Origin of the sequence: Microbispora sp. NPDC049125 (genome assembly GCF_040802045.1) — a bacterium.
Taxonomy (GTDB): domain Bacteria; phylum Actinomycetota; class Actinomycetes; order Streptosporangiales; family Streptosporangiaceae; genus Microbispora.
Map to the genome: position 1 here is coordinate 1 of NZ_JBEZDW010000014.1, position 54,586 is coordinate 54,586.

At 69.7% G+C, this 54,586-nt stretch carries 55 protein-coding genes, 2 tRNA genes and 1 pseudogene (1 of these 58 cut by a window edge); 34 read left to right on the forward strand and 24 right to left on the reverse strand.

The features are described 5' to 3' along the window. Positions 1-306 precede the first annotated feature (306 nt). Positions 307-408: a putative leader peptide gene (locus AB0B72_RS17750; RefSeq protein WP_367739874.1), complete on the reverse strand. Its 102-nt coding sequence runs from the start codon at positions 406-408 to the stop codon at positions 307-309. A gap of 109 nt (positions 409-517) precedes the next feature. Between AB0B72_RS17750 and AB0B72_RS17755 the strand changes: the two genes are divergently transcribed. From AB0B72_RS17755 to nuoH, 4 genes are all read left to right on the forward strand, one after another. Continuing rightward, entirely contained in the window at positions 518-889 is a 372-nt protein-coding gene (locus tag AB0B72_RS17755) for an NADH-quinone oxidoreductase subunit A (protein ID WP_367739875.1), read from the forward strand. A 94-nt stretch (positions 890-983) separates the two neighbouring features. Then, positions 984-1,439: an NADH-quinone oxidoreductase subunit B gene (locus AB0B72_RS17760; protein WP_367740038.1), complete on the forward strand. Its 456-nt coding sequence runs from the start codon at positions 984-986 to the stop codon at positions 1,437-1,439. Further along, positions 1,436-2,056, forward strand: coding sequence for an NADH-quinone oxidoreductase subunit C (locus AB0B72_RS17765; protein WP_367739876.1), 621 nt, complete (start codon positions 1,436-1,438; stop codon positions 2,054-2,056). The genes AB0B72_RS17760 and AB0B72_RS17765 overlap by 4 nt, the downstream gene beginning before the upstream one ends. Continuing rightward, positions 2,049-3,002: an NADH-quinone oxidoreductase subunit NuoH gene (nuoH, locus tag AB0B72_RS17770; RefSeq protein ID WP_367739877.1), complete on the forward strand. Its 954-nt coding sequence runs from the start codon at positions 2,049-2,051 to the stop codon at positions 3,000-3,002. The genes AB0B72_RS17765 and nuoH overlap by 8 nt, the downstream gene beginning before the upstream one ends. 31 nt (positions 3,003-3,033) lie before the next feature. Here nuoH and AB0B72_RS17775 read toward each other — a convergent pair whose 3' ends face one another. The 3 genes from AB0B72_RS17775 to AB0B72_RS17785 form a co-directional block, all read right to left on the reverse strand. After that, positions 3,034-3,657, reverse strand: a complete 624-nt coding sequence (locus tag AB0B72_RS17775; protein ID WP_367739878.1) for a hypothetical protein — start codon at positions 3,655-3,657, stop codon at positions 3,034-3,036. A 21-nt stretch (positions 3,658-3,678) separates the two neighbouring features. Next, the gene (locus tag AB0B72_RS17780; RefSeq protein ID WP_367739879.1) at positions 3,679-3,903 is read right to left on the reverse strand and encodes a hypothetical protein; all 225 of its coding nucleotides are present in this window, start codon (positions 3,901-3,903) and stop codon (positions 3,679-3,681) included. A gap of 131 nt (positions 3,904-4,034) precedes the next feature. Then, complete coding sequence (locus AB0B72_RS17785; protein ID WP_367739880.1) at positions 4,035-4,697, reverse strand: helix-hairpin-helix domain-containing protein; 663 nt, start codon at positions 4,695-4,697, stop codon at positions 4,035-4,037. A 287-nt stretch (positions 4,698-4,984) separates the two neighbouring features. Between AB0B72_RS17785 and AB0B72_RS17790 the strand changes: the two genes are divergently transcribed. The 8 genes and pseudogenes from AB0B72_RS17790 (at position 4,985) to AB0B72_RS17825 (ending at position 13,496) form a co-directional block, all read left to right on the forward strand. Beyond that, positions 4,985-5,839: an NADH-quinone oxidoreductase subunit I gene (locus AB0B72_RS17790; protein WP_367739881.1), complete on the forward strand. Its 855-nt coding sequence runs from the start codon at positions 4,985-4,987 to the stop codon at positions 5,837-5,839. After that, positions 5,836-6,375: an NADH-quinone oxidoreductase subunit J gene (locus AB0B72_RS17795; protein WP_367739882.1), complete on the forward strand. Its 540-nt coding sequence runs from the start codon at positions 5,836-5,838 to the stop codon at positions 6,373-6,375. The genes AB0B72_RS17790 and AB0B72_RS17795 overlap by 4 nt, the downstream gene beginning before the upstream one ends. Before the next feature lie 31 nt (positions 6,376-6,406). After that, a pseudogene (nuoK, locus tag AB0B72_RS17800) lies at positions 6,407-6,691 on the forward strand (NADH-quinone oxidoreductase subunit NuoK); the annotation flags it as partial. Between the two features lie 110 nt (positions 6,692-6,801). Beyond that, positions 6,802-8,715, forward strand: a complete 1,914-nt coding sequence (locus AB0B72_RS17805; protein WP_367739883.1) for an NADH-quinone oxidoreductase subunit L — start codon at positions 6,802-6,804, stop codon at positions 8,713-8,715. 70 nt (positions 8,716-8,785) lie between these two features. Continuing rightward, the gene (locus AB0B72_RS17810; protein ID WP_367739884.1) at positions 8,786-10,498 is read left to right on the forward strand and encodes a NuoM family protein; all 1,713 of its coding nucleotides are present in this window, start codon (positions 8,786-8,788) and stop codon (positions 10,496-10,498) included. After that, positions 10,495-12,042 (forward strand): NADH-quinone oxidoreductase subunit N, encoded by a 1,548-nt coding sequence (locus AB0B72_RS17815; protein ID WP_367739885.1) that lies wholly within the window; start codon positions 10,495-10,497, stop codon positions 12,040-12,042. The genes AB0B72_RS17810 and AB0B72_RS17815 overlap by 4 nt, the downstream gene beginning before the upstream one ends. Positions 12,043-12,123: 81 nt before the next feature. Further along, on the forward strand, positions 12,124-12,972 hold the full coding sequence (gene htpX / locus AB0B72_RS17820; protein WP_367739886.1) for a zinc metalloprotease HtpX: 849 nt from the start codon (positions 12,124-12,126) through the stop codon (positions 12,970-12,972). 56 nt (positions 12,973-13,028) lie between these two features. Continuing rightward, the gene (locus AB0B72_RS17825; RefSeq protein ID WP_367739887.1) at positions 13,029-13,496 is read left to right on the forward strand and encodes a hypothetical protein; all 468 of its coding nucleotides are present in this window, start codon (positions 13,029-13,031) and stop codon (positions 13,494-13,496) included. Positions 13,497-13,515: 19 nt separating this feature from the next. Here the strand turns inward: AB0B72_RS17825 and AB0B72_RS17830 are convergent, their stop codons facing one another. The 9 genes from AB0B72_RS17830 to AB0B72_RS17870 form a co-directional block, all read right to left on the reverse strand. Continuing rightward, on the reverse strand, positions 13,516-14,091 hold the full coding sequence (locus tag AB0B72_RS17830; protein WP_367739888.1) for a pyridoxamine 5'-phosphate oxidase family protein: 576 nt from the start codon (positions 14,089-14,091) through the stop codon (positions 13,516-13,518). 168 nt (positions 14,092-14,259) lie between these two features. Continuing rightward, complete coding sequence (locus tag AB0B72_RS17835; protein WP_367739889.1) at positions 14,260-15,000, reverse strand: amino acid ABC transporter ATP-binding protein; 741 nt, start codon at positions 14,998-15,000, stop codon at positions 14,260-14,262. Then, a complete protein-coding gene (locus AB0B72_RS17840; protein ID WP_367739890.1) occupies positions 14,997-15,821 on the reverse strand; it encodes an amino acid ABC transporter permease in 825 nt (274 codons plus the stop codon). Before AB0B72_RS17840 ends, AB0B72_RS17835 begins: the two co-directional genes overlap by 4 nt. A 5-nt stretch (positions 15,822-15,826) precedes the next feature. Continuing rightward, entirely contained in the window at positions 15,827-16,657 is an 831-nt protein-coding gene (locus AB0B72_RS17845) for a transporter substrate-binding domain-containing protein (RefSeq protein ID WP_367739891.1), read from the reverse strand. 182 nt (positions 16,658-16,839) lie between these two features. Then, positions 16,840-17,391: a MarR family winged helix-turn-helix transcriptional regulator gene (locus AB0B72_RS17850; RefSeq protein ID WP_367739892.1), complete on the reverse strand. Its 552-nt coding sequence runs from the start codon at positions 17,389-17,391 to the stop codon at positions 16,840-16,842. A gap of 117 nt (positions 17,392-17,508) precedes the next feature. Continuing rightward, complete coding sequence (locus AB0B72_RS17855) at positions 17,509-18,396, reverse strand: YceI family protein (protein ID WP_367739893.1); 888 nt, start codon at positions 18,394-18,396, stop codon at positions 17,509-17,511. A 13-nt stretch (positions 18,397-18,409) separates the two neighbouring features. Next, a complete protein-coding gene (locus tag AB0B72_RS17860; RefSeq protein ID WP_367739894.1) occupies positions 18,410-20,866 on the reverse strand; it encodes an MFS transporter in 2,457 nt (818 codons plus the stop codon). 571 nt (positions 20,867-21,437) lie between these two features. Continuing rightward, the gene (locus AB0B72_RS17865) at positions 21,438-21,929 is read right to left on the reverse strand and encodes a YajQ family cyclic di-GMP-binding protein (RefSeq protein WP_367739895.1); all 492 of its coding nucleotides are present in this window, start codon (positions 21,927-21,929) and stop codon (positions 21,438-21,440) included. A gap of 53 nt (positions 21,930-21,982) precedes the next feature. Next, positions 21,983-22,495 carry a GNAT family N-acetyltransferase gene (locus AB0B72_RS17870; RefSeq protein ID WP_367739896.1) on the reverse strand — a complete coding sequence of 171 codons (513 nt, stop codon included), beginning with the start codon at positions 22,493-22,495 and terminating at the stop codon, positions 21,983-21,985. 132 nt (positions 22,496-22,627) lie between these two features. Here AB0B72_RS17870 and AB0B72_RS17875 point away from each other — a divergent pair. Beyond that, positions 22,628-22,709 (forward strand) — tRNA-Tyr (locus AB0B72_RS17875). Between the two features lie 192 nt (positions 22,710-22,901). Here the strand turns inward: AB0B72_RS17875 and AB0B72_RS17880 are convergent. Further along, on the reverse strand, positions 22,902-23,510 hold the full coding sequence (locus tag AB0B72_RS17880) for a hypothetical protein (RefSeq protein ID WP_367739897.1): 609 nt from the start codon (positions 23,508-23,510) through the stop codon (positions 22,902-22,904). A 288-nt stretch (positions 23,511-23,798) separates the two neighbouring features. Here AB0B72_RS17880 and AB0B72_RS17885 point away from each other — a divergent pair, with 288 nt between their 5' ends. The 6 genes from AB0B72_RS17885 (at position 23,799) to AB0B72_RS17910 (ending at position 27,225) form a co-directional block, all read left to right on the forward strand. After that, on the forward strand, positions 23,799-24,368 hold the full coding sequence (locus tag AB0B72_RS17885; protein ID WP_367739898.1) for a hypothetical protein: 570 nt from the start codon (positions 23,799-23,801) through the stop codon (positions 24,366-24,368). Beyond that, on the forward strand, positions 24,257-24,481 hold the full coding sequence (locus AB0B72_RS17890; RefSeq protein ID WP_367740040.1) for a tyrosine-type recombinase/integrase: 225 nt from the start codon (positions 24,257-24,259) through the stop codon (positions 24,479-24,481). The genes AB0B72_RS17885 and AB0B72_RS17890 overlap by 112 nt, the downstream gene beginning before the upstream one ends. Positions 24,482-24,532: 51 nt before the next feature. Continuing rightward, a tRNA-OTHER gene (locus tag AB0B72_RS17895) sits at positions 24,533-24,620 on the forward strand. Between the two features lie 922 nt (positions 24,621-25,542). Beyond that, complete coding sequence (locus AB0B72_RS17900) at positions 25,543-26,295, forward strand: SDR family NAD(P)-dependent oxidoreductase (protein WP_367739899.1); 753 nt, start codon at positions 25,543-25,545, stop codon at positions 26,293-26,295. Positions 26,296-26,399: 104 nt separating this feature from the next. Further along, entirely contained in the window at positions 26,400-26,747 is a 348-nt protein-coding gene (locus AB0B72_RS17905) for an ArsR/SmtB family transcription factor (RefSeq protein WP_367739900.1), read from the forward strand. Further along, positions 26,740-27,225 carry an SRPBCC family protein gene (locus tag AB0B72_RS17910; protein ID WP_367739901.1) on the forward strand — a complete coding sequence of 162 codons (486 nt, stop codon included), beginning with the start codon at positions 26,740-26,742 and terminating at the stop codon, positions 27,223-27,225. The genes AB0B72_RS17905 and AB0B72_RS17910 overlap by 8 nt, the downstream gene beginning before the upstream one ends. A 128-nt stretch (positions 27,226-27,353) precedes the next feature. Here AB0B72_RS17910 and AB0B72_RS17915 read toward each other — a convergent pair whose 3' ends face one another. Further along, positions 27,354-27,809, reverse strand: coding sequence for an ArsI/CadI family heavy metal resistance metalloenzyme (locus AB0B72_RS17915; protein ID WP_367739902.1), 456 nt, complete (start codon positions 27,807-27,809; stop codon positions 27,354-27,356). A gap of 126 nt (positions 27,810-27,935) precedes the next feature. On the opposite strand from AB0B72_RS17915, the gene AB0B72_RS17920 reads away from it, so the two are divergent. The 6 genes from AB0B72_RS17920 to AB0B72_RS17945 all read left to right on the forward strand — a co-directional run bounded on the left by AB0B72_RS17920 (position 27,936) and on the right by AB0B72_RS17945 (position 31,700). Further along, the gene (locus AB0B72_RS17920) at positions 27,936-28,325 is read left to right on the forward strand and encodes an ArsR/SmtB family transcription factor (protein WP_367739903.1); all 390 of its coding nucleotides are present in this window, start codon (positions 27,936-27,938) and stop codon (positions 28,323-28,325) included. After that, positions 28,322-29,065, forward strand: a complete 744-nt coding sequence (locus AB0B72_RS17925) for an aquaporin (protein WP_367739904.1) — start codon at positions 28,322-28,324, stop codon at positions 29,063-29,065. The genes AB0B72_RS17920 and AB0B72_RS17925 overlap by 4 nt, the downstream gene beginning before the upstream one ends. A 31-nt stretch (positions 29,066-29,096) precedes the next feature. Then, complete coding sequence (locus tag AB0B72_RS17930; protein ID WP_367739905.1) at positions 29,097-29,495, forward strand: arsenate reductase ArsC; 399 nt, start codon at positions 29,097-29,099, stop codon at positions 29,493-29,495. An 89-nt stretch (positions 29,496-29,584) separates the two neighbouring features. Next, positions 29,585-29,923 (forward strand): ArsR/SmtB family transcription factor, encoded by a 339-nt coding sequence (locus tag AB0B72_RS17935; protein ID WP_367739906.1) that lies wholly within the window; start codon positions 29,585-29,587, stop codon positions 29,921-29,923. An 11-nt stretch (positions 29,924-29,934) separates the two neighbouring features. Next, positions 29,935-30,720, forward strand: a complete 786-nt coding sequence (arsM, locus tag AB0B72_RS17940; RefSeq protein ID WP_367739907.1) for an arsenite methyltransferase — start codon at positions 29,935-29,937, stop codon at positions 30,718-30,720. Between the two features lie 371 nt (positions 30,721-31,091). Next, the gene (locus AB0B72_RS17945) at positions 31,092-31,700 is read left to right on the forward strand and encodes a hypothetical protein (RefSeq protein ID WP_367739908.1); all 609 of its coding nucleotides are present in this window, start codon (positions 31,092-31,094) and stop codon (positions 31,698-31,700) included. A 41-nt stretch (positions 31,701-31,741) separates the two neighbouring features. On the opposite strand, the gene AB0B72_RS17950 is transcribed toward AB0B72_RS17945, so the two are convergent. After that, a complete protein-coding gene (locus AB0B72_RS17950; RefSeq protein WP_367739909.1) occupies positions 31,742-32,188 on the reverse strand; it encodes a hypothetical protein in 447 nt (148 codons plus the stop codon). Between the two features lie 206 nt (positions 32,189-32,394). Between AB0B72_RS17950 and AB0B72_RS17955 the strand changes: the two genes are divergently transcribed. Then, entirely contained in the window at positions 32,395-32,880 is a 486-nt protein-coding gene (locus AB0B72_RS17955; RefSeq protein WP_367739910.1) for an RDD family protein, read from the forward strand. A gap of 259 nt (positions 32,881-33,139) precedes the next feature. Here the strand turns inward: AB0B72_RS17955 and AB0B72_RS17960 are convergent, their stop codons facing one another. Genes AB0B72_RS17960 through AB0B72_RS17970 form a run of 3 tightly spaced genes read right to left on the reverse strand, consistent with a single transcriptional unit; the run spans position 33,140 to position 36,377 of the window. After that, complete coding sequence (locus tag AB0B72_RS17960; RefSeq protein WP_367739911.1) at positions 33,140-33,916, reverse strand: ABC transporter permease subunit; 777 nt, start codon at positions 33,914-33,916, stop codon at positions 33,140-33,142. Continuing rightward, positions 33,913-35,445 (reverse strand): ABC transporter permease subunit, encoded by a 1,533-nt coding sequence (locus AB0B72_RS17965; RefSeq protein WP_367739912.1) that lies wholly within the window; start codon positions 35,443-35,445, stop codon positions 33,913-33,915. The genes AB0B72_RS17960 and AB0B72_RS17965 overlap by 4 nt, the downstream gene beginning before the upstream one ends. Further along, the gene (locus AB0B72_RS17970; RefSeq protein ID WP_367739913.1) at positions 35,442-36,377 is read right to left on the reverse strand and encodes an ATP-binding cassette domain-containing protein; all 936 of its coding nucleotides are present in this window, start codon (positions 36,375-36,377) and stop codon (positions 35,442-35,444) included. The genes AB0B72_RS17965 and AB0B72_RS17970 overlap by 4 nt, the downstream gene beginning before the upstream one ends. Positions 36,378-36,558: 181 nt before the next feature. On the opposite strand from AB0B72_RS17970, the gene AB0B72_RS17975 reads away from it, so the two are divergent. Next, positions 36,559-37,221, forward strand: coding sequence for a response regulator transcription factor (locus AB0B72_RS17975; protein WP_367739914.1), 663 nt, complete (start codon positions 36,559-36,561; stop codon positions 37,219-37,221). Continuing rightward, the gene (locus tag AB0B72_RS17980; RefSeq protein ID WP_367739915.1) at positions 37,218-38,339 is read left to right on the forward strand and encodes a sensor histidine kinase; all 1,122 of its coding nucleotides are present in this window, start codon (positions 37,218-37,220) and stop codon (positions 38,337-38,339) included. Before AB0B72_RS17975 ends, AB0B72_RS17980 begins: the two co-directional genes overlap by 4 nt. 11 nt (positions 38,340-38,350) lie before the next feature. Here the strand turns inward: AB0B72_RS17980 and AB0B72_RS17985 are convergent, their stop codons facing one another. The 4 genes from AB0B72_RS17985 to AB0B72_RS18000 form a co-directional block, all read right to left on the reverse strand. Beyond that, a complete protein-coding gene (locus AB0B72_RS17985) occupies positions 38,351-38,698 on the reverse strand; it encodes a DoxX family protein (RefSeq protein WP_367739916.1) in 348 nt (115 codons plus the stop codon). Positions 38,699-38,878: 180 nt separating this feature from the next. Beyond that, entirely contained in the window at positions 38,879-41,191 is a 2,313-nt protein-coding gene (locus tag AB0B72_RS17990; protein WP_367739917.1) for a hypothetical protein, read from the reverse strand. Further along, entirely contained in the window at positions 41,188-42,195 is a 1,008-nt protein-coding gene (locus tag AB0B72_RS17995) for a hypothetical protein (protein ID WP_367739918.1), read from the reverse strand. The genes AB0B72_RS17990 and AB0B72_RS17995 overlap by 4 nt, the downstream gene beginning before the upstream one ends. Before the next feature lie 9 nt (positions 42,196-42,204). Beyond that, the gene (locus AB0B72_RS18000; protein WP_367739919.1) at positions 42,205-43,620 is read right to left on the reverse strand and encodes a hypothetical protein; all 1,416 of its coding nucleotides are present in this window, start codon (positions 43,618-43,620) and stop codon (positions 42,205-42,207) included. Positions 43,621-43,857: 237 nt separating this feature from the next. On the opposite strand from AB0B72_RS18000, the gene AB0B72_RS18005 reads away from it, so the two are divergent. Both AB0B72_RS18005 and AB0B72_RS18010 read left to right on the forward strand, forming a co-directional pair. After that, the gene (locus tag AB0B72_RS18005; protein WP_367739920.1) at positions 43,858-45,249 is read left to right on the forward strand and encodes a DUF4407 domain-containing protein; all 1,392 of its coding nucleotides are present in this window, start codon (positions 43,858-43,860) and stop codon (positions 45,247-45,249) included. 93 nt (positions 45,250-45,342) lie between these two features. Then, the gene (locus tag AB0B72_RS18010; RefSeq protein ID WP_367739921.1) at positions 45,343-46,914 is read left to right on the forward strand and encodes a protein kinase; all 1,572 of its coding nucleotides are present in this window, start codon (positions 45,343-45,345) and stop codon (positions 46,912-46,914) included. Between the two features lie 117 nt (positions 46,915-47,031). Here the strand turns inward: AB0B72_RS18010 and AB0B72_RS18015 are convergent, their stop codons facing one another. Next, positions 47,032-50,031: an AAA family ATPase gene (locus AB0B72_RS18015; protein ID WP_367739922.1), complete on the reverse strand. Its 3,000-nt coding sequence runs from the start codon at positions 50,029-50,031 to the stop codon at positions 47,032-47,034. Positions 50,032-50,996: 965 nt separating this feature from the next. On the opposite strand from AB0B72_RS18015, the gene AB0B72_RS18020 reads away from it, so the two are divergent. From AB0B72_RS18020 to AB0B72_RS18035, 4 genes are all read left to right on the forward strand, one after another. Next, positions 50,997-52,022, forward strand: a complete 1,026-nt coding sequence (locus AB0B72_RS18020; RefSeq protein WP_367739923.1) for a sensor histidine kinase — start codon at positions 50,997-50,999, stop codon at positions 52,020-52,022. Further along, on the forward strand, positions 52,019-53,398 hold the full coding sequence (locus AB0B72_RS18025) for a sensor histidine kinase (RefSeq protein WP_367739924.1): 1,380 nt from the start codon (positions 52,019-52,021) through the stop codon (positions 53,396-53,398). Before AB0B72_RS18020 ends, AB0B72_RS18025 begins: the two co-directional genes overlap by 4 nt. 458 nt (positions 53,399-53,856) lie before the next feature. Next, positions 53,857-54,084: a hypothetical protein gene (locus AB0B72_RS18030; RefSeq protein ID WP_367739925.1), complete on the forward strand. Its 228-nt coding sequence runs from the start codon at positions 53,857-53,859 to the stop codon at positions 54,082-54,084. A 160-nt stretch (positions 54,085-54,244) separates the two neighbouring features. Continuing rightward, positions 54,245-54,586, forward strand: partial view of a class I SAM-dependent methyltransferase gene (locus AB0B72_RS18035; RefSeq protein WP_367739926.1) — the 5' portion only. It continues 342 nt past the right edge of the window; only the first 342 of its 684 coding nucleotides appear in the window; it begins with the start codon at positions 54,245-54,247; its stop codon lies beyond the right edge, outside the window.

Genomic DNA, 54,586 nt, shown 5'->3' on the forward strand with positions numbered 1-54,586 from the left:
TGCCGAACTGGGCCGTCTCCGCCGTGAACCGGTCTCCCGTGAGCTGCATCCCGTCGCCGGAGTCACCCGCGAACCGGATGATCACGCGGTCGAGCTGCTGAACCTGCTTGGTCACAGCCCCTCAGTCCTCCTCGACGCACTCGGGCCAGTCAGCTCGAGGCACCTTGTCATGTCCATGCTAAATCCATCGGGTCACGCTTCGTGTTTGCGCCGTGCGCACTTCGCGCCCGCTCCTGGGGCTCGCCGTGGGTGGCGAGGGGGAGCGCGCCTGACGCGGGCCGGTCACCCGGTCGGTGACGTCGCCGGTCAGGGTCGTGATCGGGGTGGTGAACCGTCCGGGCGACACAGGCCCCCCGCGAGCCGGCACAGGTCCACGTGCAAGCGGGCGAAGAGCAGGTTTCGGGTCACGATCCTCAACTATATGCGGGGGATCGCGATGTGGCCTTCCCCTACTCAACCCTTGAGATGGCGGGTCGCCGTTAGGCTGGGTACGCAGGCCGAAGTGCTGGGAGGCGACATGCACGGATATTTCGGCTCGTATGCCGTGGTCGCGGTGCTTCTCCTCATCGGCGTGGCGATCTTCACGGGTGGGCTTTTCGCCAGCCGGATGCTCCGGCCGGACCGCCCGACGCCGGAAAAGCTCACCACGTACGAGTGCGGGGTCGACCCCGTGGGCGAGGGCTGGGCCCAGTCGCAGATCCGCTACTACGTCTTCACATACCTCTACGTCGTGTTCGCCGTCGACGCCGTCTTCCTGTTCCCGTGGGCGACGATCTTCTCCGCCCCCGGGTACGGCATGACCACGCTGGTGGAGATGTTCGTCTTCCTGGCCTTCATCGCCCTCGGCATCGTGTACGCGTGGCGCAAGCGGGTGCTGGCCTGGACATGACCGGGGGCCCGCCGAGGAGGACAATGGCCTCATGGCGGTGAGCGATCTCCCGATGCCCTCGGTTGGGCCGGCGTCCCGGCTGGCGCCCAAGCCGATGAAATTCGTGCTGAACTGGGGCCGCCGCTACTCGTTGTGGGTGTTCAACTTCGGGCTCGCCTGCTGCGCGATCGAGTTCATCGCCACCTCGATGAGCAGGCACGACTTCATCCGGTTCGGGGTGATCCCGTTCGCGAACGGCCCCCGGCAGGCCGACCTGATGATCGTGTCCGGCACGGTGACGGACAAGATGGCCCCGGCGGTCAAGCGGCTCTACGAGCAGATGCCGGATCCGAAGTACGTGATCTCCTTCGGCGCCTGCTCCAACTCGGGCGGACCGTACTGGGACTCGTACTGCGTGACGAAGGGCGTCGACCAGATCATCCCGGTCGACGTGTACGTCCCCGGATGTCCGCCCCGCCCCGAGGCGCTGCTCCACGGGATCATGAAGCTGCAGGAACGCATCGCGGGTGAGACGCTGAGCGACCGCTACCTTCCGGGCGCGGGCTCATGAGCGCCGCCGCCGTCCGGGAGAGGTACGGCTCCCGGATGTCCGACTCCTTCGGGCAGCCCGTGGTGGACGTCGAGCCGGGCGACTGGGTCGGCCTGCTCGCCTTCGCGCGCTCCGAGGGCTTCGAGTTCTTCGACTGGCTGACCGGCGTCGACGAGCCGCCGGAAGCGTTCGGCGTCGTGGCCCACCTCTTCGACCCGGTCGCCATGGCGCACCTGCTTGTCCGCACCCGCGTGCCGCGCGCCGATCCCCGGCTGCCGACCGCGACCGGCGTCTACCGGGGCGCCGACTGGCACGAGCGGGAGACGTACGAGATGTTCGGCGTGGTCTTCGAGGGCCACCCGGACCTGCGTCCCCTGCTGCTGCCGGACGGGTTCGAGGGGCATCCGCTGCGCAAGGACTTCGTGCTGGCCGCGCGGGTCGCCAAGGCGTGGCCGGGGGCCAAGGAGCCGGGGGAGTCGGACCACGGCTCGCCGAGCCGCCGCCGGATGCTGCCCCCCGGCGTGCCGGCCGACTGGGCGGTACGGGAGCCGGACTCTCGGGAGGCAGGTCGTCAGGAGGCGGGTCCCCGGGAGGGGGGCTCTCAAGAGGGGGGCTCTCGGGAGGCGCGCGATGGCTGAGGTGCTCGACGTGGGGGTCCGGCTGGTCACCGTCGTGGCGGCCTTCCTGGTCCTGCCGTTGATCGTCGGGCAGATGGAACACAAGGCCATGGCGCACATGCAGTCGCGCCTCGGGCCGATGTACGCGGGCGGCTTCCACGGATGGGCGCAGCTCATCGCCGACGGCGTCAAGTTCGTCCAGAAGGAGGACGTGATCCCGGCCGCCGCCGACCGCCGGGTCTTCGCGATCGCGCCCGCGGTGGCTCTCGTGCCGTACCTCATCGTGATGGTCGTCATCCCCGTCGGCCCCGGGCTGGTGGGAGTGGACCTCGACGCGGGCCTGTTCTTCGTGCTCGCGGTGATGGGGATCGGCGTGCTCGGCTCGATCATGGCGGGATGGGCGTCGGCGAACAAGTACAGCGTGCTGGGCGGCATCCGGTCGGCGGCCCAGCTCATGTCGTACGAGCTGCCACTGGTGCTGGCGGCCTCCAGCGTCGCGATGGCCGCCGGGACGCTGTCGCTGGAGGGCATCGCGGAGCAGTGGCGGTGGTGGTGGCTGCCGTGGCAGGCCGTCGGCGCCGTGGTGTTCTTCGTCTCCGGGCTGGCCGAGCTCCGCAGGCCCCCGTTCGACATGCCGATCGCCGAATCAGAGATCATCATGGGCCCGATGACCGAGTACACCGGAATCAGGTTCGCCCTGTTCATGCTCGCCGAGTACGTCGGGATCGTGGTGCTGTCCGCGCTGACGACCGTCCTGTTTCTCGGCGGCTGGCAGGGACCCCTGCTGCCCGGACCGGTGTGGACGCTCATCAAGGTCTTCGCGCTGGCGTTCGTGGTGATCTGGGTCAGGGTCAGCTATCCGCGGCTGCGTGAGGACCAGCTCCAGAAACTCGCCTGGGTCGGCCTCGTCCCCCTCGCCCTGCTCCAGCTGGCCCTCACCGGAGTCGTCAAGGTCCTCATAGCCTGAAGCCGCTTCGTCCGCCGGCCTCTGACTGCCGCTATGCAGGACATCTCCACGCTGAGCCGGCGGCTTGAGCATCGCTCGTCCACTCAACGAGCGTCCTGCCGTCGTACATGGTCTGTTCGTGGGTGCTGTACCAATCGTTGAAGTCGGTGTTCGGTACGACCTTTCCACTTTTGAACCAGGTGGCGTTGTCAAGGTCCGCAGAGCCGATGGCGCCTTTCTGAACAAGGCATTCGACGGCTCGGTGTACGGCTTCAACACGCGACTGTGAGGGGCTGGGTGAAGGAACAGGCGGTTCGGCGTCGCAGGAAGCCAGCGCAGCAATCACCATCAGGCCGGCCGTTACAGAAATCACGGATGGGTGAACACGCTTCATTGCGGCGCCTGCATCTGTATCGCCTGTTCCGCCTCCTGTACCCACTGCACGAGGGCCGTTCTCGTGGAGCGTGCGGGCAAGGCCGGCGGCCGTCGCGGCGGCGGACTCCCAGAAGGCCGACAGGTACTGGGGGCCGTTCAGGTGGGAGCGCAGGCGTTCGGCGACGGCCTGGATCTTCTGCTGAATCACCGGGCTGTGCCGGGCCAGGAGGTCGTGCAAGCGCTGGAGCCGTCTGGCCAGCTCCTTGAGGTTGGCCGGATCGACTCCGACGAACTCCCCCACGAGGTGTCCCCTTCGGTCCGGCTACGAGGCGAGCTTCCGGCGCTCCGCCTCCTCCACACGGGCGATCAGATGGGGCTGTTCCTCGAGGACGGCATTGAGCGGCGCTGACAGCTGAGCCTTTCGAGCGTTCCAATCGGCGGCCCACGTGTCGGCCGGCTGCCCCTGCCAGGTGTGGTCGCCGAACATCTGCGGGACCGAACCGAGCGCGTCGAGGATCTTCCGTACGGCTACGGCGGCGGCTTCCATGTCCGCCCTGCACTCGGCGCTGTCGGATGACCCCACTGGCCCCCCAGACGGTAAGGCTGTCCGTAAGCCTAGGGAAGCAGCGGAGCATCGACCAGGGATACCGCTCGTCGACAATGCGGATTACCTGATGCCTACGGCAGGTAAACGGTGTATTCCGCCAGCTCGGAGGTGAGATGCGGTGGCAGGGACGCCGCCGCCGACACGTCTTCTGCGGACACGAAACAGCCCACCGTCTCGCGTGCCCGCAGAATCTGACCGACCAGTTGCGGCGTCATCCCGGGCAGGCCGGCGACGACGTGAGGTGGGGCGTGGTTGAGATCGACGAGTCCGCCGTCGTCGTACTGCCGGGGCAGGTCGGGGCGGCCCACGCGCAACTCACGGGCGAGTGAGGGGTCACTTTGGGCCAGCTCACGTGCCTGGTCCCGCAGGGTCCGCCGCTGCCGGGCGAGCGCCAGTGCGCGCTCGTTTGGCGTGGACGGGTCCGGTCTCGGTGCGAACACCTGCTCCCTGATCACCAGCGACTGGATGGTCCCGCCGATCCAGGCGCCCAGCATTCCGACGGCGATGAGCGCCGACTGCCCTTCCGGGATCTTCTCGGGCTCGTACGCGTTCACGATGGAGATCCAGGCGACGACGCACGCGGCGTACAGGACCGCTGACGCGGCCAGCCACGCGCTGCGCCTGCGGACGGCCGCGAACGCGATGGTGAACGGCGTGGCGAATCCGCAGGTGAACAAGGGGGCGAGCGCCCAGAAGAAGCTGAGCGGCCCGGCTTTCCTCGGTGGTGGGTACATGGTGTAAGGGTTGGGCGGCGGCCAGTTCTGCCCCTGCGGTCCGGGACCGTACGGTGGCGGTCCCCCGTAGCCGTTCATGGATTAGACAATACGTTTATTTCCGGGCTGACGCCCTTTCTTTGCCTCCCGCTTGTGGACAACATGGGGAAAGGGTGCCTGCCGGTGTGGATAACTTCCGGGGGGCGGGCCGCACGTTCTCCTCAGGGCGATAGTGCGCCATGATGTTGCATGTGGCGCGCATACCAGGAGAAGGGCTTGCCAAGGGGCTGGCCGTTACCCTCCGGCACATGCTGCGCAAGTCAGACACGCAGCAGTACCCGGAGGTCAAACCGGAGCTTCCTCCTCGCAGCCGGGGAGTCATCGCCCTGGTCGAGGAGAACTGCACCGTCTGCATGCTCTGCGCCCGGGAGTGCCCCGACTGGTGCATCTACATCGACTCCCACAAGGAGACGCTCCCCGCGCCCGAAGGCGGCCGTCCACGGGCGCGCAACGTGCTCGACAGATTCGCCATCGACTTCTCGCTGTGCATGTACTGCGGCATCTGCATCGAGGTCTGCCCGTTCGACGCGCTGTTCTGGTCCCCGGAGTTCGAGTACTCCGAGTACGACATCCGTGACCTCATCCACGAGAAGGACCAGCTTGGCGAGTGGGCGGCGACCGTCCCTCCGCCGCCGCCCCACGAAAGCGGGGCGGAGCCGCCGAAGGAGATCGCGGCCGCGTCCAGGCCCGCCCGCCCGGTCCGTACGGCACCGCGCGCCGAGCCCGCCCCGCCTCCAATCGCCCCGCCTCCGGCCGGCAGTGCGCCGACCGGACCAGACACTCCTGACACGACGGCCGCGGCAGGTTCCGAGAGCTCGGCAGCCGTCCCAGGTTCCGGCGGCTCCTCGCCGGCCCCCCGTTCCGAAGTCACGCCACCCCCGGGCGCACCGGCTCCGGCCGTCCCCACGCCTGAAGCCGCCGGGGACGCCGCGGATTCCGCCGGCAGGGTGGCCAGGCCGGCCCGCCGCGAGCCGCCGAGGCCGATGAGGGACGTCCGCTCCATCCGGCCGCCGGGATCGCTGCCCAAGAAGCCCGAGAAGCCCGAGAACCCCCAGAACCCCGAGAACCCCGAGAAGAAGGACGGGCCAGAGGAGGACGCGTGACATCCCAGGCGCCGGGCCTCTGGCCGCCTTCCGGGCCGGAGGTCGTCTTCCTGCTCCTCGGCGTCGTCGCGCTCATCTCGGCCCTGCTGGTCGTCACGACGCGGCAGCTCGTTCACGCCGCGCTGTGGCTGGTCCTGTGCTTCGGCGCGCTGGCGGGAAGCTATCTCGTGCTGACCGCCGAGTTCGTGGCGTGGGTGCAGGTGCTGATCTACGTCGGCGCGATCGTGGTGTTGCTGCTGTTCGGCATCATGCTCACCCGGGCTCCCATCGGCAGGTCGGCCGACCTCGACTCCGGCAACCGCTGGGCCGCCGCGGCCGTCGCCGTCGCCACCGCCGCCGTGCTCGTGACCGTGGTGACCACCGGATTCCGTACGGCCTACGCCCCTCTCGACCCCGGCCAGGGGGCCGCGAAGCCGCTGGGGTCGAGCATCTTCCGCACGTGGGTGCTGCCGTTCGAGGCGCTGTCCGTGCTGCTCCTCGCGGCCCTGATCGGCGCCATCGTGCTCTCCCGCACCGACATCAAGGGGCGGCGATGAACGCGGCCCGCGCGCTGGGGCGGTGACGCGGATGCACGTGGTCTATCCAGTCGTGGTGTCCGCCCTGTTGTTCTCGATCGGCGTGTACGGCCTGCTGGCCCGGCGCAACGCCATCCTCGTCCTGATGTCGGTCGAGCTCATGCTCAACGCGGTCAACCTCAATCTGGTGGCCTTCGACGTATGGCTGCGCGACCGGCTGCACGGCGGCCAGGTCCTCACGTTGTTCGTGATCGTCATCGCCGCCGCCGAAGTGGGGCTCGGGCTCGCCATCGTGCTGGCGGTGTTCCGCACGCGGCAGACGATCGACGTCGACCGTCTCCGTGCTCTCGCGGAGCGGGATCCGGCGACCGGTGTGGCGGAGCGGGATCCGGCGACCGGTGTGGCGGAGCGGGTGCCGTCCGGGGACGACGACGGGGAGGGGCGCTCGTGATCTCCGTGGTGGCCTTGATCATCGTTTTGCCGTTCGCCGCCGCCGTCCTGGGGTTGCTCGGCTCGCGATGGCCGCGTGGCGTGAGCCGTACGGACCGCGACGATCTCGCGGCCGGCCGCAGGGCGGCGTGGTTCGCGATCGCGCCGGGCGCAGCCTCGGCGGCGCTCACCCTGTGGCTGGCCCTCGACCTGTCGCGGGGGGCCGGGCGGAGCGGGCCGGGCGCGCCGTTCTGGACGGGACTCCTGCCGGGGCACGCCGAGGGAACGCTCACCGTGGTGGAGACGGGCTCGGTGCCCATCTCCGTGTCACTGCGCGCTGACGGATTGTCAGTGCTGGCCGGCATCCTGGTCGTCGTGGTGGCGCTGGCGGTGCAGGTCTACTCGGTCGGGTACATGCGGGACGATTCCCGCTACCCGTCCTACAGCGCGTTCATCAGCCTGTTCACCAGCGCCATGCTGCTCGTGGTCTACGCGGGGGACCTGATCGTCCTGTACGCCGGCTGGGAGGCCATGGGCCTGTGCTCCTACCTCCTGATCGGGCACTGGTGGGAGGACCGGGCGAACTCCCGGGCCGCGGTCAAGGCGTTCCTGGTCACGCGGCTCGGCGACGTGGGGTTCCTGTTCGGGATCTTCACGCTCGGCGTCGCCGCCGGCAGCTTCCGGATCGACGACGTGCTGCGCGCCGACATTCCCAGAGGCACGCTGATCATCGCCACGCTGCTCCTGCTCGCGGGTGTCGCGGGCAAGAGCGCCCAGGTGCCGCTGCAGACGTGGCTCCCGGACGCGATGGCGGGCCCCACGCCGATCAGCGCGCTCATCCACGCGGCCACGATGGTCGCGGCGGGCATCTTCCTCGTCGTCCGGCTCTACCCGGCCTTCCTCGCCGCGCAGCCCACCCTTGACGTGCTGGCCGTGATCGCCGCGATCGGCATGCTCGGCGCGGCGCTCGCGGCACTCGCGCAGGACGATCTGAAGCGCGTCCTCGCCTACTCGACGATCAGCCAGCTCGCGTACATGGCCGGGGCGCTGGCAGCCGGGTCCGACGGGGCGGCGATCTTCCACCTCGTGACACACGGGGCGTTCAAGGCGCTGCTGTTCCTGTGCGCGGGGGTGGTCATCCACCACGTCGGGTCGAATCTGATGAGCCACATGGGCGGCTTGCGCGCGGCGCTGCCGGTCACGTTCTGGAGCATGACGATCGGCTTCGCCGCTCTCATGGGCCTGCCCCCGGCCAGTGGCCTGTTCAGCAAGGACGCCGTCATCTCCGCGATCGAGCACGCGCACGGCCCGGCCCAGCCGTTCCTGTACGCGTCGGCGCTGCTCACCGTGGGAGTGACCGGCGCGTACGCCACCCGGGCGTGGCTGCGCACCTTCTTCGGCCCGGAGCGGATCGAGCCGTTGCCCGAGCCGCCTCCCGGCACGGCCCATGTCTTCGACGGCAGGGAGGCGCCCCGCTCGATGCTGTGGCCGGTGGGCGTGCTGGCGGTGCCCGCCCTGCTGCTCGGGTTCGCCGGGCCCGGCATGGCCGGGGTCGAGACCGACTGGGGTGCGGCGGCCGTGAGCCTCGTCCTGGCGCTGCTCGGGGCGGGGATCGTCTACGCGCTGTGGCGGGCCGCGCCCGAGCAGGACCCGGCACGGCTGCTCGGCCCGTTCCGGGGGCCGTGCGAGCGGGCCTTCTCCGTCGACGCCCTGTACGCCGCCCTCGTCGCCCGGCCCGTTCTCCGGTTGGCGAGAGGTGTCGTACGCACCGACGCGACGGTGGTCGACGGGGCGGTGCGCGGCTCCGGGCGGGCCACCCTTGGCCTGTCCGGTCTGGTCCGGCTCATCCAGAACGGCAATGCGCAGCTCTACGTGACCGGCGTCGTGGCCGGGCTGCTGATCCTCTCAGTGGCGGCGGTGGTGCTGGCGTGAGCGAACAGGCCAGTGTGCGCGGTGGCGTCACCGGTGAGCGGGGCGCGACCCCACCGGCAGAGGCGGTCGCATGAGCGCGCTCCTCGTCGCCCTGCTTGCCGTGCCCCTGGCAGGAGCCGCCGGACTCCTCGCTCCCGCCTTCCGCGAGCGGGGGGCGGCGGTCTACGGCGTCGCCGTCTCAGCCGTGGTGCTGGCCCTCGCCGTCGTGGTCGCCGTGGCCTTCGACCACGGGCGTCCCGGCCGGATGCAACTCCAGGTGGACCGTCCATGGATCCCCGGGCTCGGCCTGCGGTTCCATCTCGGGATCGACGGGATCTCGCTGCCGCTCGTCGTGCTCACCGCGCTGCTGACGCTCCTGTGCCTCGTCCATCTCGCCGGCCACCCGCCGGAGGCCGGCCGTCCGCGCGCGCTGGTGTTCACGCTGCTCATCCTCGAAGTCGGGATGATCGGCACGTTCCTCGCCCTCGACCTGCTGCTGTTCTTCGTGTTCTTCGAGGTCGTGCTCGTCCCGATGTACTTCGTGATCGCGTTGTGGGGCGGCGGGGCACGCCGGGCGGCGGCGGTGAAGTTCATCCTCTACACCCTGCTGGGCTCGGCCGTCCTGCTGATCGGGTTGCTCGTCGTCTGGACCCAGGCCGGGACCCTCGACATGGTCGGCCTCGCCGCCCGGCACGGGCAGGGCATGACAAGGACGGCGCAGATCGCGGCCTTCCTCGCCATCGGCCTCGGCCTGGCCGTCAAGACGCCCATGTGGCCGCTGCACACCTGGCTGCCCGACGCTCACACCGAGGCGCCCACCGTCGGCTCGGTCCTGCTCGCGGGCGTGCTGCTCAAGATGGGCACGTACGGCTTCGCGCGCATCGCGATCCCGGTCCTGCCCGAGGGCGCCGCCGCGCTCGCGCCATGGCTGGGGGCGTTCGCCGTCGCCGGCATCGTCTACGGCTCGCTCGCCTGCCTGGCACAGCGCGACCTCAAACGGATGATCGCCTACTCGTCCGTCGGCCACATGGGATTCGTGCTGCTCGGCCTGGCGACGCTCACCCCCGTGGGCATGAACGCGGCCCTGTTCGGCAACGTCGCTCACGGCCTCATCACCGGCCTGCTGTTCTTCCTCGCCGGAGCCGTGAAGGAGCGGTACGGCACGGCCGACATGGTACGGATGGGCGGTGGGATGCTGCGCCGCCTGCCGTACGTCGGGTCGCTGCTGACCTTCGCCTGCGTCGCGTCGCTGGGTCTTCCCGGGCTCGCCGGCTTCTGGGGGGAGATGCTCGCGCTGCTGGGCGCCTTCCGGCCCGCCGCCGCGCTGTCCCGGCCGCTGTTCCTCGTCTTCATGGCGGTCGGCGGCGTGGGCACGGTTCTGACCGCGGCGTACTTCCTCGTCATGCTGTCACGGATCACCCATGGGCGGCCGATGGAGACCGTGCCGGTGGGGCCGCCGCTGGCCACGGCGGAGGAGATCCGCGCGGTGCTCGGGACGGGTGAGCCCGTCGAGCCGGTGGCCGCCGGGGCTGCCGTCGCCGACGTCGAGGCGGGGCCGGCAGCCGGGGAGGCCCTGTGGACGCAGCACCCCCAGCACCCCGAGGACGGCGGAGACATCGAGGCGGTCCCCGGCCGGCCGGTGAGGGCGGCGCGGCCGGGGTTGCTGGGGGAGGTGACGGGGAGCGAGCTGGTCGCCTGGGTGCCCCTGGTGGCGCTGATCGTGCTCTTCGGGCTCTGGCCCAAGGCTCTGCTGGCCGTCACCACGCCCGCCGTCCAAGCGATCTTCGGGGTGGGGGCGCCATGAGCGGCGGGCTGATCCAGTCGATCGACTACGCCGCGCTGGCGGTCCCGCTGATCCTCGCTGTGGTGGCCGGGCTGGTGCTGCTCCTCGACGCCTTCCTGCCGGACCGGCCCGGCGGCGGCCGCCTGCTCGGGCTCGTCACGCTCGGCGGCGTCGCGGCGTCCTTGGCCGTCGTGGCTCTGCAGGCGGCGGGCGGCGGGGAGCGCCGCACGTTCTGCGTCCCGGACGCGCCGGCCGGCCCCGGCCCGCAGGCGTGCTCGTACGTCGCCGACCGGTTCACCCTCGTCTTCGCGGCGGTGGTCCTCGCCGCCGGGCTGGTCGTCGTGCTGCTGTCCATGGCGGAGCTGGCCGACGGGCGGATCCCCGCGGGCGAGTGGTACTTCCTGTTGCTCGCGACCCTTGCCGGCGCGACGCTGCTGCCCGCGTCCCGCGACCTGATCATGCTGGTCGTGTCGCTTGAGCTGGCGTCGCTGCCGGTCTTCGCGCTCACGGCGATGCGGCGCTACGACGGCCGGGCGACCGAGGCGGCGCTCAAGCTCTTCCTCGTGTCGGTCGTCTCCACGGCCGTCATGTTGTTCGGCGTGTCCCTGCTCTACGGCGTGACGGGATCGGTGCATCTCGACCGCGTCGCCGGCGCGCTCGCCTCGGCTTCCGCCGGCTCAGGAGCCGCCGCGCCGGAGCTCGCGACCTCGGGGGTCGTCCCCGTCGCGGTGGTGCTGGTGCTGGCCGGCTTCGCCTTCAAGGTGGCCGCGGTGCCGTTCCACTCCTGGGCCGGGGACGTCTACCAGGGCGCGCCCATCCCGGTGGCCGCCCTGCTGTCGGTCGTGTCCAAGGCGGCGGGATTCGCCGGTCTCATCCTGATTCTCACGTCCGCACTGCCCGGCCAGGCCGGCGTGTGGGCTCCGGTCGTCGCGGTGATCGCCGCGCTGACCATGACCGCCGGCAACGTCCTCGCCCTGCGGCAGCGTGACGCCGTGCGGCTGCTCGCCTGGTCGTCGGTCGCCCAGTCGGGGTACGTCCTCGCGCCGCTGGCGGCCTTCGCCGGTGTGCGCCACCGAGCGCCGGCCGACGTGGCCGGAGTCGCCCGGGCCTCCATCGCTTACCTGGTGTTCTACGCGGCGATGAACCTCGTGGCCTTCTGCGTGGTCATGCTCGTCTCCCGGCGGCGGGAGCGGAACGAGATGGACGACTACCGCGGGCTGGCCCTCCGGAGCCCCGCGGCCGGGCTCGCCCTCGCCTTCTCGCTGGTCTGCCTGGCGGGGCTCCCGCCGGGGCTCGCCGGGCTGTTCGCGAAGGTCGTGGTCTTCCGCGAGGTCATCCAGGGCGGCCTTGGCTGGCTCGCCGTCGTGATGGCGGTCAACACGGTGATCGGGCTCTACTACTACATCGCGTGGACGGCCCGCCTGTTCACTCCTGAGCCGGCAGGCGGGGGACTTCCGAGACCGGCGCCTGCCGCCGTGCCGGTGGTGGTCGCGGTGGCGTTCGCCGTCGTCGTGACGGTCGCGTTCTCCGTGGCCCCGCAGCTCGTGCTGTCCGCCGCCGGCTGATCGCGGCGCCTCTTCCTCGGGGAACGTTCTCCCAGGCCGTACGCGTTGTAGGGCTGGAAGCACCAACCGGGAGGAGGAGGCGTGCACCACAACGGTCTGCGCACCGCGGTCCTTCTGGGGGCTCTGTCCGCGTTGATCCTCGCGGCGGGGGCCTGGCTGGGGGGCGGCTCCGGTGTGCGGCTCGCCTTCGTGGTCGCGCTGGCGACGAGCTGTGCCGCTTACTTCTTCTCCGACAAGTTCGCCCTGGCGGCCCTGCGTGCGCGGCCCGTCGCGGAGGTCGAGCAGCCGGTGCTCTACAAGATCGTCCGGGAGTTGTCCTACGACGCCCGGCAGCCCATGCCGCGCCTCTACGTCTCCCCGACCATGCAGCCCAACGCGTTCGCGACCGGCCGCAACCCGCGCAACGCGGCGGTGTGCGTCACCCACGGCGTGCTCGCCCTGCTGGACGAGCGCGAGCTCAAGGGCGTGCTGGGCCACGAGCTGTCGCACGTCTACAACCGGGACATCCTGATCTCGTCGGTCGCGGGCGCGCTGGCCACAATGATCACGTACTTCGGATACCTCGGCCTGTTCTTCGGGTCCGACGACGACGAGGGGCCCGGCTTCCTCGGCGCGCTGCTGGTGATGATCCTCGGCCCGGTCGCCGCGTCGATGATCCAGATGGCGATCTCCCGCTCGCGCGAGTTCGCCGCGGACGAGTCCAGCGCCCGGCTCACCGGCGATCCGCTCGCGCTCGCCTCGGCTCTGCGCAAGATCGAGCTGGGGGTCCGCCGCCTGCCGCTGCCGGAGAACGGCAGGCTGGCGTCCACCAGCCATCTGATGATCGTCAATCCGTTCCGGGGGGCGGGCCTCGGCAAGCTGTTCTCGACCCATCCGCCGATCGCGACCCGGATCTCCCGGCTGGAACGGATGGCCGGCTACCGCCGCTGAGCCGGGGATTTTCAGAACCTGTCCCGTTCGGCGGCGCGGCGTGATCCACTGCTCGTGTGGAAGCGGTTCTCAGCGGACTGATCGGTGTTCTCGGCACCTTGCTCGGGTCCGTGGTCACCTACTACTTCCAGCGCCAGAGCGCGGAGCGCACAGAACGAATCGCCCGGACCGAGCGGCTGCGACAGGAACGGCTCGCGGCGTACAGCGAATTCGCCGGCGCCGCGACCGACCTGCGGCGTGCGGCCTACGACCGCTGGCATCGGTACGAGGAGGATCCTCAAGGCGGCGAGTTCAACGCCGCACGCGATGAGTACTACCGGCTCTACGCGGTCGCCAGAAACGCCCAGCTGCGCCTGCGGTTGCTGACCGGAGACCGCGATCTCGTCGAGTCTGCCCACATGGCCGTAGAACGAGCTACGGAGATCGTGAAAGCCGACACTGAGGAGGACCGGGCGAGCCGGGGAGAGATCGCGCGCCATGCCCTCGACGCCTTCGTCTCAGCGGCCGCCCGTCGGCTCGAATGAGCGCGGGCGCGCGACCCGGTCAGGAGCGCCGGTGGACGGGGTCGGTCTCGCCGGGGCTGAGGGCGGGCAGGCCGTCGATGCTCTCGCGGTTGTGAGTGGCCCGGTAGGTGCGCCTCTGCTGGACGTCCTTGCGGCCCGCCCACTCGTCGAGCAGCGGCCTGTCCTGGTCGTACTTCATGAAGGGGACGGCGAAGCCGCACGAGTCGGTGATGCGGTCGCAGCTCACCACGATGATCGACCGGACTCCCGGGTGAGGCCCGAACAGTGTGATGAGCTCGTCGAAGCCGTCGTCGTGCGGGGTCACCACGCGGCCCGTGCCGTAGAGCCGGACGATGTTCGGCGGCCCGGCGAAGGCGCAGAACATGACCGTCACGCGGCCGTTGTCGCGGATGTGGGCGATGGTCTCGACGCCGCTTCCGTCGAGGTCGAGGTAGGCGACCGTGGTGTCGTCGATGATCGCGAAAGTGTCGGCGTACCCCTTGGGGGAGACGTTGACGTGCCCACCCGCCTCCGGGGCGGTCGCGACGAAGAAGACCGGCTGCGCGGAGATGAACTCGCGCAGCCGGTCCGTCAGCCGGTCATAGCTCTTGCCCATGGTTTGACCATAACGCGGGTCACTCGTCCGCCAACGACCAGGTCCACGCACTGGACTCGATCTTGAGCAGGCCGGACGTGACGCCGGTGGCCGGATCCACGTTCGGGACGACGCCGAGTACGGCCGGAGTGCGGGGTGGCCGCCGACGCCACGCTCTGAGGGAGCTCCTCACACCCCCGGATGGAGGACACGGCGCAGGAACTCCCGGGTGCGTTCATGCTGCGGATCGGCGATGACCTGCTGCGGCGGGCCGTCCTCGACGATCGCGCCGTTGTCCATGAACACCACCCGGTCGGCGACCTCGCGGGCGAACCCCATCTCGTGGGTGACCACCAGCATGGTCATGCCCTCCTCGGCGAGCTGCCGCATGACCGACAGCACGTCGCCGACGAGCTCCGGGTCGAGAGCCGAGGTGGGCTCGTCGAAGAGCATGAGCGACGGGCTCATGGCCAGGGCGCGGGCGATGGCGACCCGTTGCTGCTGGCCGCCGGACAGCTGCCCGGGGTAGGCGTCCGTCTTGTCGCTCAGCCCCACCCTCTCCAGGTTCTCCCGGGCGACGCGGTCGGCCTCGGCGCGGCCGCGCTTCAGCACCCGCTGCTGCGCGATGGTGACGTTGCGCAGCACCGTGAGGTGCGGGAAGAGGTTGAACTGCTGGAACACCATGCCGAGCCGCCGCCGCGCCGCGTCGATGTCCACGTCGGGGTCGGTGAGCTCGATGCCGTCCACGACCACCTGGCCGGAGGTGGGCTGCTCCAGCAGGTTGACGCAGCGCAGCAGCGTCGACTTGCCCGAGCCCGACGGTCCGATCACGCAGACGACCTGACCGCTCTCGACCGTGAAGTCGATGCCCTTGAGGACTTCCAGCCGCCCGAACGACTTGTGCAGGTTCCTGATCTCTACGGTGCTCATCGGCCCGCTCTCTGACGTGCTTCCAGCCGCCGCGCGGCGTACCCGAGGGGGATGGTGAGCAGCAGGTACGTCAGGCCGGACACGAAGATCGGCGTGGGGTTGGCGAACGTGGACGCCTGGTCGTTGCCGAACTTGGCCAGCTCCACCTGGGCGCCGGTGAGACCGAGGAACTGCACCAGCGAGGAGTCCTTGAACAACAGGACCACCTCGTTGGTGAGCGGCGGGATCACGATCCTGACGGCCTGGGGGATGACGATCGAGACCATCGCCCGCAGGTACGGCATGCCGAGCGAGCGGGCGGCCTCCATCTGCCCCTTGGGAACCGCCTGCAGCCCGGCCCGGAACGTCTCGGCCATGTACGCGGCCGAGACCAGGCCCAGACCCAGCGCGACCTGGCCGTACACGTCGCCGGGGACGTGGTAGCCCGGGAACGCCAGCGGCAGGCTGCCGATCATCAGGAAGATGACCAGCGCGGGGAGCCCCCGGAAGATCTCGACGTACGTCGTCGCGATCCACCGGTAGGGCGCCACGGAGGACTGCCGCATCAGCGCCAGCAGCAGGCCGAGGACGAAGCCCGCCACGTATCCGCTCACCGTGTAGATCACCGTGTTCTTCAACGCCACGGTGAACAGGGCCGGCAGGCCCTCGCCGGCCACCTCGGTGTTGAGGAACGACTGGCGGATCGAGCCCCAGTCGGCCAGCGAGACAAGGACGACCGCGATGACGGCCAGCACGGCGTACTGGATGGCCCGGCTGATCCGCTGCCGCTTGCGAGGGCTCATCCCGCCCCGCTTGGGGCGTGGAGTCTGCGGTTCGGTCATGGAGGTCACGACGACTTGGGCTCGGTGCCGAACCACTTCTTGTAGATGGCGTTGTAGGTGCCGTCCTTCTTGGCGGCCGCCAGAACCTCGTTGATCGTCTTCGCCAGCGCCGTGTTGGTCTTCTTCATGCCGATGCCGTACTGCTCGCCGGTGTCGAGGCTGGCGGCCATCTCGAACTTGGCGCCGATCTCCGGCTTCTTCAGCCAGGTCAGCACGACCGGGAGGTCCTGCACGATCACGTCGACCTGGCCGGTCTGCAGGCCGAGCAGCTCCTTGGGGGAGTCCGCGAACTCGATCGGGTCCAGGCCCGCCTTCTTGACGTAGTCGAGGCCGGTGGTGGAGGCCTGGGCGCCCAGCTTGAGGCCCTTCGCCTTGACGTCGTCGAGGGAGGTGATCCCGCTGTCCTTCTTCGTCATCAGCGCCTGCGTCGCGTCGAAGTAGGGGTCGGAGAACAGCAGGTTCTTCTTGCGCTCGTCGGTGATCGTCATGCCAGCGGCGGCGACGTCGCACTTGCCGGCGTTGAGCGCCGCACCGCTCTTGATGGCGGCGAAGTCGATGTCGACGATGTCCTGCGTCACGCCCAGCTTCTTGGCGACCAGGTCGACGATGTCGACGTCGAAGCCGACGACCTTGCCGTTCTGATTGAACTGGAAGGGCTCGTACGGGATGTTCGTGCAGGTGGTCAGCTTGCCCCCGTTGACCAGGGACACTCCGCCCGCCGCGGTGGCCGAGGTCGTCGTATCGCTGGACCCTCCGCCACAGGCGGAGATCGTCAACGCCGCCGCCAGCGCCGCCGCGCCGATGCCCGCTATCCGACTGGTGGACCAGGGAGCCACACCGGCCTCCTCGCGATTTGTGTGAACGTGTGCTGCTTGTCACGCGCAGTTTAGAGGAATAAGGACACCGTTTTGCTCTCGGGTGTTACGGCTGTGGAAAACCTCTTGACGCTGATCAGAGCACATGAGTCCCTCCGGGAGCACCAGAAAGGGGCGTTACCAAATAGCGATGTCCGAAAAGCTCAGACGAGCTCGGCGGCCGACCCGGTGAGCGCGTTGAACCGGGCGAGCATCCGCGCCAGCAGCCGTACGTCCTCCTCGGGCCAGGCGGACAGCAGGGAGTGGAGCAGCTCCCGGCGCGCGTCCCGGGCACTCTCCAGCCGCCGCCGTCCCTCCTCGGTGAGACCCAGCAGGTGGGCCCGGCGGTCCAGCGGGTCGGGCTCCCGGCCGATCAGCCCCAGGTCCTCCAGGCCCTTGAGCTGCCGGCTGACGGTCGCCTTACCGACGCCGAGGTACGCCGCCAGGTCGCTCGGCCGTACGGGAGCGACCTGGCAGATCCGCACGAGCAGGCCATAGGCTCCCGGGTCCAGCTCGGAATGCACGGAGCGGCTGAGCTCGGCGGAGATGCCGTGAGCGCGCCGGAAGAGGACGGCGAGCTGATGCTCGACATCGTGGTACGCCTGGATGTCCTCGGCCACCTTGACGCTCTCGTCAGCTTCGACGCGGGAAGGGGCTTCGGAGACCTCCCTGGCCTGGACGCTCGGAAAGCTGTCGGCGGAGCCCGTTTTCGTCATCGGCCGCCTCCTCTCGTCGCGTCCTGCCGGCTCAGCACTGTCCGGCTCAGCACTGTCCGGCTCAGCACTGTCCGGCTCAGCACTGTCCGGCTCAGCATTGTTCCGGTGAGGCCGAGGTCACCCGCGTACGGCCTGGATGTCCAGCTCCACCTTCACCGTCGCGCCGATGAGGGAGATGCCCGCCTGCACCACCTGGTTGTACGTCATCGCGAAGTCCTCCCGGCGCAGCTCGGTGACCGCGCGGAACGCGGCGCGCAGGCCGCCCCAAGGATCCGGGCCGGTGCCCAGGTACCGCATGTCGAGATCGACCGGGCGCACCACGCCGCTCAACGTCAGGATGCCATGGACGGTCCATCGATCCGGCCCGATGGGGGAGAGCCCGGCGCTCCGGTAGGAGATCGTGGGGTGGACGGAGACGTCGAGGAAGTCGGGCGAGCGCAGATGGTCGTCGCGGGTGCCGTTGCCCGTGTCGATCGAGGCCGCCACGATGTCGGCGGTGACCGACGACGCCTCGGCGGTGGCGCCGATCTCGATGAGCCCGCCGAACTCGGCGAACCGCCCCTGCACGCTGCTCAGGCCCAGGTGCTGGGCGGTGGCCGCGACCGTGGAGTGCGCCGGGTCGATGGTCCACTCCCCGGGTGGGGGAAGCTCGGTGCCGCCCTGCCTGGCCAGCACGATCGTGCCCAGGTCGGCGGTGCCCGCCGCCGACGCGATCGCCGTCGACGCGGCCGGCGCGTACCCCAGCGCCGTCACCACGAGGGTGTAGACGCCGGGTGGGAGCGGGCCCGTGGCGGCCAGCCCGTCGCCGTCCGCGTCCACCCGCGCGACCTGGCGTCCCGACATGTCGGTCACGGTGACAACCGCGTGCTGCACCGCCCAGCCGTCCCTCGTCCGGATCCGGGCCCGCAGGCCCTGCCGGGCGGCGGGTGCGGGCGAGACCTGCGAGACCTGCGGGCCGGTTCCTGTGCCGGTGTCCATGGTGCCCCTGCTCTCACTGCGCGTCATGGCGTACGGATCCTCACTCGGCGTGGCCGAGCCACAGGTCGTAGCCGTCGTCACCCTGGCCGTTCAGGGTCACGGTGTCGGCGACGGGCGGGTAGCCGGTGGCGATGATGGTGTACTGGCCGCCGGTCAGGTCGGCGAAGGCGTACTCGCCGTCCTCTCCGGTGGTCGCGGTGCCGACCACGTTGCCCGCGGCGTCGAGCAACGTCACCCGCGCGTCGGTGACCGGCCCGCCGTTCCGCACGCGGATCGTGCCGCGGACCCGCGCCCCGGGGAGCAGCTCGACGTCCTGCCTGGTCCGGCCGGTGCCGGCGATCTCGACCGGGACCGCCACCGGACGGTACGCCTCCGCGCTCACCGCGAGGGTGTAGGCGCCCGCGACGACCGCAGAGAAGGCGAACGCGCCTTCGGCGTCCGTCGTGCCGCCGGCCGTGACCTCGCCCCGCACGTCGGTCAGGACGACGACCGCCTCGGGGACGGGCTTGCCGGCGGCGTCGCGCACCGTCCCCACGAGGCCGCCGGAGCCCGCGAGCACCATGTCGAACTCGACCGGCTGGTCGCCGACCACCAGGGTCGCGACCTGCGGGTCCCGCTCCACCGCCGAGGCGATCAGGACGTACGTCCCGCCGCCGGGGGCCCGTATGGCGTACCCGCCGTCCGCCTGAGTCGTCGTACGGCCGAGCTGGTGGCCGCGTACGTCGATCAGCGTGAGCGTCGCCTGGCGGACCGGGAAGCCGTCCTCTCCGCTGATGAAACCGCTGATCTCGACGCCCGCGCCGATCTCGCCGCGCGGCTCGCCGGCGAAGGAGTGCGTCGGCGTGGCCTCCGCGAACGGGTCGAACTCGCCGGCCTGGGCGGCCTCCCGGGGGCGGGCGGTCTGGGCGTACGCGGCCGGCTGGCGCTCCCGTTGCGCGTGACGTCCCGGCGCCGTGCCGTTCTTGCTCGGGGAGGGCTTGCCCGGGGAGGGCTCCGCCACGTCCGTCCTGCCGCCGGAGGCCGTGCGCAGCGGGACCTCCTTGATGAACAGGACGGCGATCAGCGCCAGCAACGCCGCCGGCGCCGCGTACAGGAACAGGTCGCCCACGCCGTGACCGTACGCGTTCTCCACGACGGCGCGTACGGGGGCGGGCAGCGCGTCGAGCCGGGGGATCGAGCCGTCGCCGACGGCCCCGTGGATGCCGAGGGAGGCCAGGCCCTCCTCGGTGTACTGGGTGACCTTGTGGACCGCCACGGCTCCCAGCGCCGACACGCCGATCGCGCCGCCGAGGGAGCGGAAGAACGCGACGAGCGAGCTGCCCGCGCCCAGCTCCTCGGCCCGCACCTGGTTCTGCACGGCCAGGACGAGGTTCTGCTGCGTCATGCCGAGGCCGACGCCGACGCAGAACATGTACACGGCCACCAGCCAGTAGTCCGTGTCGTACCGCAGGCTGCCCATCAGGGCGAACCCGCCGGTGAGCAGGACGGTGCCGATGACCAGGATCACCTTCCAGCGTCCCGTACGGGTGATGATCTGGCCGGCGGTGGTCGAGGCGATCGCCAGCCCGAGGATCAGCGGGAGGGTCATGAGCCCCGCCATGGTGGGGGTCTCGCCCCGGGCGAGCTGGAAGTACTGGCTGAGGAACGTCGTGGCGCCGAACAGCCCGACGCCGACGAGCACGCTCGCCACGACGGCGAGGCTGATCGTACGGACCCGGAACAGCCGCAGCGGGACGATGGGCTCCTTGGCCCTCGACTCCACGAGCAGGAACAGCAGCGTCAGCACGAGCGCCCCGCCGACCATCGCGGCGGTCTGCCACGACATCCAGTCGTACTTGGTGCCGGCGAAGGAGACCCACACCAGAAGCAACGAGACGGCCGCGGCGATCAGCACGGCGCCGCCCCAGTCGATGCTGACGCGTCGCTTGAGCACGGGAAGGTGAAGGGTCTTCTGCAGGACGAGGAGAGCGATCACGGCGAAGGGGACGCCCACGTAGAAGCACCACCGCCAGCCGAGCCAGGAGGTGTCCACGATCACGCCGCCGACCAGGGGGCCGCCGATGGTCGCGATGGCGAACACCGCGCCGAGGTAGCCCGAGTAGCGGCCGCGCTCCCGTGGCGCGATCATCGCCGCCATGATGACCTGTGACAGGGCGAGCAGGCCGCCGGCGCCGATGCCCTGGATCACCCTCGCGGCGATCAGCATCTCCGAGTTCCGGGAGAGACCGGCGATCGCGGAGCCGACCACGTAGACGACGATCCCGAGCTGGACGAGGATCTTCTTGCTCGTCAGGTCGGCCAGCTTGCCCCAGATCGGAGTGGAGACCGTCACCGCGAGCAGCGATGACGTGATCACCCATGTGTAGGTGGTCTCGTCCGCGTGCAGCGCCGCCGTGATCGTCGGCAGGGCGTTCGACACGACGGTCGACGACAGGATCGCCACGAACATCCCGAGAAGCAGCCCGGAGAGGGCCTCCATGATCTCCCGGTGTGTCATCTGTACAGGCGCGTCGGTTGCCGCCGGCGGTGCCTCGGCCGGTGTCGTGTTCGCCATGATTTCCTTCCACTGCCCCGGCGCAAGCGTGCCGCCGTGCCTCCGGCTGCTGGTGGCCGTCGTACGAGGCCGCACCTGGCGGAGCCTTTCCAATTAGTTTGCCTAAGTAAGTATATCTGATCGTTGCTTGAGGCAACCATGTGTGGGGGTGACGGTGGCCGGGGTGGGCGGTGACGGGCTGCGGCCTATGGCGCGGTGAGGGACGTACGGCTGGCCCCTGGGGCCGTGCGCTGGAACGCCTGCGCGGCTACGCGGGAAGGGGCGCCTATGGGCCGTGCGTAATGGGGTACCGGGCGCGCCGGAGGCACGCCTGTGGGGTTGTGCGGGGCGGCATCGCGCTTGTCCGGTCGACGGCACACGTGCGCTTGTGGGGTTGCGGACGTGCGCTGATGGCGCACGCGCCGGTCGGGTCTGCTGGCTTGCTGGTAAGCGGTATCGGCGTACGCGCGGTCGCGCGCCTGATCGGATCGCGCGCGCTGCCGGCGTACGCCTTCCGCGTGTGCCCGGCCTGGCGTTACCGGTAGTTCGTGAACTGAAGGGCGATGTCGAGGTCCTTGCCCTTGAGCAGGGAGATGACCTCCTGGAGCTCGTCCTTCTTCTTCGAGCTGACCCGGAGCTCGTCGCCCTGGATCTGCGCCTTCACGCCCTTCGGGCCCTCGTCCCGGATCATCTTGGAGATCTTCTTCGCGTTCTCCTGGTCGATGCCCTCCTTCAGGGAGACCATCAACCTGTACTCCTTGCCGGACAGCTTCGGCTCACCCGCGTCGAGGACCTTCAGCGAAAGCCCCCGCTTGACGATCTTGTCTCTGAACACCTCGAGGACGGCGTTCGCCCGCTCCTCGCTGTTCGCCTTGATCTCGATGCCGTCCTGTCCCGACCAGGAGATGCTCGCGCCGGTGCCCTTGAAGTCGAAGCGGTGTCCGACCTCCTTGACCGTCTGATTCAGAGCGTTGTCGACCTCCTGCCGGTCGATCTTGCTGACCACGTCGAAACTGCTGTCGGCCATCGGTGTCCGTGTCCTCTCCTCGTTAATCTCCGAGATTAGTGGCCCGCATGAGATCAGGGGTGTGCGCCCACGTGTTTCTCCCCGTCTTTCCGCATGGTCCTGTGCATGACGACACGCGGAGCCAGCTCAATGCCCAGCGCGCGCTCACGCTCGACCAGTGCCGTCAGCTCGGGCCCCCACTCCGCGCGGGGCAGTACGGCGAAGCCCCGGCGGGCGTACCAGGGGGCGTTCCACGGGACGTCCCGGAACGTCGTCAGCGTCACCGCCGTCGTGACGGCGGCCGCCGCGTCGCACACCGCCTCCAGCAGGCGGGTGCCGACGCCCTTCCTTCCGTGATCCGGATGTACGGCGAGCTGCTCAAGATGGACGAGGCCGTCGACGCGCCCGAGCATGGCGAAGCCCACCGGCGGATCGCCCGCGACGATCACTTGGCCTGGATCGTCGCACTCCTCGATCATCGTCGTGCCCGGCGGGAACACGATGCCGAGGGGGGCGAACATCTCGTCCGCCGCGAGCTCGATCTCCGCCAGGCCGGCCAGCTCGTCATGCCGCGCCCACCTGATCACCCGATCCACTATGCCGCGCGACGATGCGGTTCGCATGCCGTGACGCCACCCCGGGGCCGGGAACAACCCGTGTCACGCGTACCCGGGAAGTCCGCTATTCTTCTACCTGTCGCCGCGGCAAGCGGAAGACACGGCAGGTTGCCCGAGTGGCCAAAGGGAGCGGTCTGTAAAACCGTCGGCTCAGCCTACCCAGGTTCGAACCCTGGACCTGCCACACCAGCATGAAGAGCCCCTGACCAGCAGAGATGCCGGTCGGGGGCTTCGTTCCCGGCCCGTGACTGACCGCGATTCCCCGCTGTTCCCGTGAGATCTGGCACGCATCTGGCACGCGATCATGCCGCTAGCTCTCGCGCGACGCGCACGCTTCCTCCTCAGCCACCCCGGAAGCTCCGGCTTGGAACCGCGATCATCCTGGAGCCGGAGTGCCCCCGCCGGAGGCATCTGGGTGTGTGGCGGGTGACCAGTAGAGGGGACGGTGGATGCCGAGTTTTCGTGTGCTGAACGGGGAGAGGGTCATCGGGGTGACCCATCCTTGCCGTGTGAGTGCCATCTGAGCGGGGAGTGGGGTGGCGGGGTAGACCTCGATACCTCTCGTCCAGTTCATGAGCATGCCTTCGGTCCCTTCCAGGTCGACCATGATGATCGATATGGGGTGTCCGTCAGTGGCCCAGGTGTTCCAGATTGCCCATCCTTCGGGTCGAGCCTCGACTCCCAGGCGGGCGCAGATTTGGGAGTAGGTGCCTTCCATGCCTATGGGTATGGCTTGCGGCTGGAGAATGACGGTTCCGGCGAGCTTCATGGTAGGTAGTTCGGGGTCGATGCATCCGTCCCCGTCGAAGTGGTAGTGGCGGATATGGCGGGCTACCTCGTTGACCGCTCGCTGGAGCGGCGTGAACTCTAAGGGGTCATCGCCGTAGGTGAGCCACCCCTCGTCTGCTGCCGCGTTGACTATCTCGCGCGTCAGGTGCTCGATGTGGCGAAGATACTCAGGCTCGCTGAGTTCTGCTCGGACCATTCCGGCAGTGTCGCATCGGGCTCTGAGTTTCGGCATCCGAGTTATTGCAGGACGGTTGATGGAGCTGGAGCCGCTCTAAGTGAACGGAAGGGTTCGGCTGGCATGCGGCGGGGTGGCGCTGGAGTCGGCGAGTGCGTTGTGTGCGGCGAGCGCGCGGTGCGGCTACGGCCCGGGGCGCCGCCGGCCGGGACCGGCGCCCACGCCGCACGCCCGGCCGGCGGGCGGCGGAGGGCCGAGTACGGCGGCGCGCCGCGCCGCCGCTTGATGTCCCAGATCATGACGGCGGCTGTGAACAACGACCTCATCAAGGCGACGTCGTGCCGTGGCGTGCGGCTTCCCAGAATGCCTGAGACGGAGCCGCACATTCTCACGAGGGAAGAAGTCGCCCGGCTGACTGCGGCGATGCGGGAACCCCACGGCCTGATCGTGCAGCTCCTCGCTTACGGTGGCCTCCGCATCGGCGAGGCGTTCGCACTGCGGCGTCGACATGTTCAGCTCGATAAGGGGTGCCTCATCGTCGCGGAATCTCTGGCGGGGATCGCGGGCAAGCACATCTTCGACACGCCCAAGTCACACCAGCGGCGGGAGATCACACTTCCCGGCTTCGTGATCTCGGCGCTGCGCTCTCACTTCGGCCGGCTCCCGGAAGACTCTGACGCTCTCCCCTTCACGGGAGGACGGGTAAGGCCCTCCACTACAACGCCTGGCGGCGATGGCACTTCGATCCGGCTGTCGAGACGGCGGGCCTGGACGACGTCACGCCTCATGATCTCCGTGCGACGCACTCCACCTGGGTTGCTGATCGGCACGGCGTCATGGCGGTGGCTCGTCGTCTCGGCCACTCCAATGCAAGCGTGACCACTCGGCACTACGCGCGAGCCGTGGAAGGGCGGGATAGAGAGATCGCGGATGGTTTCGACATCGAGCATGGCACGGGGAGCGGTTCGCAGGACCGGGTGGCACGTGTGTGACATGAAGAGGACGACGAGGATCCGCCGAGCGTGCTTTCCCTTGCCTGACCAGGCAGGATGCGAACCCGGGGGAGCGAACGGCACGGCATCTGTAAAACCGTCGGCTCAGCCTACCCAGGTTCGAACCCTGGACCTGCCACACCAGCATGAAGAGCCCCTGACCAGCAGAGATGCGGGTCGGGGGCTTCTTCGTTGCTTGTTCCGTGAGTATCCCTGATTCCCCGTGTTTGCCCCCGGCTTAGGGCACGCCTGGGGCGCGCGATCGGGGGTCTTCCTGCGCGGACGATCAGGCTTCCACCTCAGTCGGCCACGGTCTCGGCTGACGTGCGGGCGATCATCCCGGAGCCGAGGCCCCCGCCGGAGGTATGCGATCGACCGCGTCGAATTATTGGCGCATACTGCGCTGGTTCCTTCGTCTCTGAGGGGTGGTCGATGTTCGGGCTGGCGGAGCTGGTGCTGATCGTGTTGGAAGTGGCCGTACTGTTTGCGGTCGTCTACTTCGCGGTACGGCTCGCGCTGCGGCATGACCGGAAGAGGAACGGCGGTCAGTAGGCCGTCACGTGGTCGGCGACGCGGCGCTGTGAGCGGCGAGTGTGTGGGTTACGGCGAGGTAGGCGTGCGGCGGGTGGCCCCGAGCCAGTCGCTGCCGGCCGGGACCGGCCCCCAGGCCGCATGCCCGGACGGCGAGCGGGCGACGGGCCGTAGTGCGGTGGCGCAACTCAGGTTCAACCGGTCGTCGCAACGCTGCTGCTCAGCAGCAAGTCGAGATGCTCGCTGAAAGCCTCAGCCGGTGTTCTCCATCCCAGGGTCTTTCGGGTCTGGTGTCACGGAAGAGTCGCTGAGCATCAGCGAGGCGCGCGATGCGGTGAATTCCCTGGTCACTGACATGACGGGTGTCGAACGCCCGAGATGCCCGCCGAACCGTGTCGGATGGGCCTTCGCCGATGCGGTCCTGGGCGGAGGGGTCCCCAGGGTGTGGCGCGGCCTTGACAGGTGACGGCGCCAGGCGTTGTATTCAACCAATGCGTTGATAAACCGATTGGTTGAGAAGGTGAGCCGGCATGCTCCTGGAGAACAAGGTCGCGGTGGTGTACGGCGGCGGCGGTTCGATCGGCGGGGCCGCCGCGCGGGCGTTCGCCCGCGAGGGGGCCCGCGTCTACCTCGCCGGGCGCACCCCGTCGTCGCTCGACAAGGTGGCCGGCGAGATCCGCGCCGCGGGCGGCGCGGCCGAGACGGCCCGGGTCGACGCGCTGGACGAGCGGGCGGTCGACGCCTTCGCCGACGCGGTCGCCGAGCGGGCGGGCGGTATTGACATCTCGTTCAACGTCATCGCGGTGGGGGACGTGCAGAGGCCGCTCGCCGAGATCTCGGCCGAGGAGTTCCTCCGGCCCGTCCAGATCGCCACGCGGACGCAGTTCCTCACCACCAGGGCCGCCGTGCGGCACATGACCGGGCGCCGTTCGGGGGTGATCCTGATGTTCGGGGGAGGGGGCCCGCAGACGCTTCCAGGGCTGGGCGGCTTCAAGGTCGCGCTGGACGCCGTGGAGAGCATGCGCCGGCAGTGGGCGTGCGAGGTCGGCGCGCACGGCATCCGCGTGATCACCCTGGTCACGGGCGGCGTGCCCGAGACCATCCCCGACGGCTTCCCGGGAAAGGACGAGATCGCCGGCGGGCTGCGGGAGGCGACCCTGCTCGGGCGGACGGCGACCCTGGCCGACGTGGGGGACGTCGCCGCGTTCGTGGCCTCCGACCGGGCGCGCACCATGACCTCCGCGACCGTCAACATCTCCTGCGGCGCGATCGTGGACCACTAGACGCACCGCCTGGCCGGGCCGGCCCGCCCGGCGGCCATGGCAGGCTGGTCGCCACTGCCCACAGCGCCCACCCCGGCCGACCGAGGACCGAAAGACCGACGAGGATGCCCGACGACCAGCTCAGCCTCATCTTCGCCGCGCTCGCCGATCCGACGCGACGGGCGATCCTCGCCCGGCTGGCGGACGGCGAGGCGACGGTCAACGAACTGGCCGAGCCATTCGACATGAGCCTCCAGGCCGTCTCCAAGCACCTCAAGGTGCTCGAACGGGCCGGGCTGATCAGCCGCGGCCGCGAGGCGCAGTGGCGGCCCTGCCGCCTGGAGGCGGCCCCGCTCGCAAGCGCGTCGGACTGGATCCAGCGGTACCGTGACTGCTGGACCGACCAGTTCGACCGGCTCGAGCGGGAAATCAGGAAGATCCAGCGCGGGCAGGAAGGACGGGACGATGGCTGACACCGAATTCGTGGTCGAGCCGGGCCGGCAGGACGTGGTCATGACGCGGGTCTTCGACGCCCCCCGCGACGTGGTGTTCCGCGCGGTCACCGACCCGGACCTCATCCCGAGCTGGTGGGGGCCCCGCTTCCTCACCACCAGGGTCGATCGCATGGAGGTCAGGCCGGGCGGCCTCTGGCGGTTCGTCAACACCGACGCCCGGGGCGGGGAGTACGGCTTCCGCGGCGTCTACCACGACGTGCTGGCGCCTGAACGCATCGTGCGCACCTGGGAGTTCGAAGGGGCCCCGGACGATGTGGCGCTGGAGACGGTCACCCTGGAGGACCTCGGCGGCCGGACGAGGTACGTCGCCCGGTCGGTGCACCCCACCGTCGAGGCCCGCGACGCCGTCATCCGCGGCGGCGGCCCCGAGGGTGGCCGTCAATCCATGGATCGCCTCGCCGACCTGCTCGCCACTCTCGGCCGGCCGCCCGCGTGAGCGTCCGCTGACGACAGAAATGACGCGTCCCTTGACTCGAGCTCCGGAGATTGGTCAGGTGGCCGGGAGGAGTCTCACCTCCCGGCCACCCGACCACCAGGGTGAGCGGCGGGCGTCTTCGGTCTTGCTCAGCAGCAGGACTTACCCGCGCTGACATTCTGCTTTTCGGCGTCGTCGGTGGCGCAGCAGACGGACTCAGCCTCCTTGGTGAGGGTGTCGGCGTCGGCCTTGACCACGTAGACCTCCCAGGGCTCGTTCCCGGGACCGTGGACCCACACCTTGTCCTGAAGGGCGTAACAGCAGGTGGTGTCGTTCTCCTCGAAGGTGGCCAGGCCGGCCTCCCTCAGGCGCTCGGTCGCCGCCGTCACCTGATCCGTCTCCTCCACCTCGACGCCCAGGTGGTCCATCCGGGTCTCCTCCCCCTCCTCGCCCTCCAGGAGGACCAGCTTGAGCGGAGGCTCGGCGATGGCGAAGTTGGCGTAACCAGGCCGCCGCTTGGCAGGCTCGACGCCGAACAACTTCGAGTAGAAGGCGATTGAGCCTTCCAGGTCGGCGACGCGCAGAGCGAGTTGAACACGGGACATGGGTGTCCTCCCTTGGCCGTGGAGCGGGCGGGCGGCCGTAGCCCATGCCCGCCTGCTTCGATGAACTTCTAATCAACAGATACCCGGAGTTTGTGCCACTGCCTAGACCTGTGTCAAATTAGAGACATGTCGAAGCAAGTGTTGCCAATCCTCGACGCAGGCATGGATGTGTCCGGCGCGGCATGCTGCGCACCACTGGTGTGCGAGCCGTTGTCGGAGAGCGAGGCCGCTGAGCTGGCCCCGTTGTTCAAGGCCATCGCCGACCCCGTACGGCTACGCCTGCTGTCGTTGATCGCCTGCCACGAAGGCGGCGAGACCTGCGTCTGCGACCTGACGGCGGCCTTCGACCTCACCCCGCCGACCATCAGCCACCACCTCAAGGTGCTCAAGCAAGCCGGGCTGATCGACTCCGAGCGCCGGGGCACCTGGGTCTACTACTGGATCAACCCCGCCGTCCTGGCCCGCATGTCGGCCCTGATCGGCCCGGCGTCGCCCGCCCTCGCCGGTACGGCGTGACCACGGGCATCGGACGGCGGGCGTTCGCCGAGTTCCTGGGCACCGGCCTGCTCGTCGCCGTGGTGATCGGGTCAGGTGTCATGGCCGTGCGCCTGTCACAGGACGTCGGGGTACAACTCCTGGCCAACAGCGCGGCCACCGCGGCGGCTCTGCCGGTCATCATCATCCTGGTCGGGCCGATCTCCGGTGCGCATCTCAACCCGGTCGTCTCCCTGGTCGACTGGCTGCTCGGACGCCGCGACCGGAGCGGGCTGACCGCCCGCGAGGCGGCCGCTTACCTGCCCGCCCAGGTCGCCGGGGGGATCGCCGGGGCACTGCTGGCCAACCTCATGTTCGCCCTGCCGCCCGTGACCGCCTCCACGCACGTCCGGTCGGGCCCGTCGCTGTGGCTCGGCGAGGTCGTCGCCACCGCCGGCCTGGTCGCGCTGATCGTCGCCCTGTCCCGGCAGGGCCGCGCGCATCTGGCCCCGCCGCTGGTCGGCGCGTACATCGGGGCGGCGTACTGGTTCACCAGCTCCACGAGCTTCGCCAACCCCGCAGTGACGATCGCCCGCGGCTTCTCCGACACCTTCGCCGGGATCGCCCCGTCCTCCATTCCCGCGTTTGTGGCCGCCCAACTGCTCGGCGCCCTCGTCGGAACGGTCATCGCCGTCGCCCTGTACCCCGCATCCGGCCCGGCCGGAGCCGACGCCCGCCAGGACGACGGGGACCATGACGTCGTCGTACCGCACTCGTCCTGATCACCGCTGCTCACCCGTCAAGGAGCCCCACGTGTCCGACGTCCCCGAGGTGCTGTTCGTCTGCGTGCACAACGCCGGACGCTCCCAGATGGCCGCCGCTCTGCTCGATCACCACGCCGCCGGTCGGGTACGAGTCCGGTCCGCCGGATCGGCGCCGGCCGACACCATCAACCCCGCGGTCATCGGTGTCATGGAGGAGCTGGGTCTCGACCTGTCGAAGGAGTTCCCCAAGCCGTTGACCACCGAGGCCGTCCAGGCCGCCGACGTGGTCATCACCATGGGCTGTGGTGACGCCTGCCCGATCTTCCCCGGCAAGCGCTACCTCGATTGGCAGCTCGACGACCCCGCAGGCAAGCCCGTGGACCAGGTCCGCCCGATCCGCGACGAGATCGACCGCCGCGTCCGCGACCTGCTCGCCGAGCTCTACTAGAGAAACGTCATCTCGGACCGGTCCGGCATCCGCTGGGCTGGTTTCTGGTTCTTCCGCTAGAACACTTCATCGTTTATCGTCGATTAACGATGAATGAGGGAACGAGGCCGCTCGACCGGGCCACCGCCGCCGAATACGCCAGTTGGTTCAAGGCCCTGGCCGATGCCACGCGCATCCAGATCGTGACCCTGCTCGCCCGCGCCCAGACGTCCATGGCGGTCAAAGAGATCGTGGAGGCCGTCGAGATCGGGCAATCGACCGTCTCCGCGCACCTGAAGGTGCTGGCCGACGTGGGGTTCGTGTTGGTCGAGCATCGTGGGACGGCCAGCCTCTACCGGATCAACGACGCCTGCGTGGAGTGCTTCCCCACCGCCGCCGACGTCGTCATGGGCCGCCCCGTTCCCGCCTCGCCGCCCCCGTCCTGCTGAACGGAGCAACCATGTCCGAACGCGCCGAGTCCGCCGTCGAGCAGATCAGAGCCGATGTCGTCACCCGTTACGGCGAGCTCGCCAAAGCGGCACGGGAGGGACGACAGGTGGTCGACTGTGAGCCGCAGGAGTTCACCGGCGGCTGCTTCGGCGCCGCCGGCTACGACGACACCACCGGCCTGCCAGAAGGAGCCCTCAGAGCAAGCCTGGGATGCGGCAACCCGATTGCTGTCGCCGACCTGCGGCCTGGCGAGGTGGTCCTTGATCTGGGATCGGGTGGAGGCATCGACGTCCTGCTGTCAGCGCGCAGGGTCGGCCCGACCGGCAAGGCGTACGGCCTGGACGCCGCCCCCGAGATGATCGAACTGGCCAGGGCCAACGCCACCGAGGCCGGAGCGACCAACGTCGAGTTCGTGCACGGCCACATCGAAGACATCCCGCTCCCGGATGCCAGCGTGGACGTCATCATCTCCAATTGCGTCATCAACCTGTCCGCAGACAAACCCCGTGTGCTCACCGAGGCATTCCGCGTGCTCAAGCCCGGCGGCAGGCTTGGCATCTCCGATGTCATCGCCGACGACGGACTCGACTCCACCCAGCGCGCCCGAGCCGAACACCTCGTCGGCTGCTCGGTCGGCACCCTTACAGAGACCGAGTACCGCGCCATGCTCGCAAAGGCCGGATTCACCACGTACACGATCACACGCACCCATGCCGCGACCGGCGGATTGCATTCGGCTATCGTCCAGGCGGTCAAGCCCACCACCACGAGTCGCAGCACCGTAGCGAGCGTCTGACCGCTGATCGTGCCTATAAGGATCAAGGGTGGCGGCCTGGGGGCCGGTCCCGGCCGGCGGCAGCTCGGGCCGCTTGGTGCTGCTTCCGGCCCCATCGGGAGAGCGCGCGGATGACGGCCGAAATGTCCTCGGGCCTGGCCCTGCGGATGGCGTGCACCCCGAGGATGAGCGTGCGGTCCTGACACGAGCATGTCCGGGCAACAGCACTCCAGCGCCTACGCCTCGCTGCTCTCCCAGGCGTGACCGTGCGCGGGCAGCCGGAGCGTGAAGGTCGAACCGCCGCCGTCGGCCTGGGGCCACCTCGCCTGTGCTCATCTGCCGGCCAAGAGTTCCTGACAACTTCCTGACATTGCTCGACCATCCTCTCCGGCATGAGCAACCGAACCGACCGGCGCGTGTCCGCACGGCACGCCACCGCGCTTTCCGTCGCCGCCCTCGCCTGCGGCCTCCTCACCGCCTGTGGCGCCGCCGAGGCGGCGAGCGGCCCCGGCACCCCCGCTCCCGTCCCGGCAGGCCACGTGTCAGCCACCCGACCGGCGGCGGCGCAGGCCGAGCCCAAGCCGGCCCATGCCGCGAAGTCCCGCCCGCAGCTGCGCCTCGACAGCTCCGAGGCCGAGGTGCGGAAGTTCCGCGAGGCGTACGCCGGCTGCCTGAGGAAGCACAGCATGCCGAGCAAGGGGACCTGGTCCAGGGCGGCGGAGAGGTCCGCGCGGGCCGCCTGCGAGCACCTGCGGCCGCTGCTGCCGCCGGAGCTCGACCCGGCCAAGAACCCGAACTACGCCAAGAGCGTCCGCATCGAGGCCAAGTGCCTGCAGGACCACGGCTTCGACGTCCACCTCTTCAAGGTGGACGGCCCCGCCAAGTTCGGCTGGCGGTACGCGAGCATTCCCGGGCCCGAAGTCGACATCTCCAAGATTCAGGACGAGTGCCGCGTGAAGGCATACGGCGGCGGCCGCGCGCTCCGGCCCGGGCCGCAGTAACAACCCGGCGCGGGGCGGCGGGCGGCACCCGCCGCCCCGCGTCACTGCCGGACGTACCGCAGCCTGAGGGTGTCGGCGTGCCCGGACCAGCGCAACGTCACGTGCCAGCAGCCCGCCTTCGGCAGGTCGACGCCCGACGGACCGGGACCGCCCGGCACCTCACGCATGACAGGCGTGCCCGAGCCGTCCAGGCGCGCCTCGATCAGCAGGGGATCCCCGTTCTGGGACACCCGCGACACCCAGAGGATCTTGTTGCCGCGATCCTTGCCCGGCGGCGACAGCAACGGATTTCCGAACACCACGGCCGCGATGTCGCCCCGGTCCCCCATGACGTACGGCACCGCCTGGTCGGGCGGCTGGAACCCCGTACGGGCCCAGGTGGGAAGGGGAGCCGGCGACAACCGGTCAGGGCATCCGCCGGACGGCTGCTCGGCACACCCCACCAGCAGGGAACAGGCCAGGGGCACTGTCAGAGCGGCGCGAAGCATGGCGGCTCCCGTCACGAGGGCGTACGTGGTCGCTACCTCTACACCGCCGACCCCCTCACAGGTTCCGGCCCCGCCGGCACGACGCGCCCGCCCCCGTCGAGGACGCCCCCGTCGAGGACGCCCCCGTCGTGGCGGTCGCCTTCCGTGGCGGCCGAGGGTGCAAACGACTGCTTGGACCTTTCAACACTACGCGGCACACTTGCGGCGTGACCGAGCTTTCCTCCCAACTTGTCCATCAGACAGCGCGTCCTCTTCGCCGTCTCGTGGCCAGCATCATCGATGCAGTCGTCCTCATACTCCTCACCGCCATCGTCGCGACCTTCATCCCGGACTCCTTGGCGCTCGCCGACGACTCCTCGATTGCGAATCCCTGGGGCAGCAATCCCAGAGTCTGGGCGCTTGGCGCGGCTCAGATTCTTCTCGGGGTCTTGTACTTCGGCCTGGCACATGCCCGCTGGGGACAGACGATCGGCAAGCTGATGTTGAAGATCAAGGTCGTATCACTCTCCAGCGGCCGGACGCCGACACTCGGCCAGGCCGCGATTCGTGGACTCTTCTATCTCGGCGCACCCCTCGTCCCCCTCATCGGCTGGCTGCTCGCCCTGGTCGACCTCGCCTGGATGGGCCTGAACGGCAGTCGTCAGTGTCTCCACGACAAGCTCGTTCGGACGATCGTGATCGCGAAGCCCTGAAGAGAGCCTCCGGTTCCGAGATGCCACCGAGCCGGGGAGTGCGGGCCGCAGGCGGCTGGTGTGGAGCCCGCGCATGACTTCTGCCATCGACCCGGGCAAGCCCCCGGCAGACCAGCTCCTACGGCTCAAGCACGTCTGCGCCCCTTAGGTCCAGGGTTCGAATGATGCTTCGCCTGCCGATCGGAACAAGATCGCCGTCCGGCGTCCCGCGGTCGCCACGGCGTTTCAGTCGTCCAGGACCATCCACGGCAAGGGTGCTCTAGACATCGCGTATGCGCAGCAGCAGGCCGCCTGCGAGGAGCGCCGCGGCGGCCCACCCAGCGGTCACGCCAAGACCGGCCCACGGGCTGATGGGCAGGCTACGCAGATCGGTGGTGGCTTGGATCGCCAGCCCGGCGCTCGTGGGCCCGATCCGCTGGAGCAGACGCTGCCAGTTTGGATCGCCGATCGCCTGGGAGAGGATGGGGAGAAGGTAGAGCAGGCCCAGGACAACCCCCATACTGGCCGCGGAGTCCCGTACGACGGTGGCGACGCCGAGGCTGAGCAGGGCGATCAGGGCCAGGTAGAGGATGGATCCGACGGCCGCACGCAGCGTGGGCCCGTCGGCCAGGGACAGGGCCGGGTAGCCGCGGGCGGCGGTGAAACCCCGGCCGGGCAGGATGAGCCGCCCCGCCGCCAGCGCCCCGAGAACCGCAACGATCCCGGCCGCGGCCACGACGCCGGTAAGGGTGACGGCCTTGGCCGCGAGGACGGTGACCCGATGCGGCATCGCCGCCAGGGTGGTGCGGATGGCGCCCGAGCTGTACTCGCCGCTGATGACCAGCACGGCCAGGATGGCGACCGGCGCCTGGCCCAGCCCGACGCCGGTGAGGCTGAGTTTGGTCGGGTCGTCGCCGCAGCCGGCGGCGCCGCAGCTCATCACCGAGGTCACCGCGGCGCTCAGCGCCACGGTCGCCGTGATGGCGCCGAGCAGCAGCCACAGAGGGCCGGCGACGGTCCGTACCTTCGTCCACTCCGCGTGCAGTGCCGGTTTCATGCGTCCCTCCTGCGGAGAAGGACGGCTGCCACGGCCAGGCACACCGCCGCGTAGCCGGCCAGGACGGCGAACCCGGCCCACGGCGCCAGCGGGTAATAGCCGTTGTACGGCGTGGAGATGCTTGTGACCTGGTGGTACGGCACAAGCGTCTGCTGGACGGCGAAGGCCGCGGCCGGCGTCACCCGGGTCAGCCAGCTCGACGCGCCGGCGGGCAGAAACGGGATCTGCGCGACCAGGATGTAGGGCAGCGCGATGGCCACGACAACGGTGGTGACCGCCCCGGCACTGCGCCGGAGCATGGCGCCGACGGCCAGGGCCAGGATCGCGGCGGTCGCGAGCAGGGCCGCGGTCCCGACCTCGGCCCGGAGCAGGGCCGACGACGTCACCGGGAACAGGTACACGCCGTTGGCCTCCGCGAGCCTCTTGCCGAGTGGAATGGCGACGACCGATCCCGCCAGCCCGGCGACGAACGTGACGGCTCCCAGGACAATGGCCTTGGCCGCCAGCACCCGGCTTCGTCTTGGGCTGGCGGCCAGGGTGACGTAGATCATGTCGTCCCGGTATTCGGCGGTGACGAACTGCGTGCCCACGACGATCACCGCGATCAGCGCGGCGAACGTGCCGGTGAGGATGTCCCCGATGGTGCCGCCCGTGGGGAGGGTCTCGCGTACGGCGGGTGCTATGTCGCCGGCTCCGGTCACTGTGACGCTGCCGCCGGAGTCCGTGAACGAACCCGGCGCGTTCGCCGGGTAGCCGGAGAAGGTGCGTGACTCGGGCCCCACCTGGCCACCCTTCCAGTGACCGCCGAGCCAGCCTCCCTGAACACGGAGGTTCCCGAAGACGGCCGTGGCCACGCTGGGGACGGTGCCGAAGCCCTGCACGGAAGGCGGAGAGGCGACGAAGAGCCCACCTTGCACGGTCGATCCGAGCCCGTCCACGTGAACGGTGCCCACCATGGTCCAGTGGGTGCCGTCGGCGGATTCATAGCCGGTGACCGCGTCGCCGGAGCGGTCCAGCCGCAGCCAGCGTGGAGACGCTGCGGATACGGCGCCGGGCAGGCCGGCCCTGTCGTTGACGTAGTCGTCCTGCATCCGCACGCCGTGGCTGCCGGTGACCATGATCGCCGCGTAGGGCGATCCCTGGCGGGTGCTCTCCTTGATGATGATCCCGGCCTTCGCCCACGGCACGATGCCGGGCCGCAGGCCCGCGCGATCCGAGGAGATGCCGCCCCTGAGCGCGGCGACCGAGACCGTGATGCTTCCGTTCCCGCCCAGCGGCCGGTGCACGAAGTAGAAGCTGTCGGTGACCGGCTCACCACCGGGCCCGATCGGAACGGCCGGCAAGCCGTGCTGATCGCTGCCGGCCCCGGCGAGCAGGGCGACCAGCACCATCATCACCGCCGCGGCCACCATGCCGAGCACCCAGCCCCGTACGGTGCGGAACTTGGTCCACTCCGTACGGAGCAACTGGGGAAAGCCGTCCCGCCCGGCCGGCTGGGCCGATCGGTACCGCGTCATGGTGGGGGTCACCGCGACACCTCCGCGGGCGTCGCGGCGTGGAACTCGACAGCGTCGCGGGTGAGCTCCAGGTAGGCCTCCTCCAGAGTGGCGCGATACGCCGATACTTCGGAAAACGGGACCGCGCTGTCGCGCAGCAGCGTCACGACACGATCCGGAGGCAGGCCGGAGACGGCAACGGCGTCCGGGTCGGCGGCCGTCACGGTCGCGCCGGCACGCGCGAGCACTCTCATCGCGTCTGCACGAGACGTGGTGCGCAGGGCCACCCGGTTCCGGGACGCGGCCGTGATCAGACCGGCCACGCTGGTGTCGGCGACGACCTTGCCGCGCCCGGCCACGACGAGATGATGGGCCGTGTCCTGCAGTTCGCTCATCAGGTGGCTGGACACGAACACGGCACGGCCCTGAGCGGCCAGGGACCGCAGGAAACCCCGCATCCAGATGATGCCTTCCGGGTCCATGCCGTTGAACGGCTCGTCGAGCATGATGATCGGCGGGTCACCCAGCAGGGCCGCGGCGATCCCGAGCCGTTGCCGCATGCCGAGCGAGTAGCCTCCCGCCTTGCGCCTGGCCGCCGAGGTCAGGCCGACCTGCTCGATCACCTGGTCCACCCGCCGCGCTGACAGGCCCTGCGAATGCGCCAGCCAGAGCAGGTGGTTGCGAGCGCTCCGGCTGGGGTGGAGCGCCGCCGCGTCCAGCAGTGAGCCGACGTGGTTCAGGGGCTGCCGAAGGCTTCGGTACGGCTTCCCCTCGATCAGCGCGGTGCCCTCCTCCACGGCGTTCAGGCCCAGGATCACTCGCATCGTGGTCGACTTCCCGGCCCCGTTCGGCCCTGCGAAGCCGGTCACCAGCCCCGGATGGACGGAAAAGGACATGCCGTCGAGGGCTTGGGTCACCCCGTACCGCTTGCGCAGCCCGGTGACGGCGATCGCTGGGGCGCTCATCGGGGTGAGCAGCCGGGTCGATGTGGTCTCATGCGGGTAGATGTACACACCGCCCGGTTCCAGCCCGGTCGCAGCCGCTGCGACCCGGTTGGAACCTGCGACCTGGCATCGTTGCGTACGTGACACGTCGAACCGGCGGCCCGCGCCGCCGCCTTCCTCGCGCGACCGGCGGTGATCCGCTGTGAGGGTCCTGGTGGTCGAGGACTTCGAGGTGCTGGCCCGCTCCATCGGCACCGGGCTGCGCCGCGAGAGCATGGCCGTCGATGTCGTGCTTGACGGGATCGATGCCCTCGACCGCTTGAACGCCACCCGCTACGACGTGGTCATCCTCGACCGGGACCTGCCTGGCGTCGGCGGTGACGACATCTGCCGTCGACTGGCCGCCGCCCGCTCCGGCACCCGCGTGCTGATGCTGACCGCGGCCGGCACGATCGAGGACCGCGTCGAAGGGCTCAGCCTCGGCGCGGACGACTACCTGCCCAAGCCGTTCGCCTTCGCCGAACTGGTCGCCCGTGTCCGGGCCCTGGCCCGCCGGGCCACCCCGCCGATTCCTCCCACCCTCTCCTGCGGGGACATCACCCTCGACCCGGCTCGCCGGGCGGCGTTCCGCGTCGGCCGGCGCCTTGAACTCAGCCCGAAGGAATTCGCGCTGCTCGAATGCCTGCTCGCCTCACCCGGCATGGTCCTTCCCGCCGAGGAACTACTCGAACGGGTCTGGGACGAAGCGGCCGACCCCTTCACGTCCGCGGTCAAGCACACCATGCACCGGCTGCGAGCCAAGCTCGGCGACCCACCCGTGATCGAGACCATCCGCGAAGGCGGCTACCGGATCGGGCCACCATGACGGACTCCCAGCCACTCCCCGGGCGGTCCCTGCAGGCCCGGCTCACGCTCTTCTACGCCATGGGGATCTTCATCGCCGGGCTTGTCGTGCTCGTGATCGTCGAGGTGCCGCTCGCCGGCGTCAAGTCGTCCACTCCCGTCGGCAGTCCGCCCTCAGGCGCGATCACCGGAACCGGGAACGGGATCGGTCCGCACCAGCTCCTTGCCGGCTCCGCCGTCGCGCTCGCCATCCTCATCCCCGTCGCCCTCGCGGCCGGCTGGTTCGTCGCCGGCCGTTTCCTCAGGCCCCTGCGGGCCATCACCACCACCGCCAGGGCCATCTCCGCCGGAAACCTCCACCAGCGCCTCAACCTGGGCGAGCCCGCTGACGAGCTGACCGAGCTGGGCCGCATCCTCGACGAGCTGTTCGCCCGCCTCGAAGCCTCCTTCGAAGCCCAGCGGCACTTCGTCGCCAACGCCTCCCACGAGCTGCGCACCCCTCTCGCCGGCCTGCGGACCCTCCTCGAAGTCGCCCTCGCCGACCCCGATGCCGACGCCGGCACCCTGCGCTCGGCCTGCCAGGAGGCCCTGGCTCTCGGCGGACACCAGGAGCGGCTCGTCCAGGCACTGCTCGCGCTGGCCGGCAGCGAGCGCGGTGTCACCCGCTGGGACACCGTCGACCTCGCCCGCGTCGTCGAGGGAGTGCTCGCCTCCCGCCGCGACCAGGCGACACAGAAAGGCATCGGCCTTGCCGTACACCTGACGCCCGCGGTGACGGCCGGGGACCCGAGACTGATCGAAAGCCTCGTCACCAACCTCGTCGACAACGCCGTCCGTCACAACCACCCAGGCGGGCACGTCCAGATCACCACGCAGACCTCCGGCACGCGGGCGACCCTTACGGTCGCCAACAGCGGGCCGGTCGTCCCCGGCCGGCAGATCCAGCGACTCTTCGAACCCTTCCAGAGGCTGGCGCCCGATCGTGACAGCCGCCGCGAGGGCTACGGTCTCGGCCTCGCCATCGTCAACGCGGTCGCCCAGGCTCATCACGCCACCCTCACCGCCGGCGCACGCCCCGAAGGCGGCCTGACCGTCACCGTACGGTTCGCGCACGCGGCCCCACCGAACCTCGGGAGGTGAACCCGCTGCTGTCAGGCGGTGTATCCCAGCACCAAGGCGGCGATCACCGGGCCCATGTACAGCAGTGGGTAGACGACGGTCGAGTACGAGCGCGCCCGGAGCACGGTGACGACGGCTCCGGCGAAGTACAGCACCAGCCCGATCCCGGCCAAGAGGCCGACGACCGGCACGAACAGGCCGGCCAGCAACCCCACGGACCCCGCGGCCTTGGCCGCGCCGAGCCAGGTCCACCACGAGCGGGGGACGCCGTAGTCCGTCAGCGGCTTCACGACCCACTCGGCGCGGCGAAGGAGCGAGAAGGCGGAGAAACCCACCCAGAGGGCGGCCAGGACGGTGACGACGGTGGCGGTGGTGGACATGGGAACACTCCCTAGCTGGTGCCTTCTTGTGACACCGATCCTGGGAGCCCCTGTTGATAGATCCGCGATGCGTCCACGATGCGTGGCTTCACAACGGCTGCCTGGTCTTACCCGCCTTTCCGGCGCTCACGGACACTCGGCGACAGCCTCCGGACGGCCGGGCACGGCTGGTGACGCCGTTCAGCGTCGGGAGCCGTGCCGGGCCTTCGACTCATACCGGTCGGGGAACCGGAACAACAACAGGACCAGCCCGAGGAAGCCGATGACGGCCGCGACGACGATGAAGATCAGAGACAGAGGGAAGGAGTCGCCCGGCTGGGGGGCGACGCCTGGTTGCTTGTCCTGAGGCGGCGCCTGCTGAGCCGGTTGGGGCTGCGAAGACGCGGCCCGCTGAGCCGGATTCAGCGGCACCAGTTGGTCCACCAGCTCTCTGGCCGCCTGCTGGGGCTCGGCCTGGCCGGCCGCCTCCAACCGCTTCTGGTCGAGCGCCGCGGTGACGGTGGTCAACGCCTGCCGCGCCGCGGGGTCGACCGCGGCATTGACCAGGACGATCAGCGTGCGCTCGGGCAGCACGTCGTCGAGCAGATCCGAAGGCTGGTAACCGTCGACGCCGAGGTCTTCGGGCGCGATCACGACCTTGGCGGCCTTCTGACCCATCTCCCGGGGCAGCTCCTGGGCGGGCGCACGGCGCAGTTTCACCTCCGGGTAGCGCCGCAGCAGCGCGTCCGCGAGCCCCTCGCCGAAGCTGTCCCGTACGAGAACGACGTCGTCAGCGGAGGGATGCTTGAGCACGCTTTCCAGCTTGTCGGCTTTGACCTGGCCGGGGTCGAACATCAGGACGTCCCGGCTGACCGACGGCAGGGACGCGAGCTGGGACAGGCCCCAGCCCCGCAGCTCGGCCCGGAGCCGCTCCCGGAAGTCGTCGGGACGCGTGCCGTCGAAGCGGCCCTGCGTCATGAATTCCAGCGTGTCGAGGTCGTACGCGACGGTGACAGCCGGGCCCTGAGGGAAGCGCATCTTGTCGATCACCTGGACGGCTGCTTCGAAGCCCGCCCGCCGGAGCGTCTCCGCCACGACCTCCGCGACGAACCGGTCCTTGCCCCCGGCGGAGGCTTGGACGACGACGGGCTGGGCCGGTGGGGCGACGGTGCTCTGAGCCGGAGGGGCGTCGTCCTGGCCGACGGCATTCACGACCGCGACGGTGGAGACGCCGGCCAGGGCGATGCCCAGCACCGTTCCCACCACGGTCATGACGAGCTGGGTGCGCCTGTTCCACGTGGACCATTTCCACCGGGCAGGGCCAGGCTCCTCGTCGTCGGCGTGCGGGGCCGCGCCGAAGCTGGCCGGGGGCTTGGCTGGGGGCTTGGCGGAGGGCTTGAGGGAAGAGGAGACCTGATAAGGCACCGTCGGCTCCGCGGTCCCGCCACCGGTTCCGCGAACGTCCGTCCCGCCACCGGTTCCGCGAACGTCCGTCCCGCCACCGGTTCCGCGAACGTCCGTCCCGCGAAGATCCGCTCCCCGGACGTCCGATCGCGGCGTCGCGACCGTCAAGGCCGTGTCCGGCCCAACGTCCCGCCCAACGGCCGGCCCGGGGGCTCGCGCCAGATCCGGCTCGGGCTCCTGCTCCGGCGACGGGAAACAGGCACGCTCGATCAGATCGAGAATCGTGAGGCGGTCCGCCTGGGCGAACGACAACGGCGCCGTCTGCTCGCTCAGCCGCCCGATCACGTCCGCCGGCTCGACGCCGGGCCAGGTGAGCATGTCGAGGCAGGCCCGCGCCCGGCCCTCGTCGCGGGGGATCTGCACCCCGCGCCCCCAGCTCACCGCGTGCGCCCCTTCGGGCGCGTGCCGGGCGAAGAACAGCCTGATCTTGTGCTCCGCCGTGCTGCTGGCCCAGGTCGACGCCGTAAGCCTCGTCCGCAGCCCGTACGGCATGAGCGCGGCGACGGCGTCCAGGAACCGCAACCGCTGGGGCATCTCGACCCCTTCGGCGCCCACGACGCACACGGGCCGTCCGGTCATCAGCAGAGCCGCGGCGGACATCGCGTCCGGCCCCGGCGACGCCGCCTTCGGGTCGAGCTCCGGCACATCCACGGTCAGCGGAGGGCCCGGCGTGACCGGAAGCCTCGCGAAGGCGCCATAAAGAGTCTCGTACGACACCCGGTGCTCGATCAGCTGCTCGTACGGCACGAAGAACCAGCGGGTGTAGGCGACCTTGCGGTTGGTGCCGTCCCGGTGCCCGGACCACTCCTGGATGGCCAGCACCACGTGCCGGGAGACCCGCCCCTGCTCCTTGGTCGCCGCTCCCGCGATCGTCACCTGGGGCAGCTCGGGGGAGGCGCCGGTCGCGTAGCGGCTCCTGATCTCCTCGAACACCTCCGAGCCGAGCCGCCCGTCGCTCCATGACAGCAGCTCGTAGTCGTCGTAGCTGCCGGGCTCCTTCCCTTCGAGCGCCCATTCGAAGGAGATCTTCCGTACGGTGTCGCCGTTCATCGGGAGGGCTCCGCACGAGGCTCGCCGGCGGTGAGTCGCTCTCCGAGCCACAGCATGGGCTCCACCACGTTGATCGGGTGGACCTGACCCCGGATGCGCAGGTCCTCACCCTCGTCCTCGGGCAGCAGGTTCTGGTAGTCGTGCCAGTCGAAGGACTTCGTGCGGGGGTCGACGTAGAACCCGATCGACGAGGTGACGAAGAACTTGATGCGGTCGCGGTGGAAGAACTTGTCGAGGGCGTTGAGGACCATGTCCGCGTTGCCGCTCGCCGACACCTCGCACAGCTCGCGGAACAGCTCCCGGGCGTCCTCGCTGCTCACCCGGGGGAAGCCGTACGGGTCGTCCGGATTGGCGGACAGCAGCCGCCGCTTCTCGGCCGTCTCCAGCACACGGGGGTCGTCGAACTTGGTGACGCACACCGCGATGTGGTGGGGGAGCTTGCCGTCCCTGAAGTCGTCGGAGCCGAGCATCCGCTCCGCCAGCCGGGTGAGCGGCGCGTGCAGGTGATCGAAGGCGTCGCCGACCTCGAACTCCCGGATCGGGTCGAAGAGGAAGACGACCCCCCGGCTGTCGACCAGGTTGTCGAGCAGCTCCCGCCTGCGCAGGTCCGCCTGCCCGTCGGGAGTGGAGCCCGGCCGCCGCCGGCCCGCGCTGAACAGACCGCCGGGTGCGTCGATCATGCTGATCCCGATGCGCGGCGGCGTGGCGGGCCGCGGCCTGCGGCTCCATCGCGCGTCTGGAGGCTCGGCGGGCCCGATCAGCGTCCAGTGGTAGCGCTCCAGCGCCGTGCTCGCCTCGGGGAAGATCTTGCCGAGCGACAGCGCGCTCGTCTTCTCGATCAGATAGTCGGATGAGGCGGGATCCGATCCGACGATCTTCCAGTCGTCGTTCCTGCGCGTCAACGCGATGAACAGGGCGGCCAGCAGCGTGGTCTTGCCGCTGCCCGGCGCGCCCCACATGGCGATGTTGTGGCCGGGACGCGCCGGAGCGGGGTCAGCGGTCATGCGAGGGTGTCACTCCGTCTCGTCGATCAGGGGGAACGGGACGCGACCGGCGGCGGGCGCGGTCAGTCCGAGGCCGGCGGCCAGCCCGCGCAGGTCGAGGGCGTTCAGATGTGCCAGCGTTCTCGCGCCGAGGCGGCGCCACACCGGATGCGCCTGCTCGGCGGGCTGGTCGCAGATCGCGCCGAAAGCCGCGCCCGGCAGGTGCTCCAGGTGGCCGAGCAGCACCTCCCAGTCGTGCCGGTGCGGGCAGGGCAGGATCCGCGACCGGTCCGCGCGAGCCGGGTGTGGCGGCCGGTCGCCCACGGTGAGCAGGACGACCTGCGCCGCGCCGTCCGGGTCGAGCCGCCGCGCCACCGCCTCCAGCATGTCCTCGACCTGCGCCGCGTGCGGGTGGTACGGGTATCCCTGAGTGATCGCCCCGCGTTCCTCCAGCACGCGCAGGGCGTCCAGGGCCTGATCGGCGGTGGCCTGCCACGCGGCGACCTCCACCGGCCGGTCCTTGGCCGACCGGTCGAAGGAGTGCGCTCCATAGGCCACGAGGGAGACCCGCAACAGGTCGGCCAGCTCGCCGGACAGGTACGTGATGACCTGGTGCGCGCGGCTCAGCCGCTCGGCCACCTTGGCGTCGGCGCCGCAGACCTCCACGGCGCAGATCAGATGGGCGGGGCCCGCCGGAGGCGGCAGCCGTGAGGGCACGGACTGGACGAGCTCGGCCCACCCGCGCGGATCCGGGGCCAGCTCGGGCAGTCCGGTGAAGGTGACCCGGCCGGGACGCACCAGCTCGGCCGTGACCTCGTAGCGCCCGGGAGGCAGGCGGGCCGACCGCACCGACAGCAGCCGCGGCTCACGGCCCTGCCAGGTGACCACGGCGAACGCGGTGCCGTACTCGTCTCCGGGTTCGCAGCGGACGGTGACGTCGGTCCGCGTGCGGGGGCGCGTCCCGATGGGGAACAGCGGGGTGGTCGCGAGCACCAGCCGCCCGGTCACCGGATCGGGCCGCATGACCACCAGGTCGTACGACTGTGAGAGCGGGTCGTCGGCGAGGACGTCCCTGACGAGTGTGGTGACGGGGACGTCCACCGTGAACGTGGGCGCGGCATACGCCTCCTGCAGCCATTCCAGCGCCCGGCCGGCCTCTGGCCCGTCGGGGAAGGAGCACACGACGATCACCTCGCCGGTGGCGGCGTCGGCCGCGCTCAGCACGGCCTGGCGGGCGTCCTCGCCCCGGTTCGGCTCGACCGTCAGATCCGTCCAGGCGACCGACCAGCGTCGGCCGCGCGGGACGCCGTTGTCGTCTCGATGGATCTTGAAGGTGGTGAGGCCGTCGGCGGCGAGCTCCACCACGGTGAGGCGGGCGGTGCCGGTGAGCCCGGCCACGCCCCGGGCGACGGCCTTACGGAGCAGGTCCTTGTCGGGCTCCGACACGGGAGATCCTCCGGTGTATGTCGTATCCGTTACGGCCTGTCCTTAATATCCGTAAATGGAGGCAACGATCGAAATAGGACCAAAGTCGCAAGTGTCTGCTTCTGGTCGAGTCATCAGGGTGATTCTTGCCAATTCCACGACATCTGACATGGGACAACTACGATAGCCCGGGTTGGGCGCGTTTTGCGACGTTCCAATGTAGACACTAAAGGGTGGAGCCCCATTGCGAGGAGAAACATGAGACGCTTTCTGATTGCGCTGTCCGGGGCACGACCGGAGGTCCTGGAACGTTGCCCGACCGAGTACGGCAAGTTCGAGGGCATCGGCGGCGCCGTTCTCACCACGAGCGTCCTCGCGGCCATCTCGATGATGTTCGCCCTGTTCAGCGCGCTCGGGGTCAACATCGTCCTCGCCGTCCTCGCCGGGCTCGTGTGGGGCCTGGCGATTCTCAGCCTTGACCGGTGGCTGGTCGGCACGATCAGGGCGGACGCGCCGCACCGCTGGCGGCTGGCCGCTCCCCGTATTCTCATGGCGGTGCTGCTCGGCGTCGTGATCTCCACCCCGCTGGTCCTCCAGATCTTCAAGTCGGAAATCGACGCCCAGATAGTCCTCATCAAGCAGAGGCGTGCGGACACGTTCACAACGCAGCAGAAACTGGGCGCGGTCGGTAAGGACGTCGACCAGCTCCGCGGGGAGGTCGCGGCCCTCGAGAAGGTCGTCTCCTCGGGGGGCGATGTGCCCGTCAACCCGGAACAGGACCCGAAGATCCAGGCCCTGACCTCGGAGCGGAAGGCCGATCAGAAGCTGGCCGACAAGCACTACAAGGAATGGCAGTGCCAGCTCTACGGGGGGCCGACCTGTCCGAAGAAGGGCGACGGCCCGCTCGCCCAGGACAGCCGGAGCGCGTACGAGAAGAACAAGCACCGCATCGACCAGCTCAACCGCCAGATCGAGGGCCGCAAGAAGGAGCTGACCGCCAACGACGAGCAGGCCAAGCAGACCCGTCTCGCCGGCGCCAAGGAGGACCTGCCGAAGGCGCGGGCGCGACTCGACGCCAAGCTGAGGCAGCAGTCCGACCTGCAGAAGTCCTTCGACGCCGAAAACGTGACCATGGACGGGTTGCTGATCCGGCTCCAGGCGCTCAACGAGGTCACCGGCAAGGACGCGACCCTCAGCGCCGCCCGGGTCCTGCTGTTCCTGCTCTTCCTCGTCATCGAGTGCCTGCCGGTGACGGTCAAGCTGATGCTGCGGCCGGGCAACTACGAGAAGGTGCTCGCCCTCGCGGAGCAGCACGAGTTCCGCGACGCGCGGGGCAGCTTCAACTCGCACTCCATGAGCCGGCCACCCACGCCTGGCTCCGCCCCGCCCGGCTCCGGCAACCTGTGGCGAATCTGGTCCCGCCAGGGCGACTCGGGACCCCAGGGCACCACCCGGATGCCCGAGCCTGGCCGGCCGTCGTACCAGGGGCCGACGGGCACCCGGCCCGAGCCGGTGGACCACGGTGACGACTACGGCTCGCAGGAGGACGACGTGCTGCGCCGGATGCAGGACACCCGGACCGTACGGTTCCCCGGAGCGGGCGGCGAGCGCCCCGGCGGGGTCGAACTGCTCCCCGACGACGAGTACTGATGCCGGCGACGACTGACGGCACATCGCTCAGGGGCGATCATCCATGACGACCATCCATGACGAACTGCGATGACGAGCTCCGAGGCGCCGGGCATGACGGGACGCATGATCAGGAACCGCTACGAACTGCTGTCGCGCGTCGGGCAGGGCGGCATGGGCACCGTGTGGCTCGCCGGTGACACGGTCCTCGGGCGCACGGTCGCCCTCAAGGAGATCACGCTGTCGCCGTACGGGGAGGACGTCGCCGTCCAGAAGGAGAGGGCCCTGCGGGAGGCGCGCGCCGCCGCCCGGATCAGGCACCCGGCGATCGTCCACATCTACGACGTGTTCGAGGAGCAGGGCTCGCCGTGGATCGTCATGGCCTACATCGAGGGTGATTCGCTGGAAAGCCGGATCGAACAGCACGTGCTGTCCCCGCGGGAGATCGCCCGGGTCGGACGGCAGGTGCTGGACGGGCTGACGGCCGCGCATGCCGTGAATGTGCTGCACCGGGACGTCAAGCCCGCCAACATCCTGGTCGGACGGGAGGGCGGGGTCGTCCTGGTGGACTTCGGCATCGCCCAGATCTCCGGGGAGAGCGGCCTCACCTCGCGGAACCTGCTGCTGGGAACGCTGGAGTTCATGGCGCCGGAACGGATCAACGGGCACACGCCGGACGGGGCATGCGACCTGTGGTCGCTCGGGATCACCTTCTTCCACGCGCTGGAGGGCTACTCGCCCTTCCGGCGCGGCAACTATCCCGCGACCCTGCACGCCATCGTCGCGGAGAGCCCACCCGCGCCACGGCGGGCCGGGCCGCTGTCGGACGTGATCGACGGACTGCTGGAGAAGGACCCCGCCCGGAGGATGACCGCGGCGGAACTGGACCTGAGGCTTCGGGCGATCCTCGAACCGGCGCCTCGGCCGGCGCCGCGCCGGGTGGACCCCCAGCCGTCCCCTCGGGTGGCGCCAAAGCCGGCACCGCGCCGGGTGGACGCCGAGCCGCCGCCTCGGGTGGCGCCAAAACCGGCGCCGCGCGTTCAGGTGAGGCGTGAGCCCGATGACTCGCGGCGCGCCGACTCCCCGGTTGCCTCGACAATGCCGGTCCGGTCTCGTCTGCCCGCTCCGCCGTCTCCGTCCGCTACGCCCCCTCCGCCCGCTCTGTCGGCTCTGTCGGTCGAGGAGGTCCGCAGGGCCGGGCCGGTGGCGGGTGGCCGCTTGCTGCTCGCGCAGCCACGGCGGCGTGCCGCGTCGCTGCTCGCCGCGATCGAGCCGAACGTGGCCGGTCCGCTGCTGGACGGCATGGCCGCCGACCCCTCTCGGGCGGTCGAGGCGCTGACCCTCGTGCCGCCTTCGCGGGCGGGACGGATGCTCGATCACATGACCGCCGAGGGAGCGGCCGAGTTGATGCGAGTGATGTCCCCCAGTGAGGGAGCGGGCATTCTGGCGTACACCGGGGAGCGCGTCGCCGCAGGAATCCTCGGCGCGCTCGGCGTGAGCTCCACCGCGATCCGCCTGGTCGAGGCGATGACCCTGCAGCGCGCGTGCCGGGTGCTCGAATACACGCCGCCGGCCGTCCTCGCCGCACTGCTGGCCGCGTCGTCGGACGGCCGCGCCGGCCGCCTCCTCAACGGGCTCAGCCGGCCCGTCCGGGCCCAGATCGCCCGGCTGACGCCGGAGACGTGATCGCGCGCCGGATGCGGAGGGTACGGGGGACACGGGTGGTTCGGGCCGTGGAAGCGGGGCCGGCTTCATCCCGCGAATGCCGCCGAGCGGGTGACCCCATCTTGCGGCCTCGCCGGCTTACGTGTCCTTGAGGCCGGGGCATTCTTCGGTGACGATGCCGGCCAGTTCGACACGGGATGCGATGCCGAGTTTGCCGAACATCCGGCGAAGGTGGGTGGAGACCGTGTGCGGAGACAGGAACATGCGCTCGGCGACCTGGCGGTTGGTCAGCCCTCGGGAGACCAGCGTGGCGACGGTTCGCTCCGTGTCGGTGAGGCTGTCCCATCCGAAGGTGGGCCGCTGGGATTGAGCCCAGTGGCGGCGCCGTACGCCCAATGCCCGCAGTCGCGCTCGCACGCGGGCCGCGTCGCGGAGCGCACCGATGCTCTCGTAGCCGTCGAGCGCCTGATCCAGGCACTTGACGGCCCGATCCCGGGCAGAGGAGTCAGGTTTGGTCGCCAGCAGGGCGCCGAGGTCTTCGGCGGCCGACGCGCGAGCCCACGGTTCGGGCTGATCGGCGGCGGCGGCCAACGCGTCGGCGTCCTTGTGAAGGAGGCCGCGGGCATGGGCGGCTGTGGTGGCGAAGACGGGGAAGTCCGGGTTGTTGCGGGCCACGTGCTCGGCCGTGCCGACGATGGCCTGCGCATACGGACGGTTCGCCGTGGACAGCGCCAGCCGGGTCATCCAGGCGGCGGTCAGAGGCGTTGTGATGAGCGCCCAGCTCCGCTCCTCCTTGTTGGTGTAGATGTCGTGGAGTATCTCGATCGCCCGGTCCTGGTCGCCTTGGGCCTCGGCCACCGTCGCCATCACCCACTCTTCCCACACCGATCCGAACAACATCCCGGGCGCGGCCTGTATGGACTCGTACCGCTCGATGTGCCGGGCCGCGGTGTCGATGTCGCCGCGCCGCATGGCGATGAGGGCGAGCATGGCCACTCCGACGCGGCTGAAGCCCCGAGTGCCCAGCTCCTCGGCGATCATCATCCCGGTCTGGGCCTCGGCGGCGGCGTCGTCGAGCCGGCCGGCGGCCAGCTTCAGGACGGAGCGGAACAGCGCGGGTTGCGCTGCGAGCACGGTCAGCCCGAGGGCTTTGATCTCCTCCTCGGCCGCCTGGATGGCGATGTCGGCCGCCTCGAACTGGCGCATGGCCCTGCAGTTGAGGCTCAGCAGCAGGCGCGCGTACGGACGCTGGATGGCCTCGACGTCGCCGCTGCTCGCGATCCGCAGGGCTTCGCGCAGATACGCGAACGAGTCGGCGATCATCTCGTCGACTATGGCGAACCGGGCGAGCATCAGGAGAGCCCCGACGACGGCGGCATCGGCGTGTTGCTCGCGGGCGGCGACAACGGCCGCTGCCCGTTGTCGTCCCTTCTGGAAGTCGTTCAGGCAGATGAGCCCCCAGAACACCGTCCATTCGGCGATGCCGCGAAGTTCGTCCGGGACGTCCGGCTGGCTGAGCACGCTTTCCGCCTCGGATACCGCATCCGCCGGCCGGCCGCTCAGCAGCAGGATGTGCGCCAGCGCGCATCGCAGGCGGGGGGCCTGGAAGGGTGACGCCCTGCTGAGCGCGGCACGGGCAAGGTCGGCCGCCTGGGGCAGCCGGCCGAAGGCCGTGAGGGCGTCGACCGCTGTGGCGGCACGGTCGAACCAGTCGGAGTCGGCGGGGTCGGTGAGTTCGAGCGCCCGCATGGCCAGGTCGGCGGCGCTCTGGGGTGAGGACCGCAGCACCTCGCGCGCCGCTTGGTCCAGTACGAGTAATGCGGACGCGTCACCGCGACCGGCGCTGCGAATGAGGTGCGCGGCGGCAGGGACAGCCGATCCGCCACGCTTGAGCAGCATCTCTCCCGCGTCGCTGTGCAGGGCCCGGCGTACGGGGGCGGGGATGGACTCGACCACGGCCTGCCACAACAGATCGTGCCGGAAGGTCAGCTCGTCCCCGGAGGGTTCGACGATGCCCGCCGACATCGCCTCCTCCAGCGTCGGCAACAGGCCGCTGGTCGTTTCGCCGACCATTTCGGCCAGATCCCTCACCGAGAACGAACGGCCCAGGACCGCGGCGCTCTGGAGCAGATGCCTGGTTCGTGCGGACAACTCCGCCAGGCGTTCCTGCGTGACCGCCTGAGCACACGGCAGCCGCGCCGAGACCATCCGCGCATGACCGTCGGTGATCTGGAAGGCGCCCTCGCCTTTGAGTTTCTCCAGGCGATCGACGAGCATGAAGGGGTTGCCGTCCACCAAACCGGCCAGAGCCAGCACGTCCGGCTCGGGCGTCGCCCCCAGGACATCGGTGACGACGTCCGCCACCGCCCGCGCATCCAGTGGCTTCAGCGTGATCCGGATCGCGCCGTCCTCTTCCAATACATCGAACAGACGGTCGAGGCAAGGGGTGTCGCCGCTGCCGCTCGTACGGGCCAGCATCCAGACGAGCGGGTAGGAGGCGAGGTCCCTGGTCATCGACCGCAGCGCCAGGAGGGTCATCGCGTCGGTCCAGTGCAGGTCGTCCAGCGTGAGGAGCACCGGTTGCCGGGCCACCCACTGCTCCAGCGGTTCCTGCAGTCGCTCCACCAGCAGCAACCGCTGATCGGCCGGATACGGCACGCCTGCGTTCTCTCGCATGGGGAGATCGCGGCCGGCTTCCCCGAGCGCGGATTTCAGCGGAGCCAGCGGTATGAGCTGGGTCAGTTCGTCCGCCGTCCCCCGGGCGATCCCCAGCTCCGCGCCGGCTGCTGTGATGGCCGCCATGTCGAGCAGACGGCTCTTCCCGACGCCCGGCCGGCCCTCGACCAGGAGGATTCCACCCCGGCCGTCCCTGGCAGCCTGAATCAGTCCGGCGACCAGGCCCCATTCGCGCGCGCGTCCTCGCCAGCCAGGCCATGACGTCCGGGCAAAATCGGGCTCTAAGCTGGTTTCCTGATCAGGACGGGATGAAACCCCCATAAAGCAATGAACTCCCAGCTGTGAAGCGGTGTCAAGTGTGGGGTGGGTGAAGGCTTGGATGTCGCTTGACGTCACCCGCGGCCGCGGGATGCGATGCCGCATCCCGGTTTCGGTCACACGGGCTCTCCATTCATGTGACATCCTCCCGGGCGAGCGCCTGATCTCGGACGTCCTCGTCAAGCCCGGGTTACGTGCACCCCAAGCGAGTATCACGCCGGTGGTCGGACACGCGGAGCCCTGAAGTACAAATACCCATAAATGTGCGATACCGCGCCTTTGGGTACGGAGGCAGACTCATACCACTCACTCATCTCGGGTGAAGTGGCGGGAAAGGACCCCCGGCTGAGGCGCGAGAGGGAGCAACGGCGGTAGCGATCCGCCGACAGCGGCTCCCGACCCTCTCACACCCTGGCATCCCCCTCGAATCTCGTTCGAAAAGGATGGCAATGGTGAACTTGCACGGCGACTGGCTGATACTCGTGTGGCCCCTGATCACGCTCGTCGCCTGGGTGGCGATCGCCGCGGGCCTCGCGTACCTGCTGACCGACAGATCAAGGGATCGGTGGGCCGAGCTTCCCTCCCCAGGGATGTCGCACTTCAGCAAATTCGCGTGTGGAGAGGTTCGCGACGACAAGCACCGGCGTCACAGGGCGAAGGATCCGTCTCACCGTCCACAGGAGCCTTGCCGGCCGCCTCGTCCCCCCCTGAGGACCGGCGTCGCCGATCGGCCCCAGAGGTCGGCTCGCATCAGGTCGCCGATGCGGGCCACGCGATGCAGGCCGGGATCGATCCGGGGACAGATCACCCTGTTGACCGCCGCTGTGAGCGTCCTCACCCTCCTCACGCTCCTCATCACCGGGGTGGGGATGTATGCGATGGACTACGCGCGCACCGCCCGATGGGCGGGCGCCCCGATGCGGGCGGCGCTCGCCGTTCATGAGGCTCACTCCGGCACGGCGCCAGGCCGGTCGCGACCGCGTGGCGCCGACGGCCTCCGAAGCCTGATCATGCCCCGTGGGCGATCCGGGTACGATCCGCAGGTCGCCGCCCGGGGGGTGATCCACAGGGCGACGACCTGGCAGTCATCGTGTGTCCGCGAGCAGCACATGCGGATCTGCCGGCCGCTCGCGGCCGGATTCGGGCACTCACCCGTCACACCGGTGTACGCGACCGGGAGGCAGGTCGCGGCTTTCATATCGACGGACCCGTTTCACCTGATCCTGGTGGTCGAGGCCGTCACGTTGATCTCTTTGGCCGCGTGGGCCACCTGGAAGGTGACCGGCCGGGTGTTGCGCCCTGTTGAGGCGGTCCGCACCGAACTGGCCGGGATCGACTTCGGCAACCTGCGCGCTCACCTTTCCGAACCGGCCGGCGCGCGAGAGATCGCCCGCCTGTGCCGGGCGATCAACGATGTGCTGCAGCGCCTGAACGGGGCCAAGGAAGAGCTGCAGCAGTTCGCGCGCGCCCAGCGGCAGTTCGCCGCGGACCTCTCTCATGAGCTACGCGGTCCGGTGGCCGCATTGCGGGTGCAGTTGGAGGAGGCGCGGCAGGATCTCGGCCGGGTGAAACTGCCCGAATTCATCACATCGATGTTCTGCCAGGTGGAGCGGCTCCAGGCGATCACCGACGACATGCTCTTCCTCGCTCGCGTGGGAGCCTATCCGGTCGCCGAACGGCAGCAGGTGAATCTCGCGGCACTCGTGCGAACCGAGATCGCTCAACGGTCGGATCGGATTCCGGTACGGCTCCGCCTCACCCCCGACAGCACCGTCAATGCCGTGCCCACCCAGATCAGCCGGCTGCTCGCGAACTTGCTGGACAACGCCCAGAGGCACTGCAAGAACCAGGTGTGGGTCGATGTGCGTGCCACCCCGAACGCCGTCGAGCTCGCCGTCAGCGACGACGGGCCAGGGATAGCGCTCGCCGACCGGGAGCGTGTGTTCCACCGGCTCACCCGGCTGGACGAGGCACGCCGGCTCGACCGCAACGGCACCGGCCTCGGGCTGGCCATCGCCCGGGATATCGCCCACGCGAATCACGGCACCCTCCGTGTCGAGGAGGACGAGACCGGCGGCGCGCGTTTCGTCTTCCGGCTTCCCCGAGTCCTGTCAGACGAACAGGGGGCGACATGAGGCTCGAACGCTGCACGATCAGAGGCCGTATCGCGGTGTTCACCGGCGTCGCGGTGGGCTTGCTCTGCATCGCGTTCTCCACCGTCCTGTTGTTCGCCATCAACAGGATGGCCACCGGCAACCTCATCAAAGAGGTGACCGCTGTGGGGGAGTTGACCGCCTATTACGTCGACCGCGGGGAACTCGTCAATCCGCTGCCGCCCATCCCGCAGAATCTGGTCCGCCCCGTCCAGGTCGTCGATCCACAGGGAAAGGTGGTCGCGGCGACCAAAGACCTGTGGAACAAACCGGCGATGGCGCATTTCAAACCGAGGGCTCCTCACCGCGTGGCCAGTGGGGTGGTCTGCCACTCCATCTTCCCCTCGGGCCGTTGCCACATCGTGGTCGCGCAACAGGTGTTCCACGCTGGCGACTGGACGGTCTACAGTGCGGCGCCGACCATCCCGTTCTATGTCTATCCGGGAGTGATAGCCCTCTTGATCGCGGGAACGGTCATCTTCGCGATCGCGGTGGCCTGCGGGGCGCGGCACACCGTCACCCACTCGCTGAAACCCGTTGACGCCATCCGGGCCCAGCTCGACCACATACAGAGCACCGACCTCGGCAGCCGGGTCCCCGTCCCCGCCGCGCAGGACGAGATCCACCGGCTGGCCCGCAGCGTCAACCAGACACTGGACCGCTTGGAGGACGTGCTGGAGCAGCAGCGACGATTCTGCTCCGACGCCTCACACGAGCTGCGTACTCCGATCACCGCCATCCGCACCCAGATGGAGGACGCCCTCCTGGCACCGGACGACGCCGACCTGCCCAACCTGTGCAAGGCCGTGCTCCCGAGCGTGGAGCGGCTCCAAGCGATCGCATCCGACCTGCTGACGCTCACCCGCCTGGACGCCGGCGTACCGTGCGAGCGACAGTGCGTGGACCTGGCCGAACTCGTCGTCGCGGAGCTGAAGAACCACCGGACGAACAGGAAGGTCGTCCGGCGCCTGACCCCGGGGGTCGTGGTCATGGGCGACCGGTCGCAACTGGCCCAGTTGATCGGCAACCTGGTCGCGAACGCTCAGCGACACGCCTCCTCCACGATCACGATCTCCGTACGGCGAGTGGACGGCGAGGCGGCTGTCGATCAGCCGTTCCCCGGGGGGATCGCGGAACTGGAGGTGCTCGACGACGGCGCGGGAATCGCGGCCGACCAGCGAGAGGCGGTATTCCAGCGGTTCACCCGGCTGGACTCCGCCCGGAGCAGACATGCGGGAGGCGTCGGACTCGGCCTCCCGATCGCCCGGCAGATCGCCGGGATCCACGGCGGCACGCTCACCATCCAGGACAGCGCCCAAGGCGCGCACTTCGTCGTCCGTCTCCCGCTGTCCCCGTAGCACGGCGCATGGCCGCGCTTCCGGGTCTCGCAGAGGGGTCGGCCCCATGCGGGGCGTCGTGCTTGGTGAGGAGTACGGCAAAGGGGGTAGGAAAGCGCAATTCTTGTGCCTTTCTCCCCGGCGATCGGGCCGGCGATTCCAGCCTGTCATTTTCCGTCCCTGTGGCACTTCAACGAGCCGCGCGGGGAAGGGGCCGTCGGACATGCGAACGAGTAGCTCGAAGCCCGGCGGCGGCCGGCCGGTGCGCTATGCCGCATCTCATTGGTGAATGCGGCCAATTACATTCATGTAGTGATCTACTGGAAGTAACTTTTTGCCGCCGGCTGGGAGATTTCCGTCCCATGTCGCGATTAGGCTGAGTGATGTTCAGCGCCGCATCGGCGTATCCCGAGACCCGGAGCCGACGTTCGTGATCCCGTAAATCGGGGTTCGGTCCTCACCTCAGGGAGTGGTCTGCGATGCTCAAGCGTTTGTTCTTCGCCGCCGCGATGGCGGCGTCCACGCTCCTCGTCACCGGAACCGGCGCCGCGCACGCGCAGGCCTCCGACGCGAGCGTCCGGCACGTCGTCCCCGCCCAGCCCAATCCCGGCCTGTGCAAGCAGAGAGACGATGGCTGCACCTACTGCTATGACTACAGGACCGCGAGGTGGGACCAGCAGTCTTGCGACGGCGGCTCGGGTGAGTAGCCGGATCGGCCGCTAGCCAGGCGGACGTCAGCCCTGCGAAGCACCGCCTCGCAGGGCTGATCCACACCCGCGTGAAGGCGTCCGGCGTACGTGGACGTCGTGATAACCAGGTGCCGACCTCATGTCGTCTCGTCATGATCAGGGAATGGTCAAGTCATGGATGATCGATGAATTGGCGTACGCGGGGCCAGAGCACCTTGATCCAGCCTTCGTCGCTGGATATGACCGCAAGCAGGGATATCCCGATCCCACTCAAGATCTCGCCGTGCTCGGTGAGCACGGCGTGGACGAGAGTGCCGTCGTGGTGGACCTCGCCGCGGGGACGGGACAGTTCACGCTGGCGGCCGCCCGGCGGTTCCGGCGGGTGGTGGCGGTGGACGTCTCTTCCGCGATGCAGGACGTGCTGCGCGGGCGTGCGGCCGATGCCGGATTCTCGAACGTCGAGTTCGTCAAGGCCGGGTTCCTGACGTACGAGCACCCCGGGCCGCCGGTCGACGCGGTC

Excerpts from the sequence above, each read along its gene's own strand:
- AB0B72_RS17755 (WP_367739875.1), top strand. The coding sequence starts at position 518 with ATGCACGGATATTTCGGCTCGTATGCCGTGGTCGCGGTGCTTCTCCTC.
- AB0B72_RS17760 (WP_367740038.1), top strand. The coding sequence starts at position 984 with ATGAAATTCGTGCTGAACTGGGGCCGCCGCTACTCGTTGTGGGTGTTC.
- AB0B72_RS17765 (WP_367739876.1), top strand. The coding sequence starts at position 1,436 with ATGAGCGCCGCCGCCGTCCGGGAGAGGTACGGCTCCCGGATGTCCGAC.
- nuoH (WP_367739877.1), top strand. The coding sequence starts at position 2,049 with ATGGCTGAGGTGCTCGACGTGGGGGTCCGGCTGGTCACCGTCGTGGCG.
- AB0B72_RS17780 (WP_367739879.1), bottom strand. The coding sequence starts at position 3,903 with ATGGAAGCCGCCGCCGTAGCCGTACGGAAGATCCTCGACGCGCTCGGT.
- AB0B72_RS17785 (WP_367739880.1), bottom strand. The coding sequence starts at position 4,697 with ATGTACCCACCACCGAGGAAAGCCGGGCCGCTCAGCTTCTTCTGGGCG.
- AB0B72_RS17790 (WP_367739881.1), top strand. The coding sequence starts at position 4,985 with ATGCTGCGCAAGTCAGACACGCAGCAGTACCCGGAGGTCAAACCGGAG.
- AB0B72_RS17810 (WP_367739884.1), top strand. The coding sequence starts at position 8,786 with ATGAGCGCGCTCCTCGTCGCCCTGCTTGCCGTGCCCCTGGCAGGAGCC.
- AB0B72_RS17815 (WP_367739885.1), top strand. The coding sequence starts at position 10,495 with ATGAGCGGCGGGCTGATCCAGTCGATCGACTACGCCGCGCTGGCGGTC.
- AB0B72_RS17830 (WP_367739888.1), bottom strand. The coding sequence starts at position 14,091 with ATGGGCAAGAGCTATGACCGGCTGACGGACCGGCTGCGCGAGTTCATC.
- AB0B72_RS17835 (WP_367739889.1), bottom strand. The coding sequence starts at position 15,000 with ATGAGCACCGTAGAGATCAGGAACCTGCACAAGTCGTTCGGGCGGCTG.
- AB0B72_RS17840 (WP_367739890.1), bottom strand. The coding sequence starts at position 15,821 with ATGACCGAACCGCAGACTCCACGCCCCAAGCGGGGCGGGATGAGCCCT.
- AB0B72_RS17850 (WP_367739892.1), bottom strand. The coding sequence starts at position 17,391 with ATGACGAAAACGGGCTCCGCCGACAGCTTTCCGAGCGTCCAGGCCAGG.
- AB0B72_RS17855 (WP_367739893.1), bottom strand. The coding sequence starts at position 18,396 with ATGACGCGCAGTGAGAGCAGGGGCACCATGGACACCGGCACAGGAACC.
- AB0B72_RS17860 (WP_367739894.1), bottom strand. The coding sequence starts at position 20,866 with ATGACACACCGGGAGATCATGGAGGCCCTCTCCGGGCTGCTTCTCGGG.
- AB0B72_RS17865 (WP_367739895.1), bottom strand. The coding sequence starts at position 21,929 with ATGGCCGACAGCAGTTTCGACGTGGTCAGCAAGATCGACCGGCAGGAG.
- AB0B72_RS17880 (WP_367739897.1), bottom strand. The coding sequence starts at position 23,510 with ATGGTCCGAGCAGAACTCAGCGAGCCTGAGTATCTTCGCCACATCGAG.
- AB0B72_RS17900 (WP_367739899.1), top strand. The coding sequence starts at position 25,543 with ATGCTCCTGGAGAACAAGGTCGCGGTGGTGTACGGCGGCGGCGGTTCG.
- AB0B72_RS17905 (WP_367739900.1), top strand. The coding sequence starts at position 26,400 with ATGCCCGACGACCAGCTCAGCCTCATCTTCGCCGCGCTCGCCGATCCG.
- AB0B72_RS17910 (WP_367739901.1), top strand. The coding sequence starts at position 26,740 with ATGGCTGACACCGAATTCGTGGTCGAGCCGGGCCGGCAGGACGTGGTC.
- AB0B72_RS17915 (WP_367739902.1), bottom strand. The coding sequence starts at position 27,809 with ATGTCCCGTGTTCAACTCGCTCTGCGCGTCGCCGACCTGGAAGGCTCA.
- AB0B72_RS17920 (WP_367739903.1), top strand. The coding sequence starts at position 27,936 with ATGTCGAAGCAAGTGTTGCCAATCCTCGACGCAGGCATGGATGTGTCC.
- AB0B72_RS17935 (WP_367739906.1), top strand. The coding sequence starts at position 29,585 with ATGAATGAGGGAACGAGGCCGCTCGACCGGGCCACCGCCGCCGAATAC.
- arsM (WP_367739907.1), top strand. The coding sequence starts at position 29,935 with ATGTCCGAACGCGCCGAGTCCGCCGTCGAGCAGATCAGAGCCGATGTC.
- AB0B72_RS17945 (WP_367739908.1), top strand. The coding sequence starts at position 31,092 with ATGAGCAACCGAACCGACCGGCGCGTGTCCGCACGGCACGCCACCGCG.
- AB0B72_RS17950 (WP_367739909.1), bottom strand. The coding sequence starts at position 32,188 with ATGCTTCGCGCCGCTCTGACAGTGCCCCTGGCCTGTTCCCTGCTGGTG.
- AB0B72_RS17960 (WP_367739911.1), bottom strand. The coding sequence starts at position 33,916 with ATGAAACCGGCACTGCACGCGGAGTGGACGAAGGTACGGACCGTCGCC.
- AB0B72_RS17970 (WP_367739913.1), bottom strand. The coding sequence starts at position 36,377 with ATGAGCGCCCCAGCGATCGCCGTCACCGGGCTGCGCAAGCGGTACGGG.
- AB0B72_RS17980 (WP_367739915.1), top strand. The coding sequence starts at position 37,218 with ATGACGGACTCCCAGCCACTCCCCGGGCGGTCCCTGCAGGCCCGGCTC.
- AB0B72_RS17985 (WP_367739916.1), bottom strand. The coding sequence starts at position 38,698 with ATGTCCACCACCGCCACCGTCGTCACCGTCCTGGCCGCCCTCTGGGTG.
- AB0B72_RS17990 (WP_367739917.1), bottom strand. The coding sequence starts at position 41,191 with ATGAACGGCGACACCGTACGGAAGATCTCCTTCGAATGGGCGCTCGAA.
- AB0B72_RS17995 (WP_367739918.1), bottom strand. The coding sequence starts at position 42,195 with ATGACCGCTGACCCCGCTCCGGCGCGTCCCGGCCACAACATCGCCATG.
- AB0B72_RS18005 (WP_367739920.1), top strand. The coding sequence starts at position 43,858 with ATGAGACGCTTTCTGATTGCGCTGTCCGGGGCACGACCGGAGGTCCTG.
- AB0B72_RS18010 (WP_367739921.1), top strand. The coding sequence starts at position 45,343 with ATGACGGGACGCATGATCAGGAACCGCTACGAACTGCTGTCGCGCGTC.
- AB0B72_RS18015 (WP_367739922.1), bottom strand. The coding sequence starts at position 50,031 with ATGTCACATGAATGGAGAGCCCGTGTGACCGAAACCGGGATGCGGCAT.
- AB0B72_RS18020 (WP_367739923.1), top strand. The coding sequence starts at position 50,997 with ATGCGGATCTGCCGGCCGCTCGCGGCCGGATTCGGGCACTCACCCGTC.
- AB0B72_RS18025 (WP_367739924.1), top strand. The coding sequence starts at position 52,019 with ATGAGGCTCGAACGCTGCACGATCAGAGGCCGTATCGCGGTGTTCACC.
- AB0B72_RS18030 (WP_367739925.1), top strand. The coding sequence starts at position 53,857 with ATGCTCAAGCGTTTGTTCTTCGCCGCCGCGATGGCGGCGTCCACGCTC.